The organism is Elusimicrobiota bacterium, from assembly GCA_028718185.1.
Lineage (GTDB): Bacteria > Elusimicrobiota > UBA8919 > UBA8919 > UBA8919 > JAQUMH01.
Genome location: JAQUMH010000013.1, coordinates 1 through 53,191, shown reverse-complemented (window position 1 = coordinate 53,191; position 53,191 = coordinate 1). Strand labels below are relative to the sequence as shown.

37 protein-coding genes, 1 pseudogene and 1 riboswitch are annotated in these 53,191 nt (G+C 35.4%); of the genes and pseudogenes, 18 read left to right on the top strand and 20 right to left on the bottom strand.

Translation table 11 applies throughout. From position 1 onward, the window contains the following. Positions 1–272: 272 nt before the first annotated feature. The 18 genes from PHE88_11235 to PHE88_11150 all read left to right on the top strand — a co-directional run bounded on the left by PHE88_11235 (position 273) and on the right by PHE88_11150 (position 35,420). Complete coding sequence (locus PHE88_11235; protein ID MDD5688389.1) at positions 273–3,326, top strand: glycoside hydrolase family 38 C-terminal domain-containing protein; 3,054 nt, start codon at positions 273–275, stop codon at positions 3,324–3,326. Positions 3,327–3,562: 236 nt separating this feature from the next. Beyond that, positions 3,563–5,335 carry a DUF6067 family protein gene (locus PHE88_11230; GenBank protein MDD5688388.1) on the top strand — a complete coding sequence of 591 codons (1,773 nt, stop codon included), beginning with the start codon at positions 3,563–3,565 and terminating at the stop codon, positions 5,333–5,335. 122 nt (positions 5,336–5,457) lie between these two features. Then, positions 5,458–6,531, top strand: a complete 1,074-nt coding sequence (locus PHE88_11225; GenBank protein MDD5688387.1) for a discoidin domain-containing protein — start codon at positions 5,458–5,460, stop codon at positions 6,529–6,531. A gap of 490 nt (positions 6,532–7,021) precedes the next feature. Beyond that, on the top strand, positions 7,022–9,703 hold the full coding sequence (locus tag PHE88_11220; GenBank protein MDD5688386.1) for a carbohydrate-binding protein: 2,682 nt from the start codon (positions 7,022–7,024) through the stop codon (positions 9,701–9,703). A gap of 136 nt (positions 9,704–9,839) precedes the next feature. Continuing rightward, positions 9,840–10,757 (top strand): hypothetical protein, encoded by a 918-nt coding sequence (locus PHE88_11215; protein MDD5688385.1) that lies wholly within the window; start codon positions 9,840–9,842, stop codon positions 10,755–10,757. Between the two features lie 108 nt (positions 10,758–10,865). Continuing rightward, positions 10,866–11,576 (top strand): PIG-L family deacetylase, encoded by a 711-nt coding sequence (locus PHE88_11210; GenBank protein ID MDD5688384.1) that lies wholly within the window; start codon positions 10,866–10,868, stop codon positions 11,574–11,576. A 139-nt stretch (positions 11,577–11,715) separates the two neighbouring features. Next, positions 11,716–13,626, top strand: coding sequence for a beta-N-acetylhexosaminidase (locus PHE88_11205; protein MDD5688383.1), 1,911 nt, complete (start codon positions 11,716–11,718; stop codon positions 13,624–13,626). Between the two features lie 173 nt (positions 13,627–13,799). Continuing rightward, positions 13,800–14,960 carry a GNAT family N-acetyltransferase gene (locus PHE88_11200; GenBank protein MDD5688382.1) on the top strand — a complete coding sequence of 387 codons (1,161 nt, stop codon included), beginning with the start codon at positions 13,800–13,802 and terminating at the stop codon, positions 14,958–14,960. Positions 14,961–15,215: 255 nt separating this feature from the next. Next, entirely contained in the window at positions 15,216–16,898 is a 1,683-nt protein-coding gene (locus PHE88_11195; GenBank protein ID MDD5688381.1) for an ASKHA domain-containing protein, read from the top strand. A 21-nt stretch (positions 16,899–16,919) separates the two neighbouring features. Then, positions 16,920–18,080 (top strand): AGE family epimerase/isomerase, encoded by a 1,161-nt coding sequence (locus tag PHE88_11190; GenBank protein MDD5688380.1) that lies wholly within the window; start codon positions 16,920–16,922, stop codon positions 18,078–18,080. 206 nt (positions 18,081–18,286) lie between these two features. Next, entirely contained in the window at positions 18,287–20,845 is a 2,559-nt protein-coding gene (locus PHE88_11185; GenBank protein MDD5688379.1) for a T9SS type A sorting domain-containing protein, read from the top strand. A gap of 223 nt (positions 20,846–21,068) precedes the next feature. Further along, a complete protein-coding gene (locus tag PHE88_11180; protein ID MDD5688378.1) occupies positions 21,069–23,690 on the top strand; it encodes a T9SS type A sorting domain-containing protein in 2,622 nt (873 codons plus the stop codon). 195 nt (positions 23,691–23,885) lie between these two features. Next, the gene (locus PHE88_11175; protein ID MDD5688377.1) at positions 23,886–26,468 is read left to right on the top strand and encodes a T9SS type A sorting domain-containing protein; all 2,583 of its coding nucleotides are present in this window, start codon (positions 23,886–23,888) and stop codon (positions 26,466–26,468) included. A 94-nt stretch (positions 26,469–26,562) separates the two neighbouring features. Beyond that, on the top strand, positions 26,563–27,498 hold the full coding sequence (locus PHE88_11170) for a PorV/PorQ family protein (protein MDD5688376.1): 936 nt from the start codon (positions 26,563–26,565) through the stop codon (positions 27,496–27,498). 136 nt (positions 27,499–27,634) lie between these two features. Continuing rightward, the gene (locus tag PHE88_11165) at positions 27,635–28,888 is read left to right on the top strand and encodes a hypothetical protein (protein ID MDD5688375.1); all 1,254 of its coding nucleotides are present in this window, start codon (positions 27,635–27,637) and stop codon (positions 28,886–28,888) included. Between the two features lie 75 nt (positions 28,889–28,963). Beyond that, positions 28,964–29,518, top strand: a complete 555-nt coding sequence (locus PHE88_11160) for a hypothetical protein (protein ID MDD5688374.1) — start codon at positions 28,964–28,966, stop codon at positions 29,516–29,518. A 226-nt stretch (positions 29,519–29,744) separates the two neighbouring features. After that, entirely contained in the window at positions 29,745–33,191 is a 3,447-nt protein-coding gene (locus tag PHE88_11155) for a GH116 family glycosyl hydrolase (GenBank protein ID MDD5688373.1), read from the top strand. 99 nt (positions 33,192–33,290) lie between these two features. After that, positions 33,291–35,420 (top strand): glycoside hydrolase family 57 protein, encoded by a 2,130-nt coding sequence (locus PHE88_11150; protein MDD5688372.1) that lies wholly within the window; start codon positions 33,291–33,293, stop codon positions 35,418–35,420. Positions 35,421–36,723: 1,303 nt separating this feature from the next. Here the strand turns inward: PHE88_11150 and PHE88_11145 are convergent. The 20 genes and pseudogenes from PHE88_11145 to thrS all read right to left on the bottom strand — a co-directional run bounded on the left by PHE88_11145 (position 36,724) and on the right by thrS (position 52,978). Then, positions 36,724–36,927 (bottom strand): hypothetical protein, encoded by a 204-nt coding sequence (locus PHE88_11145; GenBank protein ID MDD5688371.1) that lies wholly within the window; start codon positions 36,925–36,927, stop codon positions 36,724–36,726. A 13-nt stretch (positions 36,928–36,940) separates the two neighbouring features. Next, complete coding sequence (locus tag PHE88_11140) at positions 36,941–37,168, bottom strand: hypothetical protein (protein MDD5688370.1); 228 nt, start codon at positions 37,166–37,168, stop codon at positions 36,941–36,943. 112 nt (positions 37,169–37,280) lie between these two features. Further along, positions 37,281–37,439, bottom strand: a complete 159-nt coding sequence (locus PHE88_11135; protein ID MDD5688369.1) for a rubredoxin — start codon at positions 37,437–37,439, stop codon at positions 37,281–37,283. 47 nt (positions 37,440–37,486) lie between these two features. Further along, positions 37,487–37,969: a cupin domain-containing protein gene (locus tag PHE88_11130; GenBank protein MDD5688368.1), complete on the bottom strand. Its 483-nt coding sequence runs from the start codon at positions 37,967–37,969 to the stop codon at positions 37,487–37,489. A gap of 16 nt (positions 37,970–37,985) precedes the next feature. Then, a complete protein-coding gene (locus PHE88_11125) occupies positions 37,986–38,159 on the bottom strand; it encodes a hypothetical protein (GenBank protein MDD5688367.1) in 174 nt (57 codons plus the stop codon). Beyond that, positions 38,156–38,458, bottom strand: a complete 303-nt coding sequence (locus PHE88_11120) for a YHS domain-containing protein (protein ID MDD5688366.1) — start codon at positions 38,456–38,458, stop codon at positions 38,156–38,158. The genes PHE88_11125 and PHE88_11120 overlap by 4 nt, the downstream gene beginning before the upstream one ends. Positions 38,459–38,472: 14 nt before the next feature. Then, on the bottom strand, positions 38,473–38,922 hold the full coding sequence (locus tag PHE88_11115) for a ferritin family protein (protein MDD5688365.1): 450 nt from the start codon (positions 38,920–38,922) through the stop codon (positions 38,473–38,475). A gap of 68 nt (positions 38,923–38,990) precedes the next feature. Next, entirely contained in the window at positions 38,991–39,701 is a 711-nt protein-coding gene (locus PHE88_11110; protein MDD5688364.1) for a cytochrome c biogenesis protein CcdA, read from the bottom strand. A gap of 5 nt (positions 39,702–39,706) precedes the next feature. Continuing rightward, complete coding sequence (locus tag PHE88_11105; protein MDD5688363.1) at positions 39,707–39,970, bottom strand: thioredoxin family protein; 264 nt, start codon at positions 39,968–39,970, stop codon at positions 39,707–39,709. Between the two features lie 98 nt (positions 39,971–40,068). Beyond that, positions 40,069–42,132, bottom strand: coding sequence for a cation-translocating P-type ATPase (locus tag PHE88_11100; GenBank protein ID MDD5688362.1), 2,064 nt, complete (start codon positions 42,130–42,132; stop codon positions 40,069–40,071). A gap of 226 nt (positions 42,133–42,358) precedes the next feature. Further along, positions 42,359–42,790, bottom strand: coding sequence for a hypothetical protein (locus tag PHE88_11095; GenBank protein ID MDD5688361.1), 432 nt, complete (start codon positions 42,788–42,790; stop codon positions 42,359–42,361). Between the two features lie 87 nt (positions 42,791–42,877). Beyond that, a complete protein-coding gene (locus PHE88_11090) occupies positions 42,878–43,996 on the bottom strand; it encodes a hypothetical protein (protein ID MDD5688360.1) in 1,119 nt (372 codons plus the stop codon). A 48-nt stretch (positions 43,997–44,044) separates the two neighbouring features. Continuing rightward, a complete protein-coding gene (locus tag PHE88_11085; GenBank protein ID MDD5688359.1) occupies positions 44,045–45,328 on the bottom strand; it encodes a pyridoxal phosphate-dependent aminotransferase family protein in 1,284 nt (427 codons plus the stop codon). A 64-nt stretch (positions 45,329–45,392) separates the two neighbouring features. Continuing rightward, a complete protein-coding gene (locus PHE88_11080) occupies positions 45,393–46,454 on the bottom strand; it encodes a 3-isopropylmalate dehydrogenase (protein MDD5688358.1) in 1,062 nt (353 codons plus the stop codon). 11 nt (positions 46,455–46,465) lie between these two features. Then, a complete protein-coding gene (locus tag PHE88_11075) occupies positions 46,466–46,813 on the bottom strand; it encodes a PilZ domain-containing protein (GenBank protein ID MDD5688357.1) in 348 nt (115 codons plus the stop codon). A gap of 44 nt (positions 46,814–46,857) precedes the next feature. Further along, positions 46,858–47,358, bottom strand: a complete 501-nt coding sequence (leuD, locus tag PHE88_11070; GenBank protein MDD5688356.1) for a 3-isopropylmalate dehydratase small subunit — start codon at positions 47,356–47,358, stop codon at positions 46,858–46,860. A gap of 230 nt (positions 47,359–47,588) precedes the next feature. After that, positions 47,589–48,842 (bottom strand): 3-isopropylmalate dehydratase large subunit, encoded by a 1,254-nt coding sequence (gene leuC, locus PHE88_11065; GenBank protein ID MDD5688355.1) that lies wholly within the window; start codon positions 48,840–48,842, stop codon positions 47,589–47,591. Positions 48,843–49,028: 186 nt separating this feature from the next. Next, complete coding sequence (locus PHE88_11060) at positions 49,029–49,436, bottom strand: 4Fe-4S binding protein (protein MDD5688354.1); 408 nt, start codon at positions 49,434–49,436, stop codon at positions 49,029–49,031. A gap of 128 nt (positions 49,437–49,564) precedes the next feature. Continuing rightward, positions 49,565–50,767, bottom strand: a pseudogene (locus PHE88_11055) (homocysteine biosynthesis protein). A 263-nt stretch (positions 50,768–51,030) separates the two neighbouring features. Continuing rightward, positions 51,031–51,150, bottom strand: a riboswitch (SAM riboswitch). Between the two features lie 100 nt (positions 51,151–51,250). Beyond that, on the bottom strand, positions 51,251–52,978 hold the full coding sequence (gene thrS, locus PHE88_11050; GenBank protein MDD5688353.1) for a threonine--tRNA ligase: 1,728 nt from the start codon (positions 52,976–52,978) through the stop codon (positions 51,251–51,253). Positions 52,979–53,191: the final 213 nt, after the last annotated feature.

Here is a 53,191-nt window from a genome sequence, read left to right as displayed (position 1 = left end):
GGGCAATGTTTTTTTGTTCATTATTAAACCCCTTTGATATTGTAAAGTCTATTTTTTACTTTTTCAGACGATTATACAATATTTTAAGGGTTAAAAAAACAACACAAAAATACTATTAAGCCCATTGTGACCCACCAATGGATTCTTCAGATTCTGTTGTAGAAGTGGATTAAAATAGATTATTTTAAGGAAGGAGAAAAGGTCTTTAAAATTGAAAAGCATCTGCTAAACTTGTATAATTAAGTTGAAAAGAAATATAGGGTAAAGCATAAATGTTAGAAAAGATTAATGAATGCGATAGAGTTTTTAGTGAGTTTACTAAAAAAATAGATAAAATCAAAAGATATAACGGCTATAAATATTTTTTTGGTAAACAGGATGGCTTGGAAAAAAAGAAATTTGAGAATCTTGAAGGACCTTTTTATGCAGAAGGGTTTGTTTGTCCGTTTGAATGTAATGAATACTGGTTAAAAGGTGAAATTATTATCCCGGAAAAAATAGCAGGGATATCAACTGCTGGTTCAAAGGCTATACTCTTTCATGATTCGGCGATTCAATCTAAGTTATATTTAAATGGCGAAGAAATATTTGATAAAAAATGGTGTTCGGCATTTGATGTTATTTTGAAAGATTCTCTAGAAGGAAATGAAAGTTTTGATATTACAATTCGTTACCGTAAATTTGAAGGGATTAGCTTCGCGCCGAGGCAAATGATACTTATTGATAAGGTAGAATCTACCTTATTGACAACAGATACTTTTTTTAGAACTATTAAATTCCTAAAAAAACTGATTGACTTAAATGAAATAAAAGATAAGAAACATATCAAAATATTTCAAGTTGTTGTTTCACAAATACCGATAGAATTGTTAAGAGATGAAAAACCACAAGAATTTGTGGACCATATAAAGAAAACGGAATCAGCAATGCAAATGTTTTATCCATATCTTAAAAAATATTGTTCATACCTAATAGGGCACGCACATATTGATATGAACTGGTTGTGGGATTGGGAAGAGACAAAAAACACATCAAATCAGACATTCGTTCAGGTAAAGAAGTTTATGGAACAATATCCAGAATTCTGTTTTTCCCAGAGTCAGGCAGTTTTATACAAAGCAATGGAAGAAAATTATCCCGAAGTATTTGAAAATATTAAAAAAAGAGTAAAAGAGGGGCGTTGGGATGTTACAGCATCTACCTGGGTAGAAGGTGACCTGAACATGGCATCAGGAGAGTCGTTAATCAGACAATCGCTTTATGCAAAACAGTATACACGTGAAAAATTAGGAGTAGAATCAAAAGTTTGCTGGTGTCCCGATACTTTTGGTCATCCAATTACATATCCACAGATATTAAAGAAATGTGGTATTGATTATTATTATTTTTGCAGGTGTGGTAAAGATAAGCCTACCTTTTATTGGGAAGGAATTGATGGTTCGCGGGTGTTGGCATTTAATTATGGCAACTATAGTGAACCGATTGGAGCTAATATTGTGTCTCGTTTTGAAGATGTTAGAGAAAGCCACAACCTAAGAAAAGATCTTGTTTGTTATGGAATAGGAAACCATGGCGGAGGACCAAGTATTCGGGATATTAAAAGTGGGTTAGTCCTTAGAGATAAGAATATTTTTACTGAAGTGAAATTCAGTACTGCACATAAGTTTTTTGATGATGTGAAAAAAGAGATTAAAAATATTCCTGTTGTAAAAGATGAGCTCAATTACGAGTTTGAAGGTTGTTATACTACACATGCTGATATAAAGAAATATAATCGTCAATGTGAGAATCTGCTTGTTACAGCTGAATTTTTAGGTTCATTAGCATCTGTTTATGGCTATGAATATCCATTAAAAGAAATAAGAAAAGCATGGCAGGACACATGTTTCAATCAGTTTCATGATATATTTGATGGTTCTGCAATTCATATGGCATATGAATATTCTAAACAATTAGCAGAAAATATAATAAAAATAGCAAAAAATACTATAGATGAATCAACGAGAAGGATAGTATCGCTTATTTCATTTAAAGGAAAAAAGAACAAATCAATACCAGTTGTAATATTTAATCCGCTTTCTTGGGTAAGAGATGATATCGTAGAGATAAAACTTTCTAAATTAGAAGTTGAAAATGCGAAAGTAGAAGATGATTCGGGTAAATTAATATCATCTCAAGTGTATGATAATAAATTACTATTTAAAGCAGAAAGAGTACCGTCGTTAGGGTATAAGACATATTTTATTAGTAGTGAACCAAAAAGCAATAATATAATTGATGAGCCAAAAATTGAGAAAAAATTTGAAAACAGTGAGTATCTTTTAGTAATGGATTTAACAACAGGTTGCATTCGGCAACTTTATGATAAAAAACAAAAGAAGGAATTAATAAAAGGTGGCAATCTTTTCAAGCTTTATACCGAATTGCATCAGGGTATGACAGCTTGGTATATTGGTAAAACAGATACAATAAAAAGTATATATACCACAAAAGTAAAAAAAACTATTAAAGGTTCAGTATGCGATATAATAGAAACAGAAACAAAAATAGAAGATTCAAAGATAAACCAGCAAATAATATTTTTTAAAAATATAAATAAGATTGAATTTAGAACACATATTCTATGGAATGAGAGAGGAACACCAAAAAGAGGAGTGCCGATGCTTAAAGTGTCTTTCCCTATAAGTATTATGTCGGAAGTATCTAGTTATGATATTCCATTTGGTACAATTGATAGACCGAATAATGGACAAGAAGCACCGGCATTGAAATGGGTGGATTATTCTGATAATAAAATAGGAGTATCTCTGTTGAATGATTGTAAGTACGGACATAACATACAAGGCAATAATATAGAACTTACACTTATCCGTTCACCATATGAGCCGGATTTAAATCCTGACTGTGGAGAACATACATTTTGTTATGCTCTTTATCCTCATAGGGGTGATTGGAAAAAAGCAGTTGTGAATAAAAAGGGTTATGAACACAACATTCCGCTTATAGCAGTAGTAGTAAACGATGTTAATGCTAGTAAAGATAATAAGGTTTTACCATTAGAAAAAGCATTTATGACAAACACAGCGGACAATATTATAGTAACATGTTTAAAGGTAGCAGAAGATGCAAAAGGACTTATTATGCATGCATATGAGAGTGAATGTAAAGCAACCAAAAATAGTTTTAAATTTAACATAGATGTTAAAGCAGTGACAGAAACAAATTTAATAGAAGATAAGATATCTTCAGTAAAAGTAACAAAAAACAATCTGGATTGTAAGTTTAGTAAATGGGAAATAAAATCTTATCGCATTTATTATAAATGAGTATACCTTTTATATTCTTTGAAAATGCTATGCCCAGGAGAGAATTATACCAGTAAAAATGGTGTACTATAAGGGGAGTATAAAGTATGGAAGGAATGACAGTTGAGGTAAGGAAAGATGGTAATGAGAAATGAAGTAAAATAAATAGGAAAAGCAGGTAGAGGTAAACGTAGAGAAATTTTGTTTTCCTTTATCTGGTTTACCTCTTTAACTGTATCACAAAAGGAGGATAGTTTATGAAATGGAAAAGTTTTTCAAGGGTAGCAGCACTAGTAACATTAGGTATTAGTTTTTTGGCAAATGTTTCTTATGCAAAAGTGTCGTATGATACTTTTACAGAAAACTCATTGATAAGTGTATTTCGTGACAAATTATTTACAGGTACAACTAAAACAATAGAACTATATGCAGCAAAAGATGAGTATGAACCTGCACAGATAGTTATTATTCCAAAAGGTAAAGAAGACCTGAAAGGTATAAAGGTAGAATTCAGTGATCTTACATATGCACTACCGGGTAATGATGAAGGCGATGTTTTTAAGATAAGTAAGGATAATTTTGAATATCATTCTGCAGCATGGATAAATGTAGATGCAGTAAAGTATAATCTTGATTTGACTGAAGGACAAAAAAAATTATTTCTAAATGCACGGCATCTTAAATCTTTAAATGAAATTTTTGGATTTCGTCCTGACCCTTTAAAATTAGACAAAGTATTTGATGCACATCCTAATAAGAATAATACTGTCTGGCTTACTTTTTATGTTCCCAAAGATACAGTAGCAGGAACATATACAGGGACAGTTTCTATTATTCCCAAAAATAGTAAACGGACAGACGTAAATATTTCCTTGAAAGTATGGGATTTTGTTTTAATAAAAGAATGTCCTTTAAAACTACTACCTTGGGGAGATGATACAGCTGCTGCTAAAGCAATAGGAATATCTGGGTTTGACTATAAAAAGATGATAGGAAAACATATGGTTAAACTTCATCGTGGCAATACATGCCTTTCGTGGAATCCGCCATCCGAAGGTTCTTATGATGAATTTGATAAACAGACAGAAGAACTTATACAGCTTGGTATAACCAAGTTCTGGATTTTTATAGATATGCGGTATTTTTATCCAGAAGGACCTCTTCGTACTAAAGAAGTCTATGAACGTATGGGACCGGAACGACAAGCAATACTTAAAAAAACATACAACCATTTGAAAGAGAAAGGCTGGTTAGATAATTTTATATTGATGACTTGGGATGAACCCGATTTTCTAAAAGCAGGTATTCTTGAGAAGTGGCAGAAATCACAACAGGAGATAATAGATGCCGGATTTACAGAATTTGAAACAGGTTTTACCGGTCATGTTTTAGGATCTCTTAATCAAATGATAGGCTATGCCGGAATATGGACTGCTCATCTTGGACTGTGGGAAGGCGAGGCAACCGACTTTTTATTAGCAAGAAAGAAAGCAGGCGATAAGATAGGCTGGTATTGGGGCTCAACATTAGTTGCTCCCGGTAATACGTTGGATCAGCTTTTAATAGAACAAAGAAATATCTTCTGGCTTGCTTATAAATATAATATTGATTTATTTGATATTTGGAATTATGACCAAAGTTGGAGAGGATATGACTATGGTGAGAGAGATGGAGTGAAGACTTTTTGGAAAACTAACGAAGAGTCATTCCCAATAACTAGCTGGACAAGGAATTATGTTTACCCTAATCCTACACTTGATAAGAACAATCCGTTTTTGGGTTCAATCCGCGAAGAAGTTTTCCGAGAAGGCAGGGAAGATTATTGTTATTTATATATGTTAGGACAATTAGTTGAGAAAAACAAAAAAGCAGGAAACACTCAACTGGCAAAAGAAGGAGAAGATGTTATTGCTAATAGTATAAATATGGTCGCCCGAAATATGACAGATTATTCAACAACTCCTTCTGATATATATCAGGCGAAAAAAATGGTAGCTGAAGCTATTTTAAAGCTTTCAAATAAAAAATAGCAGGTTGAAAAGAAATAGTTATAGAGTTATTGGATTATAAGGTTTTAGGGGTTGACTTAAAATTCTACGGACTTTATAACTCTATGAACTCTATAACTTTATTATGTGGGAGGTAAGTGAAGATGAAAAATTGGATAGTTTTGAGCTTGGTGTTTGGGATGTGTTTAACTTGTGTGGGACAAGTTGAAGCAAGAAAGAAACCCATTAGTAAAAAAACTAATGCTATTAAGAAAAGTGACGATAAGGTAACCGAAACTGCTACTAAAAAGAAAGGCTCAGTAACGGATATAAAGATTGAAGCAGAAGATTTTGATAAGGGCGGAGAAGGTGTAGGATATCACGACAAAGAAGCAAGAAATTTTGGGGAACAATATCGTCTCAATGAAGGCGTAGATATAGAAGCTAACGGCACTGCCGGAGGTTATGATGTCGGCTGGGTTTATGCAGGTGAATGGTTAAAATATACAATAGATATAAAGACAGCAGGGACATATACAATAGAAGTGCAAGCAGCAGCAGGCGGTAAGGGCGGCACTTTTCACGTAGAGTTTGATGATGCGGATAAGACAGGACCAATAACAGTACCTGATACAGGTAGCTGGCAGACTTGGAAAACACTGACAAAGACAGGAGTAAGTTTAAGTGAAGGAAAACACGTAATGAAGTTAGCAATGGACACAAACGGCACAGAAGCAGTAGGTAATTTTGATTATATAACTTTAAAATATGAAGGTGCACAAAGTGATGCTGGTGCAGAAGAAAAACCGGTTATAACTTCCACTAAAAAGCAAGCCGGTATTGCCGGTAATATTGCAAAAGGAAAACCGGTTACAGCATCATCAACAGAAGCAGGATATGGCAATGTGGCGAGTAATTCAGTAGATGGCGATTCAACAACGCGATGGTCATCAGAATATAGTGACCCGCAATGGATACGAGTAGACCTTGGTGGTGTTTATGATATTAAAAAGGTAGTTTTAATCTGGCAAGAAGCATTGGCTTATGGTAAGGACTATCAGATACAAGTATCAGATAATGATACTAACTGGACAACTATATACGCAAAAACAAGTGGTATGGGCGGTACAGAAGAAATACCATTAAGTGGCAGAGGTAGATATGTCCGTATGTATGGGACAAAAAGAGGGTCACCTTACGGATATTCGTTGTTTGAATTTGAGGTATATTGCCAATAACAACAACGCCATCAGTAATAAATATATTAGAAATAGAAAAATGATATAGAGGTGTCCGAAGTCCTTAGTCCGATGTCCAAAGTAGAGCCCCACCGACTTCGTCGGTGGCACCTGCTCCATCTTCGGCGAACATCCACCGAAGCATCCGCCACAAAGCGTTGGCGGATTACCCTTTACGCATTCATCCCCCGACTTAGTCGAGGGTATTCTGCGTAGGCGGGTAAAAAAATAAATATAAAAGTAAGGAGAAAAGCAGGTAGGGGTGTTAACTATACCTGTCTCTCTTTATTATTTATAATTACATTACACATACACATTTTTTATAACCAAGCAGATTATAGCACATAAGAACATAAATCTATGCGCGGAGGTCGGAGCCACTGCACCTACCGAACACACGATCCCGAAGGATTGAGGAAAATATTAGAACAGAAAGTTAAAAAACTATCGCACTGTCACACTATCGTATTTTTTCATTGGGGGTATTTAAATGTTCAGGCAAAAGTTGTTAAAAGCAGTATGCATGTTTGTAATAAGTATGTTTGTGAGCATCAGTATTTTGTCAGGTGTAACTGATACAACACCACCCGCCAAAATAACATATTTTCTGACTGCATATCCGACACCTAAATCAATTACACTTGTATGGCGGTCTGTTGGTGATGACGGTAACACCGGCACAGCAACAAAATATGATATTAGATATTCCAAATCTCCTATAACCACAGAAACCGAATGGAACTTAGCCACTAAGGTTAAATGTGATATTACTCCAAGTCCTGCAGGTTCTGCGGAATCATTTATTGTTTTTGGATTATCACCTACAATAAAATACTACTTTGCAATCAAGGCAGCAGACGAAGTACCAAACTGGTCACCATTATCTAAATCGCCGAGTGCTACAACACCCACTATCACAGATACAATACCACCCGGAAAAATAATAGACCTGACAACAAGTAACCCAACCGCAAATTCAGTAACACTTACATGGACTACTCCTGGCAACGATGACAATAGTAAAGGTCAGGCTGCGAGATATATACCTTATGATATGAATCGTGATAATCCAATCTCGCAGTCACAATTACCATATCATCTAGCTTCAAGATATATACCATACGACATAAGATATTCATTGTCACCGATAACAGATGCTAACTGGGATTCTGCGACCAAAGTAAAAGGGGCACCAGCCGCACAAGAAGTATCCAAACCAGAGACATTCACTATTGTTGGTCTTTCACCTTCAACAAAGTATTATTTTGCAATAAAAACTGCAGATGAAGTTCCTAACTGGTCAGTTGTATCAAATAGTCCTAGCGACACAACAAAAGCTATAGGTATCACTACTCCATATAAAGGAATACCGTTTCAGATACCTTGTAAAATAGAAGTCGAAGATTTTGACAATGGTGGTCAAGGTGTGGCATATTATGATACAACACCACGTAATTCTGGAAACGCGTATCGTACAACAGAAGATGTTGACATTGAACCTTGTAATAGTGCAAGCGGAGGTTATGATATTGGATGGGTTATGGCAAATGAATTTCTAAAATATACAGTCAATGTAAAGACAGCAGGAACATATACAATTGAAGTGCGAGTTGGATGTGGTGGTAATGGCGGTAATTTCCATATAGAATTTGATGATGTAGACAAAACAGGACAAATGACAGTTCCTAATACTGGTGGGTTTCAGATTTGGCAAACAATAAAGAAGACAGGAGTAAGTTTAAGTGCAGGGAAACATATAATGAAGTTGGTGATGGATACTACCGGTACTGAGGCAACCGGTAATTTTGATTATATAAATATAATAAGTGAAGGACAACTAAAACTTGGTATAACAGTAACATTACCTAATGGCGGCGAGAATTGGGTTGCAAATAATCATGTTAGAGTAACATGGACAAGTCAAGGTAAAGTAGGGAATGTAAATATAGATTTATCAATTGATGGGGGAACAAACTGGACAACTTTGATATCTAATACAGCGAATGATGGTATTGAGTCAATAATAGTTCCAAATAAAGCGAGTAGTACTTGTAAGATACGAGTACGAGATGTAAATGGTACTTCTAGTGATATGTCAAATGCTAATTTTAAAATTTCTCTTACTCCGCCAAATGACAAGTTACTTTTTCATGAAGGAGCGGTATTCCCAAATCCCAATCTTGCACCGGTAAATCCGCCATATCTTATTTCTTGGCGAGCTGGACCTGGTGAGCAACCTCACGAAACGGTAAATTATGCCGGTTATAAATGGGCTGATAAGTCATGGCATGATGACATGATATCTAAAGGAAAACTACCGATACCATTCAGTTACGCTTGCAGAGATGATGCATCACAAAGCACGAATCTATGGTATCTTGACACTGAAGAAAAGATGTATGACAACTACTTAAGAGCTGCAGAGGAAGGATATTATGGCATAGAAATTGACGAATGGGTTGTATGGGAAACTGATAATAGAGTCAAGGAATCTATTAGTGCACTCAGACGAGTGAAAAAACAATACCCCAATTTTTACATGACTGCTGGTTATTATGGTGATGGTTTTGATGATACAATGGCAAGTGCAAGCGATATAATAAATATTTATGAGCCGGAGATATATATCTACCCTGGGACAAAGGACTATAGAACATATATCAAGAAATGGACTGATTGGATAAAGTACTACGGGCTTGAAGGTAAGAATGTAGGTCTCCTTAGTGGTGGAGACGACTTTCACGGTCATCCTGCAGATATCGACTTGTGGATAAAATACTTGCGAGCAGAATCACCTCAAATGGCTAGTCTTGGTATATCAATATTTAAACTTTATGCATTAACCCCGGATGAAAGGGCAAAATATGACAAAGTGATGGATGATAACTTCTTTAAAATATCACCGTCTGTTTTAATAATTGCACCGACTAAAAATGCAAAATTAAGCGGAACAGTCAAAATTGAGGTAAGTGCTGCTAAGAACCCGGAGACAGGCAATCCCGTTGTTTCTTATCGTTATTTCATAGATAGCAAACTTGTTAAGATTTCAGCAATTGCTGAATATTTATGGAACACTTCAGGTTATTCAAAAGGCAAACATATAATAACAGTTCATGCAGTAGCAGATGACTATCTCGCTGGTGTGAGTCAAGTAAATGTAACATTAAAATAGTCCTTAGTCCGATGTCACGACATCAGAGGCAAGAAATAAGAAATAGCGATAGGAACAGTCCATAGTCAGAGAGAGTGTGTCATAATTGGATTATATCAGATAATGGATATAAAGCTGTTTCATTTAGTGGAGGTGAATGATGGAAGTAAGTTACGTGGACAAAAACGGTACCCCAATGACTAGAAAACAAGTTCAGTTATTACCGCCTGAACAAATGCAGGAACGTTCCGGAATTCCAGTTAATATCCTTTCCACTACAGATGTTATTTATGAAGCTATTGCTGACATTATGATCGAGACCATTTTAAAAAAGAAAGACGAAAAAGTTACGATGATACTTCCCGTAGGTCCGATTGGACAATATCCGGTGTTTGCCAGAAAAGTTAAAGAGAATAGGATTAGTTGCCGTAATCTGTGGACTATCAATATGGACGAATTTTTAGATAGAAATGGCAGAACGGTTCCAGAATCTCATCCTATGTCCTTTAAAGCAGAGATGATGAAAACCTTTTTTAAATTAATTCCACCAGAACTGAGAATGCCGATCGAGCAGATGTTTTTTCCGCGTCATGACAATATGGACGAAATAAATCACTCTTTTGATGAACATGCAGAAGATGGAGTAGATCTCTGTTTAGCTGGTGTTGGTCCGGAAGGACATTTTGCTTTTAATGAAGACCCTAATTTTAGACATGTAGAAGTTTCCGAAGAAGAATTTCTTAATGATCGGACTCGACTTGTTCTGGTTAACACCTCTACGGTGGATATGGATGCCCTGGTAGCAAGTTGTGGAGATCGTTCTGTGGTTCCTCCCTTTGCCGTAACAATCGGACCGCGTGATGTTTTATCCGCAAAACGAACAGAAGTGATTTTTTTTGCGGGAAAATTTCAACGAATCGCACTTAGAGAAACTTTATTTAGGAAACCTACAATGAAGTTTCCCGGTAGTCTTCTCAAATTGAGAAGAAAAAAAGATGGTAGTTTCGAACCTCAAAAGATTACTATTTGGGCAACCCCGGTAGAAGGTGGTACTGTTACTATACAGACGATTTAAAATGATAAGAATCAAAAAAATATCTGTTGTTCATTCGCATCTTTTTGTGATGTGTTGCTTGTACTAATTCGTGTATATTCTTAGTTTAGAATTTGAGGAGGAAAATCTATGGATAAATTAAGAATTCTTGCAGTAGGTGCTCATCCCGATGATCTGGAGATACTTTGTGGCGGAACATTATCTAGATACTCTAAGTTAGGGCATACTGTAATTATGTCTAATATTTTAAATGGTGATAAAGGACATTACTCAATGGATTCAGTAACTTTGGTAAAAGTAAGAAAGAAGGAATCAGAGAATTCAGCGAAAATTATTGGAGCAATAGAGATATCTATCGATATTCCTGATGGGCAGCTTTTTTCGAATCTGGAGACAAGAATAAAAATTATGGATCTAATTCGTTCTACGAGACCGGATGTTATACTTACCCATTCTCCAAACGATTATATGTCTGATCATACGACCACCTCCCAATTAGTTTGTGATGCCAGTTTCTTAGCTGCTTCACCTTTGTTCAAAACCAAAATAGATGCACATAATAAAATACCGCCGATATTTTTCATAGATACAGTATCAAGTATGAATTTCTTACCTACAGAATATGTTGATATCAGTGATACTTTTGAAACCAAAAGGGAAATGTTGAGACAACACGAGAGTCAATTAATCTGGTTAAAAGAACATGATAATATCGATATCTTAGAATCAATAGAAATAGTTGCTCGATTTCGAGGTTTGCAGTGTGGCGTGAAATATGCAGAATGCTTTTGTCCATACGACGTTTCGGGTAGAAGGGTCACTAAACGACTTTTACCATAGGCAGCAGAAAATTATTTATTCTCCTTCACCAAATACCCCGTAGCTTGCTGCGGGGAGATTCATTTATCATCAGTAAATTATATAAACAAAAAAGTCAAAGTTTTTGACAGAACGGTCAATCCAATGGAGGGTTAAATTTATGAAAGAAATGAAATATTTTATTAACTCTAAAAAATTACCCAATGAATTGAAGCAGGGTATTAAACAACTTTATAGTGAATATCCGATAAGTTTTGAAAAGAGTGATGGTTCAAAAGAAATATATTTTTCAAAAAACATAAATTCCGGACAGGCAAGTAAAATAAAAGTTTACAAATCAGCAAAAACAATAACAGTGAATTATAGTCGCAAAACAGATGCATTCAGGGCGTTAGGACGGCTTTTCGGGGAGATAAAATATCCTTCAAAATCTGATTTTAGCGAGAAGTCCCAATTTGAGATGACAGGCGTTATGCTGGAATCATCCAGGAACGGTGTTTTGACAGTTGCTAACGTGAAAGCGTTTTTAAGACGTTTTGCTCTTATGGGTATAAATGTCGTGTTGTTATATACAGAAGATACTTACGAAGTGCCAGGTGAACCATTTTTCGGTTATTTGCGAGGAAAATATACCCAGAAAGAATTGCGAGTTTTAGATGATTATGCTTATAATCTTGGTATTGAGATGTTCCCCTGTATTCAGACACTGGCACATTTGAGTCAGATATTACAATGGAGCAACGCATATGGAGATGTGACAGATACGGACGATATTTTGTTAGTTGGTGAACAAAAGACATACAAACTTTTAAGAAAAATGATTTCTGCCGCTTGCGCACCTTACAGGTCAAAACGGATACACATAGGAATGGACGAAGCGCATGGTTTGGGGACCGGCAGATATCTTAAACTTAACGGACATCGTCGTACATTTGATATAATGAACGAACACCTGACAAAAGTTTGTAATATATGTAAACATTTAGGATTAAAACCTATGATTTGGAGCGATATGTTTTTTCGCATGGGTTCAAAAAATAAAGATTATTATGATTTAAATACCAAAATCCCTCAGGATGTTATTGATAATATACCAAATAAATTAGAATTAGTTTATTGGGATTATCATCATAAAGAAGCAGAATTTTATAAAATATTTATTGATATGCATCGTCGGCTCGGTAAAGAACCTATTGTTGCACCGGGAGCATGGAATTGGAATTGTTTCTGGAGTAATTTGCCGTTTGCATATTCCAGGATTGAACAATGTGTTAAAGCTTGCAGGGAAAAGAATGTACAGCAAACTTTTTTAACCACCTGGGGTGATGACGGAATGGAAAGTGATATATATTCAGCACTTCCAGCTGTTCAGTTTTTCGCTGAACTGGCATATTCCGATAATGTTGATAGGAAAAAACTTGAAACAAATTTCTACGGTTCCTGCAAGGTTGATATTGAATCATATGAGTTGGCGTGCGGGATAGATTATCCGCCTTGTACGGAAAAACCAGGTACAAGCAACTTGTCAAAATGGCTTTTATGGGATGACCTACTGATAGGATTATGCGAACCGCAACAAAATGGGCAATCATTCAAAAAGCATTATCTGGAATTATTAAACGAGTTAAAACAAAAAATCGAGAGTGATGAAGCATCAAAAAGGTTAAATTTCCCTATGCAAATAGCAAAAACACTTTCTATTAAATGCGACTGCCGAAAACATCTTGTTGCTGCATATAAATCCGGGGATAAAAAGAAACTGGAAAAGTTGATTAAAACAGAAGTCATACCTTTACAAAACGAAGTGAAAAAACTCTGGCAAATTCACAGGGAAATGTGGCTTACAACCTATAAGCCGTTTGGTTTAGAAGTAATAGAGATAAGATACGGAGGGTTAATAGCAAGAACGGAGAGTCTTATATCCCGGATTAAGCAGTATGTAGAAGGAGACATAAATAATATTCCGGAGTTTGAAACCAAGCTGATTAAATTTCAGGGTACGTCATCAAAAAATTTGACACGTTTATATTCACATAAACGTATTACAACACCAAGTGTAATCTTTAACTAGGATATTACAATATCTCAACGATACACGCAGAAGAAAGTAAAGATTACACAACATTACCCTAAATTTAAAGATCTATCATAAAGAGTAGATTTGTTAAGTTGCAAACTGACAAATACGAGAGAAACAGCATTAGCAAACCTGTAATAAATAAAATGAGGTAAAGAAGTTATTATATGGATAAGAAAATAAGTTTTCTTGATAAGTTATCGGTTGATAGCTTTTTTAAATTATTGAATCATGCATTTCCCGGTGAGGGCCCGTTTGATAGAACTTGGCCTCATGCATGTAATAGCTTAGAAAAGAATTTCAACAAGCATTTAATTATTAAAGATAAAGATCGTGTTGTAAGTCATATTGGACTTCTTCCAATGAATATGATGGTAGATGGTTCGATTTTAAAAGTTGGCGGAATAGGACAAGTAGCTACACATACAGATTATCGCGGCCAAGGACTAATGAATTTGCTTCTTAATCAGACTATTAGAATTATGAATGAACAGGAATATGATATTTCCTGGCTTGATGGTGACAGGAAAAGATATAATAGTTTTGGTTGGGAAAATGGTGGCATGGTATATAAGTTTTATATAACAGATAGAACAGTAAAGCATATAAATAGTAAAGATTTTAAAGTTAAATGTTATAAAGGTGAAGATAGATATTTGAGAGATATTGAGAAAATACATGAAAAAGAGAAATTTGGTTTAAAAAGAACTGTTGAGGAATACAAAATTTTGTTCGGGAGATTAAAAAAGGAAACATATTTGGCGGTTAAGAATAATAAAATCCATGCATATATGACAGTAAGAAAAGATAAGGGTACTATTAAAAACACAAAAGCTTATGAATATGGCGGTGATATGGAAGGGTTAAAATTTTTAATGAAATATATTGTTGAAAAATTAAAATTAGAATATTTAAGTATTACCTCACCGGTGTTTTTCAATAAATATAAAGAAGTTTTTTTCGAATGTTCTTCAAATTGGGAAATAGTTTCCGGTGGTATGATAAAATTAATCAATTTGAAATCATTGTTAAAAAAGTTCAGTAACCAAATGACAAAAAGAATAAAAAACATTGGGTGTAAAAATAAAGAAAATATAACTCTGGTAATTTCAGAAAGCAATCAGACTGCAACGTTACAGATTGGTGAATGTGTGAAAGTAATGGATAAAGAATCTGCGAACGGGTTAGTGCTTAATGAAAAAGATATGGTTAGATTATTGTTCGGTTTGTCAAAACCGTCAGATAATTTCAGCATTGGTAGAGATAATATGATTTTAGATAGTATATTCCCGTTAAATTTCTTTCTATGGCCACTTGAGACGGTATAGAAAATTATAAAATATGACAGAAGTAAAGATTGCTCTTGAAAAATAAAAGAAAAGAATGTAAGATATTACCTGCCTAAAAAATCATCTCCTGAAAATAAAAATATTTTATTATATCGCAAACTGAATCCGATAGACGCGAATAAAAGTGGATAAAAGAAAATATCCCAAATTAAATACGAATATTCGTAATAAATTTGTGAGATGTTATAAAATTCGTGATTATTCGTGTGCATGAGCAAAGCGAGTGCTTATTCTATGAGTACTATTAAAGTTACTTTTCAACCCGATTCAAATACCATCTCAGTTCCGGCAGGTATAACTATAAAAGAGGCAGCAATACTTGCAGGAATAATAATTGATGCCCCTTGCGGGGGAGAAGGCAAATGTGGTAAATGCAAAGTAACGATAATCGAAGGGGTTTCTTCTCCAAATTCAGTAGAACAGAAACTGATTCAACAAAAAGAACTAAAAAAAGGTGTTAGGCTCTCCTGCCAGACAAAAATCTTTGAAGAAATGACGATTGTTGTTTCCGAAGAAATGCAGCTTGACCGCAAAAAATTATTTATTTCAACAAAACCTCTTTCCCAACTTGATAATATCTCCAAAAATCTTGGACTTGCTGTGGACATAGGAACAACAACAATTGTCGGCGTATTAGTTGACTTGGAAAGTAAAAAAACATTATCTGTCTCTACCGAAACAAATCCTCAATTTGTGCATGGAGCCGATGTCATTTCCCGTATCAACTACTCAATAAACAATGAGAATGGGCTAAATATATTACAAGCAGAAGTTATTAAAGCGATAAATTTTATTATTAATAAATTAACAGCAACCACAAACACTGAAGCAGCTAACATTCATAAAATGACAGTTGCAGGAAATACTACTATGCAGCATCTGTTTCTGGGTATTAGTCCAAAGTCTCTTGCACTTGCTCCATATCAACCACCTGTAAAAGGTTCATATAAACCAATTAAAGCATCAGAAATCGGAATAAAAATAAACGCTGATGCTGAAATATATCTCATTCCAAATATTGGAGGGTGGGTAGGTGGAGATACTGTCGGTATGATATTAGCATTAGAACTGCATAAATCAAATAAATTAAAACTTGCAATAGATATCGGAACAAACGGCGAAATAGTACTTGGCTCAAAAAAACGTCTCATAACCGCTTCAACAGCAGCAGGACCTTGTTTTGAAGGAGCAAATATAAAATGCGGTATGAGAGCGACTTCAGGAGCAATAGAATCAGTATATATCGCAGATGAAGGAGTTTTTTGGAGGGTAATAGGTAAAGTTGAAGCTAAAGGAATATGTGGTTCTGCTTTAATTGATACTGTTGCTGATTTGCTAAAATATAAAATTGTTGATGAGACCGGTAAAATACAATTCAAACAAGAATTAAAAGCTAAGTTACCGCCGGTATTGTTAAAATCAATTATCAAGCATGAAAAAGAATATTCTTTTATATTAACAAAAAGCAAAACAAACAACGTAGAAGTAACTCAAAAGGATATCAGAGAACTTCAATTAGCCAAAGCAGCCATTTATGCAGGGGTTCAGATACTTATTAAAGAATTAGGCATAAAAACAGATGACATCGATGAAGTTTTACTTTCAGGAACTTTTGGTAACTATATAGATAAAGCCAATGCACATAGAATAGGTTTACTACCTGATGTCCCACTTGAAAAAGTAAAATATGTAGGTAACTCTGCTTGTGAAGGAGCATTATTGGCACTTATCTCAAAAGAAGCAAGAGAAGAAGCGGAAGATATTTCCAAAAACACAGAATACATTGAACTTACAAACAGGCCGGATTTTCAAAACGCTTTTGTAGATGCATTATATTTCCCACAATACGATTCTGATGAAAATATTATCAAGCACGATTCTGACTACCTTGACTCTATCGGTTATAAAAACAAATAATTAAGTTTGGAAGTGTTTAATATGAATAAATATTTGAAAATTTACAAGAAAGAACTTTTTGAAAGTGTTATTCCGTTTTGGCTTAAACATTCAGTTGATGAAAAATATGGCGGATATTTTACCTGTTTAACTGAGAATGGGACAGTTTATGATACCAAGAAGTACATGTGGCTGCAGGGAAGACAGAGCTGGTTTTTTTCCAAGATGTATAATACCGTAGAAAAAAATCCTGAATGGCTAAAAATGGCAAAAATTGGCGTGGATTTTATGCGTAAATATGGCAGAACTCCGGATGGTCGTGTATGTTTTTCATTAACCCGCGAGGGACTTCCTTACAACATTCAGCGAAAAATATTTTCCGAATGTTTTTATATTATGGCTTTGTCCGAATATGCAAAAGCTACAAATAACGATAGCATATTAAAAGAAGCCTTGGACCTTTTTGATAAAGTACTTATATGGTCAAAAGATTCTTCGTTGGTTGGCAGGCCAAAATTATCGGGCGTTCCTGCCGGTAGTTCATTATCTATTCCAATGACTTTACTTAACCTAATTTATGAAATAAGAGAATCGCATCCTGAGGTTGACTATAAAGATGTTGCTAATAGTTGCTTGCAGGAAATTCTCCTTCACGTCAGAGAAGATTTACAGGCAGTATTGGAAAATGTAGGTACGGACGGCTCTCTTTTGCTTGATTCTCCTGAAGGCCGGTTGTTAAATCCTGGGCATGCTATTGAGACAGCGTGGTTTTTAATTCACTATATTGAAAAAGAACCAAACGAAAAAATAAAAAACTTAGCTTTGAAAATGATTGACTGGTCTATGGAGAAAGGCTGGGATAAAAAATATGGCGGGCTATTTTATTTTATGGATATTAAAAATATGCCATTAATGCAATTGGAGTGGTCAATGAAATTATGGTGGCCTCATACAGAAGCTATTTATGCTTTACTTCTTGCTTATAGTATTACTAAAAACAAAAAATATTTAAAACAATTTAAAATGGTTCACGATTGGGCTTTTACTCATTTTCAGGATAAAAAATACGGTGACTGGTATGCCTATCTTGACAGGCAGGGCAATAAGACGCATAACTCAAAAGGCGGAGCATATAAAGCTTGTTTTCATCTACCAAGATGTTTACTCTATTCCATCAACTTGATAGAGAATAAATTAATATAGGAACACCATGTTGTAATTGTAGTTGCACGCCCTTGGCGTGCATTATGCAGACAAATTAATGGTATATCGCTGAATTAAAATCCTTATATTTTAACTTCAACAAAATAACCATAGTAGGAAAATTATATCATTTACTTTTTTAATTAATTTTATATAATAAAATCTGAAGAAAAAACAATCATATCAGAATATATCAGGAGGAAAAAATGTCAAAAAAATTATTAATATTTTTTGCAGGGTTGTTAATTATTCCGTCATTTATTTTTTCTGCTGATTTCACGGCAAAAGGAATATGGGGCGGCTGGGCAAAAAGAGTAGTTGAAGCACCGAGTGCACCGGGTACATTTTATGCTGCCAGTTATGGAATTTTTAAAAGCACTGATGGCGGGCAGACATGGACAAGAAAACCCGCGCCAGTAGCTCCCGAAGGCGTTGGAACAGGCGGGGGTAGACACATGGACTCGTCAGTTGCAGTAAGTCCGACAAATGCCAATCTCGTAGTTGTAGGCGATGAGCAATGGTGCCCTATCTGGGTGAGTACCAATGGAGCGGAAAGTTTTACAGCTGTAACGTTAGGGTCTGAACTATATGCTAATTTTAAAAAATGTTCTATGGTAGCTTCATCATTATATAACGGTAACTACTTTTTTGCCTCTATTGAAAAACAGACGTGGTCTGGTGGTACTTCTGAACCTGCTACGCTATATATGACTAAAGATGCCGGCACTACTTGGACAACAACAGGACTTACCGTAACGGGTGCTCAAACTATTACTGATGTCTTGCAAATACCAAGTGGAAAGATAATAGCATCTGTTGTGAATAAACGTATTGATTTTTGGCCTGGTAATACAACAACCCCAACTTCTGGAAATATTTATTTTAGTGACGATAGCGGAACCTCTTTTATATCATCTGCATCTTTTACAAGTCCTATATCCAAAATGACATGGGATGCAACTAATAATAAAATATGGGGTATTACTTTTAAAGGAGAAATATATAATAGCTCAGATTGGAATGTAATGGTATCTTCAATAACAGGTTATGATCCGGCGTATCCTCTTACTGAATCTTTTGATGCGGGGATATTATATTCAAATACAATTCCTCCATCGATGATTGCATTTTCCAATTCCAACTTTGCGACTCCTGTTTTAGTTTACAGGAGCACTGATGCTGCCGGTAGATTTCCCTCAAATTCATGGTACGAAGTAACTATATCAAGTGGTGTGGGGAAGGAACTTATTGATTCACATATTGAGGACATTGTTGTCGATTCAAGATACACCGATGGCAGTCATTGGGGGTTAGGTACGGTAGAAGGAGGTTTTTATTACACAACCGCTACACCTATGGGAGTAGCAACATCTAATGAATTTTTTATGCAGACAGGCATTGATACGACTGGTTTATATTACGGTATAAAAGAAAAAAACACAAGCCGTATAATAGCACAGTCATGGAATAATTTATATCTGTCAGAAGATAATGGAAGTACATGGAACTGTATTTACCCGCGAAAAGGTGTTGATGCCGGTTCCTGCAGGTATGCCACAATTGATCCGGCAAACAGCCAGAAGATATATTTGACTTCGGGAAGGAAGATTTATTACACGGTTAACAATGGTGGGGATTATTTTGAAAACACACCACTTTTTGATTTTGCAACATTAGGTTATAACAGTGCAAGTCAGTATCTTACAAATCTGTTAGTTAACCCATCATCACCTACCGTTATGTATGTCGGAATTGCAAATGATAGTGCAGGAGCAACTCTGGGTAAGTATCTTTATAAAAGCACTAACGGCGGAGCCAGCTGGTCACAAGTATCGTCACTTGACTGTCATGGTATTATTTTCATTGCAATGGACATGAACGAACCGGATACAATTTATGCGGCCTGCAGCGACCAGGCATTGATTGGAGGAAATTTTTTAGGCAATGGTGATGGTTTATTTAGGTCTATTGACGGAGGAACAACGTGGACAAATTTAGGTTTTCAGGGTACGAGAGTTTCATTGATATCGCTTGACCCGGACAGACCTAACTATATAGTCATAGGTTATCAAATGACATCTGACCCTGTAAGCGGATTCACTAGCCACTCGGCAGTTTCAACAAATAAAGGAACCACATGGAAAGATCTATATAAAGCATCTTCAGAAATGGATTATGACGTATTTTCTGCAACAGCACCGGTTGATACTGTTTCACTTATAAAATTCGGTGATACGATTTCTTTTTTAGTTGGTGATTATATTTATTCCGGCGATGCGGATGGTCTTGTTTATATGGCAGGTATAAGTACTAATGTAGGTGTTGGTCCGTTGTATAATGTTACAACATTGCCAACCCAGATCAGATGGATTTTCAAAGGTTCTACTTATGCAACCACAGGCAGCGGACTTTACAGCTTAAACTTAACTCTTCCAAGTAGAATAACAAATACCGGCACTACAACATATAGCGGCGGAAGCATTAAGATGTACAACTACCCCAATCCATTTAATCCTAGAAGTGGTGAAACATCTATTAAGTTAAGTTTGCCCGCAACTGCAAGGAAAGTAAAGATAAAAATATACAGTTTATCCGGAGACCTTGTTTGTGAAGATACTTACAATAACTATGCCGGCGGGTTTTCATATATATTTACTTGGGATGGAAAGAATAAAAAGAACGAACTTTGTGCACCCGGAGTATATTTTGCAGTCGCAGATGTAGATAACAAAAAAGTAAAACATAAGATAGTAATAATCAGATAATTTTTTGCTGTCATTGCGAACGTAGAAGTTGCAAATCCCGCTTATGGGACAATCTCGGATGTTTTTGTAATTGCAGAGATTGCTCTGCATTCTTGAAATTGTAGTCGCAGACCCTCGGTCTGCATACTTAACAGTATTAGTCCGTTAAATTTTATTTGACTTTTTAAATATATTTTTTATAATATTCTCACGTTATTTTGATTGATTAATATTTGGAGGGTGTATGAAAAAGATACTTTTGTTTTTTGCGAGTTTACTTATTGTTCCATCGTTTGTTTTTTCTACTACCGAATATGTTCCCAAAAGCATTCCAGGCGGCTGGGTAAGAAGAATTGTAGAAGCACCGAGTGCACCGGGCACATTTTACGCAGTCAGTTACGGAGTATTTAAAAGCATCGATGGCGGACAAACATGGGTAAGGAAATCTTCGGTACAGCCAAGCAATTCAGTAATAACTGCAAGCACGGGTACGATTTACGGGAACCATCATACCGGTTCTGTTGCTGTAAGTCCTTCAAATGCAAATCTTGTTGTAGTTGCTGATGAAGGCTGGTCGCCTATATGGAGAAGCGACGATGGCGGCGATACATGGACTTGTATTCCGTTTCAGGCAACCGGAGACAAGGGGATGAGGGCTGTGCTTGTCACATCATCGTTATACAACGGAAATTATTTCTTTGCCCCGATTGAAGAATCAATTGGTGGTAAAGCTGAGACCGAAATTGCATCGGTTTTGAATATGAGTACGGATGGCGGTTTAACATGGTTGCCAACTGGATTAACGACAACAGCTTCCGAAAGTATAACCGATGTCATACAGATACCCTCGGGTGCCAATGCGGGCAGAATCGTCGTGAGCGTGGTTGAAACATGGATAAGTTTCAACCGCGACAACCAGAATTGCCCTACAACCGGAAAAATATACTACAGCGATAATATTACGAACGGGTCATCGTTTACACAGGCAGCTTCTTTCACCACTCCGGCATACAAAATGACCTGGGATTCCACAAATAATAAGATATGGATGATTACAAGCAAGGGGGAAATATACAACAGTACAGACAGTATAAATTGGAGCACAATGATTTCCTCGGTACCTTTTAATACAACTTCTACAGGGCACCGTCCGACAGGCATATTATATTCGACAACAACTCCGTCTTCTATAATGGCTTTTGGAAATACAGACAGTTCCCCGGGAGTGATTATTTACAGAAGTTCGGATTCTGCCGGCGGGTTCCCGTCGAATTCATGGAAAAACATAACATTGCCAAACGCAGTCGGAAAAGAAAAAATATCTCAAGTTTGCAATGATTTAGTCGTCGATTCAAGATACTCAGATGGCAGCCGGTGGGGTATCGCGGAAAGCGAAATGGGATTCTATTACACCACAAGCACTGCACTCGGCGTTACGACTTCCGGTGACTTCTCTTCACAAAGAGGAATAAGTACCCCGGATTTGACTTTCGGCATAAAAGACCCAAGTACAAACCGGCTTTATGTTGCAGCCGGTCATGCAGTATATTATTCTCCGGATAACGGCGAAAGCTGGTCCCGTGTTTACCCGCAACTGGGGATGGATGGCGACCCGGTGGGATATTTGTCGTTTCTACCCGGTAATACCTCAAAAGTATTTATGATGGCAAATCAGCTGAAAATCTATTACACCAACGATAACGGAGCAGACCATTTTAATAATGTTCTGGTTGATTTTACGGCTGCACCGTATAGTTTTAATATGTTCACCCAGCATCCTACAAACCTTATTATAAATCCGTCTAATCCGGCTATAATGTTTATAGGAATAGCCAATTCTTCTACGGTTACAACAACCGATAATTATTTATACAAAAGTGTTGACAGCGGTACGTCATGGTCGAAAGTGTCTTCTTTTCCTAATACTCACGGTGTCAGCTATCTGGCAATACATCCTACAAACCCGGAAATAATTTATGCCGCATGCAGTGATCAGTCTGTTGCCGGTGGCAACTATACCGGGCACGGCGACGGACTGTATAAGTCCACCGATACTGGTAACACATGGACTAACATAGGATTCGCGGATGCGAGAATATCAATGATATCCATAGACCCGGCTACTCCTGACAATATGATAGTCGGATATCAAAACGCCACCAGCGGAGGTTCTGCTATTTCACTGGATGGAGGCAACACATGGGAAAATTTAACATACTCGGATTATGATGTTAACAAAACAAGTAACACTGAAACAACGGCACCAACGGATAACGGAGAACTCGATATAAAATCTAAAAAAATAATGCCGAGAACCGATTACGGTAATCTGTTATACAGTGGTTTAACATTTATTGCAGATGGTTTAATTTATTCGGGTACCAATAGCGGGACAGTCTATATGAGTAGTGATTTAGGTGTAACCCCGCTGAAACCCGTGGCAGTATTGCCGACAGCAATAACATGGTTGTTCAAGGGTTCCGTCTTGGCTACAAGCGGCAGCGGGCTTTACGACCTTACATTCACGACAGGTACAAACACAACAACAACAACATATGCAACATATAGCGGTAATGAATTAAAAGTATACAACTACCCGAACCCTTTTAATCCCAATATAAACGGACATACAACTATAAAACTGAGTATATCACGAGCAACAAAAAAATTGAAACTAAACATATATTCTCTTTCAGGCGATCTTTTAGTTGACAGTTCTTTTAACAATGTCGTCGGCGGTTTTTCCTATAATGTGGAGTGGGACGGCAAAAACGATAAAGGCGAATTATGTGCTCCCGGATTGTATTTTATTATAGTCGATGCCGATGGAACAAAAGCAAAACATAAGATAGTAATTATTAGATAATATTTTACTGTCATTGCGAACACATTCGCTACATTCAGTGTAAACTCCGTGAAGCAATCTCAGGTGTTTTTGTAGTTGCGAACCTTAGCCTTAATACTTAAATAGTAATAATTTCGTTAAACTTTACTTGATTTTTTTAATAAATTTCTTTATAATGTATATATGTGTTTTTGACTGGTTTACGTTGGAGGGCATATGAAAAAAGTGTTTTTGTTTTTTGCGATTTTACTTGTTGTTCCGTCAATTATTTTTTCTGCAACTGATTATGTCCCAAAAGGTATTCCCGGTGGGTGGGTAAGAAGAGTTGTGGAAGCACCTTCTGCACACGGAACTTTTTATGCGGTAAGTTATGGGTTATTTAAGAGCGTAGACGGCGGTCAGACGTGGGTAAGGAAACCATCGGTTGAACCGACAGCTGCAGTATTGACTGCAAATGGCGGAAGCGTTTTTGGAAGACACTGTACCAATTCTGTAGCGGTTAGTCCAAACAATGCAAATCTTGTAATAGTTACTGATTCGGGATGGTCACCATTATGGAGAAGCACCGACGGTGGAGATACATGGACATGTATAAGTTTAGGTGCTGACGGGAATGGAACGAACAAAAGAGCAAACATGGTGGCATCATCATTATATGATTCAAATGTATTTTATGCTTCGGTTGAATCCTTTTTGCCCCCAGATGGTCCTTCAGCAGCAACACTTTATAAATCCGTTGATGGTGGTATTAACTGGTCGGCAACAGGATTAACGCTTTCAAATGCTGAGACCATAACTGATGTCATACAGATACCGTCAGGTGCAAATGCAGGACATATAGTGGTAAGTGTTATAGATGAATATCTTGGTTTTAACCGCGATAATGCTGCAACTCCTACCACAGGGAAAATTTATTATAGTGATAGTAGCGAAACATCGTTTACTCAGGCTACAGCATTTACAGTGCCTGCTTATAAAATGACATGGGATAGTGTAAATAGTAAAATATGGTTAATGACTAGTAAAGGCGAAATTTATAATAGTGCAAGCGGTGAAAATTGGGGAGTATTTGTTTCTTCAATACCTGGGGCAGTAGCAAACGGTCACCGTACGGTTGGCATATTGTATTCCAGCGGAACAATACCAAATATTCTTGCATATGTGAACAGCGGGAACCAGCCTTCGGCAATAGTTTACAGAAGTACTGATTCTGCCGATGGGTTTCCTGCAAATTCATGGAAAGAAATAACGCTTCCAAATGCATTAGGACATGAAAGAATTACCGGAATGGTTGAAGATATAGTTGTTGATTCAAGACATTCTGACGGCAGCCACTGGGGAGTAGCTGAAACAGGTACGGGATTTTGTTATACGACAAGCACAGTAGCCGGTATAACAACAGCTGGTGAATTTACACAGCAAAGCGGCATTTGTACACCTCAATTGAATTATGGGATAAAAGACAGCTTAACACATAGAATTTATGCTGTGGCAGGCAACAGCGTGTATTATTCTGCAAATAACGGCGATACATGGGCAAGGGTTTATCCTCAAAAAGGAGCAACAGCTGATATGTGTCAATATGTATCATTTGCTCCTAATAGTGCTACCAAAGTATATTTAACTGCATCATTAAAGATTTATTATACTAACGATAATGGAGCAGATAATTTTGGAAATACTCCTCTTGTGGATTTTACAAGCAAAGGTTATAATTCATCTATAAATTTTCTGACAAATTTAATTATTAGTTCTTCAAACCCGAATATAATGTTTATAGGTATCGCAAACTCTTCTGCCGTTGTTACTACAGATGATTATTTATGGAAAAGTGAAGATGCAGGATTGACGTGGAATAAATTCACTGCGCTTCCTAAAACCCACGGCATTTTTGCGCTTGCAATTGACCCATCGGACTCGAATATAATTTACGCAGGATGTTGCGACCAAGCTTCTAGTGGAGGAGGGTTTGTAAGCCATGGAGACGGTCTTTACAAAACCACGGATGGGGGTGCAAATTGGACTAACATAGGGTTCATAGGTGATAGAATATCACTTATTTCTATAGACCCGGATAACTCAAACAATATCGTTGTTGGATATCAACTACCTGGCAACGGCACTGCAGATGTTAAAAGCCATTCAGCTGTTTCCACGGATGCCGGTGCGACATGGAAAGATCTTTATGCTACTTGGAGTGATGATGTAACAAACAATAATGATACTCTTAATTTAAATGGAAGCACATCTACTTCTAGCGCTAATCCCCCACAAATATTCAATAGTCAATTGGTATTTGTAGTCAGTGGACTTATTTACGGAGGGAACGCAGAAGGATATGTTTTCATGAATGATGATTTAGGTGCAACATCGTTAAAAAAAATTGCATTGCTTCCTACTGCAGTAACATGGATATTTAAAGGTTCTGTGTTAGCTACAAGCGGCAGCGGGCTTTATGACCTTACTTTTTCAACGGCGTCAAGCACAACAAATATTTACACAGGCAGCACATTAAAGGTATATAATTATCCAAATCCGTTCAACCCCAATAAAGACGGTCATACTACAGTAAGATTAAATATGTCAAATACAACAAGAAAACTGGATATTAAAATTTATACTCTTTCCGGCGATATTGTAGCTGACAGTACTTTTGATAATATAACAGGCGGTTATTCATATGCATTTACTTGGGATGGCAGAAATAAAAAAGGTGAGCTATGTGCTCCGGGAGTATATTTCTTATTAGCTGATGCCGACGGCACAAAAGCAAAACATAAAATAGTAATTATAAGATAGATTTTTAATTATTTTTGTAGTTGCAGAGCCTCTTGTCCGCCGAAGGTTCAGTGGCGGATGCTCTGCATCCTTTGTCGTTAAACGGGGGGACAAGATGAGAAAAGAATTTTTAAGAAAGGTTGGATTGTTGGTATTGGTTGCAGTAGTTTCTGTAAACGGTCTTTATGCAACAAGTATTGGAGACAACGCGGGGACAACAAGTGGCGAGTTTTTAAGATTAGGGGCCGGTGCGAGAGCAACCGGTATGGGCGAGGCATTTTCAGCGCTTGCTAATGATGTGTATTCATTATACTGGAACCCTGCCGGATTAAGCAAAGTAACTGAAAAGCAGGTATTGTTAGCTCACACAATGTGGTATATGGATGTTAATCATGAATATGCTGCATATGTTCACCCGCTTGCTGAAGGCAAAGGTGCTCTTGGAATAAGCATAACATATTTGATGACAACATTTGAGAAACGGGCCGGAGATACTGAGTTAGCTGATTCAAAAGGAGATGTAGGCGATATGGCATTGGGAGTTAGCTATGGTCGCGATTTAAAATATGATATAAAAGGCGGACTAACTGCAAAATATATCAGTTCTAAACTTGATACAGAAAAAGCGACAGGATTTGGATTTGACATAGGATTACAGCGTGTATGTCCGTTATGGGAAAAGATGGATATGGGACTTACGGTAACGAATCTTGGCGGCAGTTTAAAATATGTAGATGATTCAGTTTCTATTGGCAACATGCTGGATTTAGGATTTGCAGTAAAAGAAGCATATTTTAAGAACCTGAAAGTAGCATTAGATTTAAGAACATTGCTAAATGGTTCAATGTCATCGGTAAATGCCGGTGCTGAGTATGTATGGAATATAAACGATAAATGGTCATTTGCACCGAGAGCAGGTTTTGAGTCGTATGAAAGCAGGATAACAGCCGGGTTTGGTGTTGGCTGGAAAGTATATCAGTTAGATTACGCTTTTCTGTCTAATTCTGATTTAGACAACAGTAATAGAATTTCTTTTAATGTGAAGTTTTAGCTCTCGGAGTCCGTAGCTACCGCAACGGACGAGAAAGCTATCCCGCCGAAGGCGTGGATAATACCATAAACCAACATGAAGCAACATTAGTATTGCAAAAATATAATTTTTTTTATATAATTCTGCAATGGCTATAATGAATTTGTATAAAATCAAAGTAAGGAAGTTATTTTTAGTCCTGCCTTTTTTGTTACCAACCATCTGTTGTTCATTGTCCGCTTCTCTTCAAATTGGTTCAGAAGTTGAAACGGGGGGAACTAGTTATACTAACCCCAACTACACCAAAACATCATCTGAAAAAAATTCTTATCTTTATGAAAAGAGCCGATTATATGTTGAAGGTGACTTAAAAAAGAACGTTACTGTCAGTTTTAAACTTTTAAGCAGGGGAGTATTCGGAAAAGAACCCGGGAAAGAATACACAACAGTAAAATCATCTGTTACATTTATAAACTATTCACCTCAAGTTGAAAATGTATTTATTAAATTTTCGAATGTAAATAATTTACCTGTTGATTTAATTTTGGGAAGGCAACCAATAAAAATAGGACAGGGTGTAATTGTAGATGATGACGGACTCGGATTTGATGCTGCCCGCGCGAAATGTTTTTTACCTTTTAATGTTGATATTGATGCTTTTCTAATAAAAAGGAAGGAACTTTCAGTAACACAAATCACAAGCGAAAAAGATGAACAACTTTATGCAGCAGGTGCTAATTGGGTTTACGACAATACCTATAATTTTAGAGCATACTATTTTATTGAAGAATCATCGAGTCCGTTTAAAAAAAACTTTATATCAATTCGTGCTGATGGAACGTTTAAGCAAGGTGTGGATTATCGTTTAGAACTTATTAAATCAGGAGGCGATTACTCGGGTATTTCATATTTATTAGGTGTAACAGCATACACAAAATTAAGAAAACTTGGTAAAACATCGGTAAACTTTGAATATGCTGTAGGAACAGGAAACGAAAAAAATCTTGGTTTTATGCCGACATATGGTCATAAAACCGACGGGCTTGAACGTGCCGGATATGGGGAATATTTTGGTGCATCTTTAAGCGATTTTTACGGTGGAATACCATCTGCCATATATCAAGGAGTTCACACCACATTACTGGGTATTGGTTTTGAACCTTATAATTATCTGAACTTGAATTTTGATTATTACATTCTCTTTTCTATTGACTCACCAGCCGGATTGGTGTTTACCGACCGTCAAGTTGGGGAAGAATTGGATATGTCATTAAAATACAAATATACCGAAAACTGTTTTTTTAAACTAATTTATGGCAGATTTTCACCATTAAAAATCTTAAAACCAGAAGGCGAAACAACAAAAATATTTGCTAATAAAATCGGCTGGTCAGTTTCAGCTAAATTTTGAGCCTGACACTAAATCTTTGGACAGGCTCACCTGCCAGCGCTTTGTGGCGGGTGCATGGTAATAAAGGAGGGTAGAATGAAGAAGTTAGTGTTGATTATCGGAATAGCAGGGTTCTTGGGGCTTGGGATAATTGATTTTAGTAGTGCCATAGAACCACTAAGGAAAACAGTAATAAAAGAATCACCTAAAAGAACATTAACAGCAGATGTTCCTTCAAAACGCACAGGTATTGGTTTTAACAGTCAACTATCTAATTTGGGAGTGGATTCTCTTTCAATCAGGTATTGGACAACAAAAAAAGTAGCGATAGAAGCGTTACTTGGATTTTCACTCGGTGATAACACAATTTTTAATATCGGCGGTAAATTCTTAACTGTTTTGAAAGCAGAACAAAATCTTAATCTTTATGGGTTTGGAATTATCGGTATTGAAAACTATGATTTAGGATATGCTAGTGATACTTCTTTTATGGCAGGCGGGGGATTTGGAGTAGAATTTTTTCTAAGCGGACTTGACAACCTTGGTTTTGGTACCGAGCTTGGATTGATTTATAAAAACATAAACGATAATAACCAGTTTGGAACATCTTCCGGATGGTTGTCTTCCGTCGGAATAAGATATTATTTATAAAAATAATTATTACTTTCATTACTTAAGAACTACGAACTAACGAGGTAGTTCTTTTGTTTTGTAAAACTATTATAAGCCCATCTATTTCGCTTTGTGCATATAGTCATGAAAAAAAATCTCCATTGTTTAGTGTTCTTAGATTCTTAAGTTGTACTCGAAAATAAACATCAAAGTACAAAACATATAATATCAACAAGTTACCTGATTATTTAAATAATTCAAATTTATGAAGAAATTTATATTATTTTTTATTTTTTGCATTTTTATTTATCTTAAATGTTTCGGTGCGATTTTAGATAAAGGCGAACCAAGGATTTATAAAGGAGAAAACTTATCCGCGGTTGCCATGCCAATAGGAGGTATCGGTACCGGTTCTATTTGGCTTAACGGAGAAGCCAGATTGTCATCTTGGCAAATATTTAATAATATCAATGAATTTAACCTTCCTGACAGTTTCTTTGCCATACGCATTAAACCAAAGAATGGCAAAGCACAACTTTACGCATTACAGACAAAGTTGTTAAAAGAAATGTCTGGTTTTAAAGTACTGGATAGCCTGTCATATCGTGGTGAATATCCTATTGCTGATATAGATTTTGAAGCATCTGCTTTACCTGTCAAAGTTCATATTAAAGCATACAATCCAATGATACCGCTGGATGCAAAGAACTCAGCTATTCCATGTGCAATATTTCAGATAACTGCAAAAAACACTTCTAAGAACAACTGCGAAGTTTCACTTGCATCATTTCTTCAAAATTACGTAGGATATCCTGATTATGGATGTAACCGTATAATTTATGAACAGGATGATAAAAAACCGTTATTATATATGACAAAACTTGATGCTATTGTCATTAACGGACTAAGCGAAACCTTGGACCAAAAAACAGTCAAGACCTTATCACAAGTTGCAGATGGCGGCGGTGTTTTACTTGCAACAGATGTAAAACCGGGTTTTTTCCATTTTATAACTGAGACACGGAAAGAACTAAAAAATCCTGATGAATCAAATATTATATTTGAAGATTTTGAAAAAGGTTCTTATCCGGGCTGGAAAGTGAAAGGAGATTGCTTTGGTAATAAACCTGCGGGAGGAAAATTAAACGGTCAGTCGAACGTTACAGGTTTTTTTGGTAAAGGTCTTGTAAATACATTTAATAATGGTGATGCTGCAACAGGCACATTAACATCCAAGGAATTTCTAATTACTCACAAGTATATCGTATTTTATATTGGCGGGGGAAATTATAAGAAATCAACATGTATAAATATGAAAATTGACGGAAAAGTAGTTTGCTCTTCAACAGGTAAAAAAGCTGAAAAACTTGAGTTAGCATTTTGGGATGTCAGACAATATAAGGGCAAGAAGGCAGTAATAGAAATAATAGATAATGAAAAAGGCGGTTGGGGGCACATCAATGTTGACCAGATATCTTTCACAAATAAAAACTTTGATAAAGATTTAGAAAGTTTAATAAACAATTTTACTTTATCTTTTGAATCAGCGATTCAAATAACCGGTAGCACAAATGATATTGTCATTAGTGATACCTCGGATATACTTAAAAACAGTGACGATGAAAAATGGATTATAAATGGATATACGAGTTTGAAAAGTAATAAAATTAAAAATGCCGGTTATAAAATTTTAGCTAGTGCAAAAAACGGGACGCCGTTAATCATAGAAGGACCGTTTGGTAAAGGACGTATCGTGCTATGTTTAGCAGGCGGACTACCCCAGCGATGGATTATGAGTATTGATGAAATAATGAAAAAAACATACGAGAGCCAATTAAAAGCCGGTAATATGACGTTGTCGGTGATTGGAGAAAAAGTGTCAGCGTTGACAAATTGGAAGAATTATAAGAAAATTGCCGGTGATTTAATTGATGATGGCAAGTTCATTAGTGGCCCTATCGATACCGGAATTAGTAATTTAGGAGAGACATTCAATGGTGCGATTTCTGTTCCTTTTGAACTCAAACCAAAAGAAGAAAAAACAGTAACGTTTATAATATCCTGGTATTTTCCGACTCGCGGTTCTTGCCCGGACTATGATACTTTTGGGCACAAGAGCAACATGTATTGTAACTGGTTTAATAATTCCAAAGAAGTTGCAAAGTATGTGGCAGCAAATTTTGATTATTTAAGTAACACAACCCAATTATATCATGATAGTATTTATGAATCAAACCTGCCGTATTTCATGATAGATGCATTTACATCACAATCAGTAATAATGCGTTCCCAGACGTGTTTCTGGTCAAAGGATGGTTACTTTGGAGGTTATGAAGGATGTGACCCTGATGCCGGATGTTGTCCTTTGAATTGTACTCATGTATGGAATTATGCACAGAGCCATGCGCGATTGTTTCCATCCATTGGTCGCAATATGAGAGAATCAGATTTGATTACATGGTTAAAACCCACCGGAGAAACGTCTCACCGGCAATATGCAACAAATATAGCATTCATTGATGGTCAGGCAGCTACGATAGTAGCTGCTTATCGTGAATATCAAACTAGTCCTGACAATAGTTTTCTTGACAAAATCTGGACTAACTGTAAACTGGCAATGAATTGGTTGATAACAAAGATAGATGACGATGAAGACGGTGTCCCAAAAGGACTTCAGGATAATACATATGATTGCAAGATATCAGGTGCCAATACATTTATCGGCTCGCAATATCTATCCGCGTTAGCAGCTGCGGAAAAGATGGCGGAGATAGAAAATGATTCAGTATCTGCGTCAAAATATAAAAAAATAAGGGAATCGGGAATGAAAAACCAGGACGAGTCGCTCTGGAACGGTGAATATTATATTCAGGTCCCTGTTGAACCGGCACGCAACTATAATACCGGTTGTCTTTCCGACCAGTTATTGGGACAGTGGTGGTCATACCAGTTAAATCTTGGTCAATTATATCCTTTAGACAGGGTAAGGAAAGCAATGAAGTCAATTATGAAGTATAATTACCGTATGAACTTTGTAGGTTTTATACAGAGCCACAAGCGTGTAGTAGATGAAGAGAGCGGCTTATTGAATTGCACATGGCCGAAAGGTAATCGTCCCGAACCTTGCATACTCTATGCTGATGATATCTGGACAGGAATAGAATATGCAACCGCGGGACTGATGATATATGCAGGATTAACTGATGATGCTTTACAGATAGTTAAGTCTGTACGTGACAGGTATGACGGTAGAATACGGACAGGATTAAACAGTGGACCAGGCGGTAATCCGTTCAATGAGTTAGAGTGCGGAAAATTTTATGCCCGTGCAATGAGCTCATGGTCATTGCTTCTGGCATCACAGGGATTCATTTACGAAGGTCCAAAAGGAATTCTTGGTTTTAAACCAAATTTAAACCCTGAAAATCACGTCACCTTTTTTACAGCAGCTGAAGGGTGGGGGATGTTCAAACAGACGCATATTAATAATAGTCAGACTGAACAGATACATTTAAGCTATGGCAAACTACGTTTAAACAAATTAATCTTTGAAATACCCAAGAATGCATCAAAAATTATCACATCTGTTATGGTGTCCGGTAAAAAAATACCGGTTATTTCTAAAGTAAAAGATAAAGAAGTCCAATTGTCATTTTTTAGCGAATTAATTTTGAACAAAAATGAAACTGTTGACATAACATTGAATTGGTAGTAAAATCTATATATCTAAACAATACTTAACACAGATTAAAAATTAGATTACATACTAATTCAGAAACCAGATTAGTTAATCTGTGTAATCTGCGATATTATGAAACCACTTCACATTGTTTTCCTTTGGCATCAGCATCAACCATATTATAAGAATCCGCAAACCGGTGAATACCTTTTGCCGTGGGTACGACTTCACTGTACGAAGGATTATTTTGATATGGTTGCTATCCTTGAAAAATATCCTAACATCAGGCAAACATTCAATCTAACCCCATCGCTTATGGAGCAAATTATAGACTATTCAAATGGTGCTACTGATGAATTCCTGAAAATTTCGAGAAAACCCGCAAAAGAACTTTCAAGAGAAGACCGGATTTTTATATTAAAAAACTTTTTTATGGTCAATCCTTACACGATGATAGAACCATACCCTGCTTACAACGAACTTTTTAGAAGACGGGGATGGTTGGCATCGGATGACTATTTGAAAAGAATAGAACCGTTATTCAGCGTTGCAGATATGCTGGATTTAGTTGTATGGTTCAATCTTTCCTGGGTTGACCCTTATTTCAGGGAAACTAACGAAAAAATTAAAAAACTATTTATTAAAGGCAAGAAATTCTCGGAAGAAGACAAACAACACCTCCTGGATGAAACGACAAAAATAGTATCATTAGTTCTTCCAAAGCACAAAGAACTTCAGGACAAAGGACAAGTAGAAGTAATAACTTCTCCTTACTATCATCCTATTCTTCCTCTTTTAATTGATTCCAATATCGCAAAAGTAGGTATGCCTTTTGTAACTCTGCCTAAATCAAGATTCAATTACCCGGAAGATGCTGAAATACAAATAAAAAATGGTTTAGCACTTTATGAAAAAATATTCCAAAGAAAATCAAAAGGTATGTGGCCATCTGAAGGTTCCGTATCTTCCGACATAGTACCAATGGTCGCCAAAAATAATATAAACTGGATAGCTACCGACGAAGAAACACTTTTCAAAACATTGAACATGAAAATCTTTTCGAAAGATGTTCTTTATAAACCATACAGAATTAAAGTTGATGATTCTTCTGTAAATATAATTTTCAGGGACCATGAACTTTCTGATTTAATCGGGTTTGTTTATCACAGGGTTGATGCAGAAACAGCAGCAAATAATTTTATAGAACGGCTTTATAAGATAAAAAGCTCACTTAAAGATAATGAAGACCATCTTGTAAGCATAATACTTGACGGCGAAAACTGCTGGGAATATTATCCAAATGACGGCATAGATTTTTTAAATGCTCTTTATAGAAGACTTTCTGATGAGGAAAAAAATGGACTTATAACAACGACTGTTTCTAACTACCTTGAAAAATATCCGCCAAAAGATGAATTAAAAGGTATTTTTCCAAGTTCCTGGATTAACGGTAATTTTGGAATCTGGATAGGTCACCCGGAAGATAATCTTGCTTGGGATTGCTTAAATCAGACAAGAAGATTTTTAGCAAGCAAAACACAATCTGCACCGCCGGAAAATGTTAGAAAGGCGTGGGAGGAAATTTATATTGCTGAAGGAAGCGACTGGAACTGGTGGTATGGAGATGATCACTCATCAATGAACGATACTGAATTTGACCAACTTTTCAGGGCACATCTTATAAATGTTTATAAACTTTTAAACGAAAACGTGCCTGATAATCTTTACCTATCAATAAAAAGACAAGGTAAACCGGGTAATTTTATCAATCCTGTTGCCTTTATTAAACCTAATATAGACGGTATTGTCTCAAGTTATTTTGAGTGGTATAACGCCGGTTTTTACGATGTCAGGAATGCTGGCGGTGCAATGCACCAGACAAACACATATATTAAAGCAATTTATTGGGGATTTGATGAAAATAATCTTTATTTCAGATGTGATTGCAATCAACCATATCTTGAAGATATTAAACTAAAAATTATTTTTATAAAACCTGAAACGAAATTTATTGAAATTAACTCTTCAAAAAATTATGTACATTTCGGAACATCAGAATTAAAAGATTTTGCAATAGGGAAGAAGGGAATTATTGAATTTTCAGTTCCTTTTTCTGAAATTGGCACAAAAGCTGGAGATACAATTGAATTTGTTGTAGTCAGCGAACAAAAGGGGATTGAAATTGAAAGATGGCCATATCACACCTCCATAACACTTAATCATCCGGATAAACACTTTTCAGAAGAATATTGGTCTGTATAACCTAAATTTAACCTCCATACAACCCGTCCAAATCACACAATACTCGTTTTTCTGTGCTGCGACCATGGAGAATACCATTTATCGCCTTTTACCATTTGTAGTTGCTTGCCATTGGCAAGCCTAATTAATATTAGTAATGTAGAATACCTGTTTTTATCTATGTCCATAACCCACGATTTGTCATTTAAAAGTCAATTTATTGGCTCGTGGCAATCATTGATTTTGTTATAATATACTTCGCTACCTGCTATCGGCGGGTTCAATTGCATTGTGATATAATTTATTTTGTCTGACCTCTTTTGACACCTACACTCGTGAAAATATCTATTATTTCAGCAATTTTTAGTCATATTTTAAGTAACTTTCGTCTTATTTTATACATATCATTCGACCTTAAAACAAATAGAATTGCCTGATTCTTGCCTCTTTTCACCTATTGTATGGTTCGCATAAGATATCTTATGTTAAGTTTCTAGCATATCCAACATGGGTGATTGCCATTTAAGCATATCTAATAATATGTATTAGAAATTGCTATAATATTGCCAATTATTCGGCATTTTTGACTGTTACTTAATAATATTTATTGGTTATAGTGGGTTGGCACTTGACATAAACAGCATTTAAATTATAATTTTTAAAATATTTTGTTTTTATTAAAAAATTAATTAAATTTAGGGAAACCATGCAAAAATCATTAAATTCAAAAATTGGCACTTTGCCCAATTTTCTAAATTAGCAATAATTTTAGTAAATTATAGAAAAAACCATGAAAACAGGTTCCTCAGAAATTAGACAATTCTAAAAAGGGCAGGAATTGAAGTTACTGAAAAATCATGAAACCCGGTAAAAATCAAACAATCATAAGAAGCTTAAAAAAGAGGTGATAAGAAACATCAAAAAATCCGAAAAAAGAGGTTAAAAACAAACAAAAACAACCAATTGTCGTCGTAATATGACAAGTTTTGCAGATTTAAGTGGTATATTTATAAAATAAAGCTTATTCTTTTACTCCCCTTCGACCACACGGATCAGACCAGATTAGTAACAATTTTAATAAATTTAATAAAAAACAAATAAAGTAATAAAAATAAATTAACAATTAAAAAAAAAGGTATGAAACTATGTAAAAAAATAGCAATTACTTAAATATATTTAAAGGGTCAAGAAAAAAAAGGTGATAAGCAATACTAAAAAACTTAAAAAAAAGAGATGAAAAAAGACAAGAAAACAACTAGTTATCGTCGAGGATTGTTATGTTTTGCAGATTTTAATGGTTATACTAAAGATAGTTATACAATTTTTACTGTTTTTTATCTTTATTCTGGATACAAGATAGGCATTTGTCAAGAATATCATCTTTTACAAACCCTTTTTCTTTTCTGATTTTATTCATCATTAAATCGCCACTAGATATAGAAAAACAGCATATCATACAAATTTTCTCATTTAAAAGCCTGCAATCTACTTCTTTTTTTGTTTCTTTGCTACATAACGTACAAATCATAAAAAAATACCTTTTAAGAAATTATGCCGATTGCAATCGTTATATAACCACCTATAAGCAGAAAAGGAGAGAGTATACTAGCCCAATTATCACCCTGTGGATTTGTTTTAGTCAGAACCAAAAAACCAACAATTACAAGCCCAATACCGGCTAAAATAACAATTTTCCCTCTCTTTGATATAGGTTGTAATGAAATTTGTTGCATTTGAACTACTTTTTGCTGCTGGTGTTTATGTTTCATTTTAACCTCTTATAAAATATAAATTTTAATCTTTAATTCTCTTATCACTTTTTATTCTCAATCTATTTCCACTTACCTACTTTCCCGCTTATCCGCTTATCCGCTGCCATTATTACATCTTTTCAAACATATCTTTTGCTGCACCACACTCAGGGCAAACCCAGTCTTCCGGTAAATCTTCAAATTTAGTGCCTGGCTGCACGTTACTTGAAGGATCACCTGCTAAAGGGTCGTATACCCATCCACAAACAATACACTTCCATTTTTCCATATTAGAACCCCTAATTTAGTTTTTGTGCCTCTTTCAACAAAAACTATTTATTGTTTTGCTTCCCATTTGCCGTCTTTTGTTTTGGATATTTTTAATTTTGCCTGACAACGCGGGCAAGTATATTTATCGCCTTCCTTTACGTTTTCTTTTAAAATAAATTCCTGCTTGCATACAGGGCATACAACGGTTGAATTTTCGGCAAATATAGTTTCAACGGGTTTAGGACCTTGAACAGAAATCATAACCATATTTTTATCACCTGAATTAACGACCCCATGGAAAACATCCGATGGACCATAAATAGAAGACGTAGGACCAACAATTATTTGTTCACTACCAATCGTAAATTCCCCCACCCCTTCAATAATATAAAACATCTCGTCTGTTGCAGGATGTTTGTGAAATGGAAGAAATTGTTTTGGTTTAAAATAAAATGTATTAAAAACAATTTTGTCGGTTTCAAGCGGGACCTTTTTTAAAAACTTTTCCGATGAAAATTCCTTTAAATCGTTAATTTTAACAGTTTGCATTTTGATTTCTCCTTTTTTAATAGACTCTTAACACACCCAATATGTGCATAACTAAAAATAAAATGGATATTAAAGCAAAAATTTTATGATACTTAAATTTTCCTGTAAAACCAAGTATAGCAGTAGTAATAATAAGAAAAAAACCGGTAATCCCAAACCAAATGAAAAGCGGCTTGCCTAAAATAATCATTTCGCATACCTCCCGGGTTCTGCCTTGAATTTTGACATGCAATCAGGACAACAGAAATAATATATCTTGCCTTTATATTTTGCTGCCATTGTTTTTTTGCCAACCATTACTTTTTCTCCCATAACCGGACATTGCGAAACAGTACTATATTCTGTCTGAGCGGGAATATACTTCTCAACTGCATCTGACACAGGCGTCGAAATAGATGCTGATTCTGTTGTTACACTCTTTTTGCAACCTACAACAAAAACCACCAAAAAAACAGAAACAATTACTATAAAATCTAAAACCTTTTTCATTATCCTCCCTTAAACTATACTTTTAATTGAGACAATCTTACAAAATGCTTTCTTTCTTCTTCAATAATTTTATCTAAAATATTTTTATCATCGTCTTGAACATAATTTTTCGCTTCAAGATAATAGAGTATGGAATCTCTTTCAATATTAAGTGCAAATTGTATTACTTCAGTAATTTTCTTAGTTTCAACCGATTTCTTATTGAATACTTTATCACCGGCATATGCTCTTAAATATGCAAAATATTCATCGTTATATGCTTCTACAGGTTTATAATCTTCGACTTTTTTTAATAATTCTTCAAATATTTTCTTGTGTTTTACTTCTTCATCTGCAAGTGTCAGAAAAAGTGATTTTATTTTTTCATCTGATATTTTTTTGACTGACTCACGATAAAACTGTTCTCCGTTTTTTTCAATCTGAATAGCAAACTCAACTATTTCACTGACTTTAAAAATATTCACTTTTCCTCCGCTTTCCGTTTAGATTTTACTCAAAATAATAGTATTGTCAATAACCGCCATATTTTAGGTTAAAAAAGCCGTCCTGCTTTTATAAAAAAATATTGGGATAATAAAAACATTGCAATCCCGAATATTTTTTTTACTTTTAGTGTAAATGTTTCCGATTTTATTATTGTGTTTATAAAACCGGTAAACGTACCGGCAATAATTATAATAGTGCCTAAACCAAATGCATATACTAACAACAGAGTAGTTCCGAACAAAACATTTTGTTTAGTACCTACATATGTAAGTATAATAGCAAGAACAGCTGCGGTACAAGGAGCAGCTATTATACCTGAAACCAAACCGAGAAGAAAAGATGGAACAAAACCTTTGCTTTTCCCGCCTTTTGCGGAAATGTTCGGCAAATTAAAAGCAGGTAATGAGATATGTATTATATCCATAAACCACATAGCCATTAACAAAATAACGTTGCCGACAAAAATATATGTCCATGGGTTTGACTGAACACTACCGAACATTTTTCCGGTCAATGAAGCAATTAAACCAAGAATAGAGAAAGTTACAGACATTCCTAATACATATAACACAGATAACAAAAACGCTCGCAATCGCGACTTTACCTGCAATGCACCTATATAACCAATTATTAGAGGAAGAACCGGAAAAACGCAAGGAGTAAAACTCGTAATTATACCCGCTAATAAAACAAAAATATATATTATAGGATTATTATGAGCGATATTATTTGAAATAATATTAGTTAAAAAATCCATATTTTCTACAGAACCCCTGTTAGTGCTTGCTCAATTTTTTCTTTTGAAACAGCTCCGGTAAACCGTTTCATTTCTTTGTCATCTTTAAAAATAACAATAGTAGGTACACTCATAACTCCATTATCAATCGCCCTTTGCAGATTTTCGACAATATTAACAACCTCACTTTTAATATCTGTATGTAATTTCAATATTGATTCAAACAACGGTTCAACTTGTTTGCATTGAAAACAAGTATTGCTTTTAAACAGAACAATTGATATAGCCATAGTTTATTCCCTATTAAGCAATATACATTTTTAGAAATTAAAATATCATTAAGAAAAGATTAAAATATTCTAATTGTATGAACTATGTTTTTATATATTTACTTAAAAAGTTTCGCGGAATTTAAAAACACGATAAAATCAGGAAGTACATGGGCAATAGCAGCACCAGTAGGACTTAAAATTCCGGCAGCAGCAAGCCCCATACCGACAACATTGAAAATTATACCGAGTGTGATATTTTGTTTAATCGTTTGAAAAGTCCGCCTGCCTAACAAAATGACTTCCGGTATTCTTGAAAGGTCATCATTCATTAAAGCGATATCGGATGATTCAATCGCTACATCAGTTCCCATAGCAGCCATTGCTATACCGACATCCGCTTGAGTTAGTGCAGGAGCGTCATTTACACCGTCACCAACCATAACAATTTTATCGTCTTTACTAAGAAGTTTTTTTATCTGTTCAATCTTTTCTTCAGGGAGCATTTCTGTGTATACAGTATCCATACCCAGTGTTTCCCCTATCATTTTACCGGTCCTGTCATTGTCGCCGGTAAGCATTATAAGATTTTTAATACCGTTTTCACGTAATTCAAATATAGTTTCTCTTGCATTATGTCTTATAACATCTGCCACAGTAATAACTCCGCAGACTTCATTATCATGTGCCACAACAAGCGGTGTTTTACCTTCAATTTCTAATTTCTCCATATACTCATTTATTTCTGACGGAAAATTTACTTTTTCATCTTTAAGTAATTCCCTGCTCCCCAAAATAATTTTTCTGCCTGAGTATTCCGCTATAACCCCTTTACCCTTAATAACATAAAATTGCTTTGGGTCAGGAATATTTATTTTTAATTCCTCCGCTTTTCTTAAGATTGCTTTTGACAGCGGATGTCCTGAAAATTTTTCAGCGATAGCAGCACATTCAACAACCTCAGTTTCATTATGAACACCATACCTTTTTATTTCAACAACCTTAGGTTCTCCTATAGTCAAAGTACCTGTTTTATCAAAAACAATTGTTTTAGCTTTACTAAGGTTTTCTAAATATATCCCGCCTTTTATCAATATACCCCTTCGTGACGCTTTACCTATAGCTGCAACAAATGCAAGCGGAGTAGCAAGCGCTACTGCACAAGGGCAGGCAACAACTAAAACAGTTATAGCTATCTTGAAATTCCGCGTAACTAAAAACGTTAGAATAATTATTATTAAAACAACCGGTGTAAAATAATTAGTAAAAACATCGGCGATTTTCTGAATTGGTGCTTTTGAGGACTGTGCTTCTTCTATCAGTTTTATAATTTTACCATACGTGGAATCTTCCCCGATTCTTTCCGTTTCAATTTGCAAAAAACCTGAATCAACAATAGTTCCTGCATAAATAATATCGTTTATATTTTTTTCAACAGAAATACTTTCCCCAGTAATCATTGCCTGATTTACTGACGCAGACCCATTTACAACCTTTCCATCTACCGGAATTTTCTCACCGGTTTTCACGACAATAATATCTTTTAATTTTACATCTTTTACATCTGCCTCAATCTCTATTCCGTCTTTTAGGACCTGGGCTGTTTTCGGAGCAGCCTTAATCATGCTTTGAATTGCCGATTTAGATTTAGCTGTTGTATAATCTTCGAGAAGACGCGATACAAGAACAAGAAGTCCCATAATAGTTCCTGCCATAAACTCACCTATGACAAGAGTCCCCAAAATACCCAACCCCATGAAAGCGTCAGCATCAACAAACCTATTCCTTATACTTGAATAAATTGCCCTGAAGAAAGGCCATCCGCACCATATTGTAGTCGCAAGAAAAATATAATTTAATTTGCTATGTGTAAAATGAAGCAAATGTCCCAAAATAACTAAAAAACCAACGATAATTAATCTAATAATATCATATTTGTGTATTCCTTCTTCTATCTCAATTTTATGTTTTTTTATACCATACCCAAGTTCTTCAACTTTTTTTAAAACCTTATTATCCGGTAAATCTTTTTCATAAGTTACATTTAAAATTCCGGAAGCAAAACTCACCTGCGCGTCTTTTATCCCTTCAACCTTTTTTACGCTTTTTTCAATATTTACAGCACAAGCCGCACAATGCATCCCTTCAATATAATATTTTTCTTTTTTATCAATTTCACCCATAAGTCGTTACCACAACAACATCATCTTATCTTTAGTTATAATATTTTATTCTTCTATATAAAAACCAAGTTTCTGAACGACATAGAGACATTTAGGCGAATAAACCGTTAAAAAATTTCAATGTTTGAACGAAGTGAGTTTTGAAATTTTAGGTTTATTAGCCGTTAAAAATGTCTCGTTAAGTGAAAAAACTTGGTTTTTATATAACTACATTACTACTTCTATTTTACATCTTTAACAACACTTTACCGTTTGCTAAAAGATATCCTATTTGTCTGTTATCTTTTGTTTCTACCCTTCGCCCAACTATATTTATCTGTTTAACATCAACATTAACCTGCCCGACAAGACCCACCAAAATATTTTCCTTTTTCATTTCTTCATCTGTTTTATCTGCCGGTTTATTTCCTACAAAACCGGGATTCTCTGAATATATGCCCACCAGAATATCCCCCGGTAAATAATTTCTTACTTTTCCGGTATTTATATTTAAACCTACTAAATCCCCTGCTTTACAATCACCTTCTTTTTCAAACCACTCAGCATAATCTGCACCACTACTCTGACATTTATTTTTCGCTGGTGTTATTAGATACACAACGCTGCACGATATTGCCGCAAAAGCCAGACAGCCCGTTACTGCCAAAACTTTACGCATAATACCTCCATTTAAAATTCTATTAACTATCACGTTTGCGTAGGGGCGGGCTTGCCCGCCCATTACTTTTTTTATTCTGCTAAATATTTAAATCTTTGCCTCATAAATTCTATATTTTTTATACAATTTACCACCCATTGCTTCTATGCCCTTATTGATTAAATCATTATCTTCAAGCGTCCATGAAAGTTCTCCGCCGGCAGGATAACCATATTTCCTGCAGGCATTTAAAATTTCACAATAAAGAATTGCTTCAAGCCCTTTACTCCTGAATTCTTTTTTTACACCCAAAGCCATCAACCTGACAAATTTTATTTTTCTCTTCCAATATAAAAATTTTAGAACCCCAATAATACCCATTTTACCATTAAGTTTTTTTAGCACGAAATTATAATCCGGAACAGTAAGAGTGGCGGCAACAGGGACTCCATTAACTTCTAAAAAATGAAATATTCTCGTATCAATAAGCGGTTTCAAACCTTCTGCCATATAATCTATTTCCTCGTTGTTCATTGGCACAAATCCCCAATTTTTCTCCCATGCAGAATTGTAAATATCTTTAAAATATTGTGCATCCCTTTCAAAATTTTTAAGATCAAAATTTCTAACTCTTATATTTTCTTTCTTTTTAATATGTTCGACAATTTTCGCTATTCTTGGAGGCGCATCATCTTTCGCTGACCGTACCCAGGCATATAAGTCTTTTACCTTTTGTAAACCGGAATTTTCAATCAAACCCATATAGTAAGGCGGATTATATGGCATCATAATTACCGGAAGTGAATCAAAACCGTCAATCAGAAGTCCACATTCATCATTTGTAGAAGGATTCATAGGACCACGGATAACTTCCATACCTTCCGATTTTAGATATTTTTTTGCTTCAGACAAAAGCTCCCGTGCAACATTAACGTCATTTACACAATCAAAATAACCGAAAAAACCGCATTTTTCTTTTTGGAAAGAATTAAAATTATCGTCAATAATTGCAGCGATCCGCCCTGATATTTTATCATTTTCTTCAGCAAGAAATATTTTAATTTTTGAATGCTTCCAGAAAGGATTTTTTGGTGAGAATAGTTTCTTAGATTCTGCTATTAATGGTGGAACCCAGAATTTTTCATAAGGCGTTCCTTTATATAATTTAAACGGGAATTTTATGAATTCGTTAAGTTTTTCAGGCAAACTATAACTTTTTATCTCCATTACACATCCTATTACATAGTTTTTGTGAGCATTTCAACAAAAACTATTTTACTGCCACAATTTTTTCATCCAGTGTCTTAACTGTTTCATATTGAACATATTATAATGAAAACTTCTTTTTTTTATCCAGGGTCTATTGGTATCAATTATACCCAGTTCTCTGCCGGCATACTCAAACGCTTCAAGTACCCTGTCCAGCTGCTCATCTGTATGAGTTGCCATAATACTTACCCTTAAAAGCGCACGACCGGGCGGTGTTGCAGGAGAAACAATCGGAGTTGTAAATATGCCATGTTTATAAAGCATCTTCCACATATGAAAAACCTTTTCGTCTTCACCTACAATAATAGGTATTATCGGTGTTTCACTTTTACCTGTGTCAAATCCTAACGCTTTGAACCCTTCCCTCATTTTTTTTGTATTTCTCCATAACCGTTTAATTCTACTTGGGTCTCTTTTTATAACTTTTAGAGCTGCACGTACTGATGCCACGTTCGCAGGACACATGCTAGCGGTAAATATTAAAATCCGTGAAAGATGTTTAAGATAAAAAATTATATCTTCGTCTGCTGCAATAAAACCACCTGTGGAAGCAAGTGATTTTGAAAATGTCCCCATTATAATATCAACTTTGTCTGTTAAACCAAAATGTGCTGCAGTTCCTTCTCCGCCATTTCCAAAAACACCAAGACCATGTGCATCATCAACCATTACCCGAGCGTTATATTTTTTTGCGAGCTCAACAATTCCCGGAAGGTTTGCAATATCGCCTTCCATACTATAAACTCCGTCAACAATAATTAATTTGCCTTTTTCAGTACCAATAAATTTTAAGACCCTTTCCAAATCAGCCATATCATTATGCTTAAATTTTATCATTTTACCGAATGAAAGCCGGCAACCGTCAACAATTGACGCATGGTCATATTCATCAACAATAGCATATTCGTGAAGCCCCACAATTGCTGAAATTACTCCAAAATTTGTCTGCATACCGGTTGAAAAAAGGAGTGCTTTTTCCTTACCTACAAAATCAGCAATCTCTTCTTCAAGTTTTACATGAATATCAAGAGTACCATTCAAAAATCTTGAACCAACACAGCCAACGCCATATTTTCTAACTGCCTTTATAGATGCCGCTTTTACCCACCAATTTGATGTAAGCCCGAGATAATTATTAGACCCCATCATAATCATTCTTTGACCTTCAACAGTTACTTCCGGATCCTGACCTGATTCAACAGTATGAAAATATGGATACAATTCATTCTTTATCAAATATTTAGCTATCTGAACACTGTCATTTTTATAACACTTATCAAAAATATCCATATCCAACCTCTCCCCTTTTCTATTCCTATCGCACCATCCCACTATCCCACAATCGCGCTATTTTTTATATTTCTTTTGCTATCAAATCGCCTACTTCAGAAGTAGAATATCCCATTTTTCCTGCATCCATTGACTTCATCTTTCCGGATGCCAATATTTTTTTAATTGAGCTATCAATAATTTCAGCAGTTTTTACTTCTCCTAATACATCCATCATCATAGCACCGGCTGCAATTGTTGCAATCGGATTAATTACATTTTTACCGGTATACTTCGGTGCAGAACCATGAATCGGCTCAAACATAGAAACGCCTTCAGGATTTATATTGCCGCCTGCAGCAACACCGAGCCCACCCTGAATAACTGCAGCTAAATCTGTAATTATATCGCCAAATAGATTATTAGTTACAATCACATCAAACCAGTCAGGGTTCTTAACAAACCACATACATGTTGCATCAACAAACGCATGTTCTTTTTTAATATCAGGATATTCTTCACCCATTTTGTAAAATACCCGCTGCCATAAATCGCCTGAGTATGTTAAAACATTCGCCTTATCGACAAGCGTAATAGTATTCTTCTGTTTTCTTTTTTTTGTTATCTCATAAGCATATCTAACACATCTTTCCACACCTTTGTAAGTATTAATGTCTAATTGTGTTGCTACCTCATCTTTAGTATCTTTTTTAAATACACCGCCGGTACCGGAATATGCGCCCTCAGTGTTTTCTCGGACTACAACAAAATTTATATCCTTTGGTTCTTTGTTTTTTATCGGTGTATATACACCGGGATATAAAACAACAGGTCTTAAATTAATATATTGGTCAAGCTCAAACCTTGTTCTCAACAGAAGTCCTTTCTCAAGAATACCTGCTTTTACATCAGGATGACCGATTGCACCAAGAAAAATAGCATCTAATTTCCTAAATTCCGGAATTGCCGAATCCGGCAAAATTTCACCCGTTTTCAAATATCTTGCGCCGCCAAAATCATAATTAACCAGTTCGTATTTTACACTTGTCTTTTTACAAGCCACTTCTAAAACCTTCAAACCCTCTCTAATAATCTCAGGTCCCACACCATCACCCGGCAGCACTCCAATTTTGTACTTTTTGGACATTACTCCTCCTTTTACATTGTATACCTATCACCTGATTTTAAATCACGTAAATATTTCCTAATTCTTTCTTTTTCAATATCATCTATATTTTTAAATTTCATCCCCATATATGATTTCCCTTTTTCTTCCCTAGACCATTTAATTTCCACTTCTAACAAAAACGGAGGTGCTTTCTCAAATCCGAACTTTATTTTCAACTCATTCGGTATTTGTTTATCTTGTTTTTCAAAACCTATTTTACAACCAGATGCCGAAAAATCCAACAAACGCACTTTAAATAAGATATTATTACCAACCACATTCCATAACTCTGCTGGTAGATTTACCCGGGGTCGACTCGCTTGTCGAACATCTTTCATTTTGAGCGAAGCGAAATCCGCCAAAGTCTCAGTGGCGGACAATCTTATCTCTTATTTCCCATTTCTGTCTTTATATAATTCAACAACCCATCTGAATTAATAATATTCAAAAGAAAATCCGGAAACGGTTTTGCTGAATATGAATGTTTCTGAGTTAAGTTTTTAATTTTGCCTTCTTTTATATTTATTTCCAATTCATCACCATTTTTTATTTTCTGCGATGCTTCTTTTGACTCTAAAATAGGTAATCCAATATTTATAGAATTCCTGAAAAATATCCTTGCAAAACTCTCTGCTATCACACAGGAAACACCTGCTGCTTTTATTGATAAAGGAGCATGCTCGCGTGATGAACCACACCCAAAATTTTTACCGGCAACTATAACATCACCTTTCGAAACATTCTTCACAAAATCCTTGTCGATATCTTCCATACAGTGTTTAGCAAGTTCAGCAGCATTCGCAGTATTTAGATACCGTGCAGGTATTATTTCATCAGTATTAACATTGTCCCCGTATTTGTGTGCCTTCCCTTTAAATATCATTTTTCATTCCCTCAATAATTACACCAGTTAAATTTTAGTTAAATATTGTTGACTTTATTAGAAAATCAAGTTTTTGAACGATATAGAGACATTTAGGCGATTAAACCGTTAAAAAATTTCAATGTTTGAACGAACGAAGTGAGTGAGTTTTGAAATTTTAGGTTTATGAGCCGTTAAAAATGTCTCGTTTAGTGAAAAAACTTAATTTTCTAAAAATATTCAATTACTAATCACTCAGGCAAAGCAATCTTCCCAACTATAGCAGAAGCAGCAGCAACAGCAGGATTAGAAAGATAAACCTCACTTTCCGGATGTCCCATCCTTCCCACAAAATTCCTATTTGTTGTCGCAATTGCCCTTTCACCTTTCGCTAAAATACCCATATGCCCGCCTAAGCAGGGCCCGCAAGTTGGCGTTGAAACAGCGCAACCGCTATTAATAAATATTTCAATAAGTCCTTCCTTCATTGCCTCTAAATATATTTTTTGTGTTGCCGGAAAAATTATTGCCCTGACATCGGGATGAACTTTCTTACCTTTAAATATCCCGGCAGCAAGCCGAAGGTCTTCTATCCTTCCATTTGTGCAAGAACCTATAACTACCTGGTCTATTTTTATATTTTTCACTTCTTTCACAGGTTTAGCGTTTGAAGGAAGAGGAGGTAAAGCAACAAGAGGTTCTATCTTTGAACAATCGTATTCAATCACTTTTTCATATTTTGCATCTTTATCGCTTTTATAAATTTCATAAGGTCTCTCAGCCCGGCTTTCAACATATTCAATAGTTTTTTTATCGCTTACAATAATCCCTGATTTAGCACCGCATTCAATAGCCATATTACACATTGTAAAACGGTCTGACATTGAAAGATCTTCTATAACTTCACCTGTAAGTTCTATGGTCCTGTAATTTGCACCATCCACACCGATATCTCCGATTAAATGAAGAATCAAATCCTTACCGGTAACCCATTTATTTAATTTCCCTTTGAAAATAAATTTTATGGTTGACGGAACCTTTAACCAGACTTTCCCGGAAATCATACAAGCAGCAAGGTCGGTTGAACCGACACCGGATGCGAATGCACTCAAAGCACCATATGTACAAGTGTGAGAATCAGCACCTATAATAATATCACCGGGTAAAACAACCCCTTGTTCAGGAAGAAGCGCATGCTCAATCCCCATCTTTCCAACTTCATAATAATGAGTTAAATTCTGTTCACGGGCAAAATCTCTTAACATCTTCGCCTGTTCGGCAGATTTTATATCCTTATTAGGACAGAAATGGTCCGGGACAAGCACAATTTTATCTTTATCAAAAACTTTTTTCCCGCCGGCTTTTCTAAATTCTGCAATAGCGAGCGGCGCCGTAACGTCATTAGCAAGAGCAATATCAACATTGCACTCTATAAAATCGCCCGGTGTTACTTTCTTCTTTTCGCAACCCTGTGCCAAAATCTTTTCAGTAATAGTCATAGCCATAATAGTTAATTCTATAAAATATTTATTTAAAAATCAAGAAAAAACTTTTATTCAATTACTCTTTTTTTTAACAACTTTGTTCCTATAGTGGTAGTTATACCAACAGAAATATCTTAGCATGTTAAGAATTAAATACTATTGTTAGAAAAAATATGGTTTGATTAGATTACAATGTTTTGTAACTTTTCAAAAGTGGAGTTCCATCGCTTGGAGGGGGCAGGCATTTATACAGAGTTCACAAGCAATACATTTTTTATCGTCAAATATTATTTTTCTTGTTTTTTTATCAACCGTGAAGGCATTAACCTGACATATCGTAACACAAGCGCCGCAATGGGTACATTTTACATCATCGCGTTTTACATCTTTGCTCAGCGGCTGGATGACAATATCCAGACTTTCGAGATATTTTTCACCCTTTTTGTAATTTTCTTTAGTACCTTTAAGTTCCATAATAAGAAATGATTCCGATTCCGGAATTATATTTGCTTTTAATATATTAAATTCTAAATCAAAATCCTTTGCGAGTTTGTAAATAACAGGTTGTCCAACAAGCGGTTTCGGAAACTTTAGGACAATTTTTCTAGATATCATTTAGTGCCTCCCATATGAAAATTGCATGATGTATGAAGTATAATGTGTAATGTAAAAAACAAATTCTAAATACTAAATCCTAAACAAATCCTAATCTCTAATCTTAAATCTTAAATCTTCAATATAATCTATTCAATTGGTCTCTCTTTCAGCATTTTAAAAGTCATATTTGAATCGGGACCCGGTAATTTCTCAACCGGTTCTGTTAATAAAAATTTTCCTGATTTTATCCATTCTTTTAAAGTATTAGCTATCTCTAACGCTTTCGGGTAACTTGAAAGCGAAGCAGTTGGAACTTTTTTGCCCTGCAGTTCAATTTGTCCTGATTTCAATTATGCATAATTTACTTCACCGAGAGAACTACCGGTTATTTCCGGATAATTCTTACCATAGTCAATTATTTGTGTCCATATTTCTTCATCTTTAATTGCTGTAAACTTCGCCATATCCTCATCTAAAATAGGTATTGGAATACCTATGCCAACTGTAAGAGTTACTCCATAACCAAGCATGCTGGTCCCTCTCAGCCATTGTGGTTTCATTTGCTTTAAATCACCTATTACCGATATTGTACCGGCAGGTGCCTGAGGAGTCCTATTTGCTTTCCGCGTTACCACAGGATTATGCTGTGTTCCCTGCCATGACACAAAACCTATTCCACCGCCTAAAAATATTTTCGTGCCAATTCCTATCGTTCTGTAATACGGGTCTTTTAATAAAGGTGAAAGTTGCCCTGCTGAACAATATGTAGCATTTTCAATATTCGGCTTCAAAATACCCATGTAAGTATAAATTGTTTTTGCCGTAAGATTAATCGCACAATTGTAATTTTGATAACAATTCCTGAAATTAAAAAGCACTGCTTCGTTAACATCTTTTATATTTATTAATGTTTCTAGCTTTTTGCGGGGATAACAATCTGTTCCATGTGCTTCCGCAGCAAGTATTATATCTTTCCCGGCAACAAACTCTTCAATAACATGTGCACCGCCATACTTAAAATTACCCGGATAAAACTTATTACGCGGGTCATCATCAGGAACAACTGTAGCACCAAGCGAAATATCAGCAGCAGCGTAACCCGCATACGCAGGCACATCATTCAGGTAACAAGTTCCTGCTCCCAGCTTCATCCTTGGTTTTGTGTGACCTATATTCATATATATTCCGGAAGAACACATCGGACCAAAAGTCCCGGTAGTCACAACATCCACTTTTTGGGCAGCTTTTTTTACACCGTCTTTTTCTACAACACCTATCATTTCTTCAGCAGTCAAAATAACCGCTTCACCTTTTTTGATTTTTTCATTAATTTCCGCAATTGTTTTCATAGTTACTCCAATCTAACAATAGTTTAGGATTAAAAACTTTATTATTTACATAAAAATCAGTTTTTGAACGATATAGAGACATTTAGGTGAATAAACCGTTAAAAAATTTCAATGTTTGAATGAACGAAGTGAGTGAGTTTTGAAATTTTAGGTTTATGAACCGTTAAAAATGTCTCGTTTAGTGAAAAAACTAATTTTTTTTAAACTATGCTATCATCTAAACAAAAAAAAGACCTTCTAATAAGAAGGTCCTCAAATAATCCTTCTTATCGTTTTCCTAATATTTTTAGGAATTTAAGGCATTAGCACCTTGACCTTCCAATTTCTTGAAAGCGGTTGCTGTGGCTTCACAGGGCCTTTCCCTCCGCCACTCTTGATAAGATAATTTAATTATATAAAACTATTAAAATTTTGTCAATATTTGGTGTCGTGTAATTTTAAAATTTTGTCAAATGTTTGATATTGTGTAATTTTAAAATTTTGTCAAATGTTTTGGTGTTGTGCTAGAATACTTAAAAATTCCTGAACTTTATATGTCTTGGTTGTACTTTCACCGTATTTCCTGACTGCAATACTATCTGAATTCTGTTCTTTTTCACCGACAATTATAAGATATGGTATTTTTTCCATTTGTGATTCTCTTATCTTATAATTTAGTTTTTCGTTCCTGTAATCAATGGCGATTCTGTATCCGGCTAATTCTTTTTTGATTTTTTCAGCATATTCCTTCTGCCCATCAGTTATTGGTAAAATCTTTGCCTGAACTGGTGCCAGCCATAACGGAAAAGCACCGGCATAATGTTCAATCAGAATACCAAAGAATCTTTCTAAAGAACCCATTAAAGCGCGATGTATCATGATAGACTGGACAGCTTTACCTTCGTTGTCTATATATTCAACCTTAAACGCCTGCGGCAGATTAAAATCAACCTGAATAGTTGAACATTGCCATGACCTTCCAAGACAATCTTTTATTTTTATATCTATTTTCGGACCGTAAAAAACACCTTCACCTTCATCTATTTTATAAGGCAGTTCTAATTTTTCAATAGCATTTTTAAGCGCTTGTGTTGCTTTTTCCCAGTGTTCCAATTCACCTGCATATTTTTCAGGTCTGGTACTTACAAAACAATCATATTCCGTAAAGCCAAAAGTTTTAAGTATAAACAATACGAATTTTATAACATTAATTATTTCATCTTCAAGCTGGTTTAACGTACAATAAATATGTGCATCATCTTGAGTAAAACCTCTAACGCGCATTAAACCATGTAAAACTCCGCTCCTTTCATAACGATACACAGTACCCAGTTCGGCATACCTTATAGGCAAGTCCCGGTAGCTTCTCAACTGTGACTTATAAATTAAAATATGAAAAGGGCAGTTCATCGGTTTAAGCATATAATTCTGCCCATCTACATCTATCGGAGAATACATATTTTCACGATAGAAATTCCAGTGTCCGCTGGTTTTCCATAAATCAAGATTTGCTATATGCGGTGTATTGAGAAGTTGATAATCATTTTCAAGGTGTTCATTTTTCCAGAAATCTTCAATAATTTTTCTTATAAGCGCACCTTTTGGATGCCAAAAGATAAGTCCCGGACCTGCTTCCTCGTGAATTGAAAATAAATCTAATGCTTTACCTAGAACCCGGTGGTCACGCCTTTTCACTTCTTCAAGTTTATTTAAATATTCTTCAAGTTTTTCTTTTGTGTCAAATACAGTGCCATAAATCCTTTGGAGCATCTTGTTTTTTTCAGAACCTCTCCAGTATGCACCGGCGATAGAAAGCAGCTTAAAATATCTTATTTCTTTTGTTGAAGAAATGTGAGGACCCCTGCATAAATCAATAAAATTATCATGCTGATAGAGTGAAACATTTTCATCAGGAATATCATTTATAAGTTCTAATTTATATATCTCATTTCTTTTTTTGAAAAACTCAGATGCCTCTTTTTTAGACATCTCAGTGCGTATAAACTTATGGTCTTTCTTAGCTATTTCCTTCATTTTATTTTCTATTTTTGGAAGGTCTTCAGGACTAAAAGGCTGGGGAGTGTCAAAATCATAATAAAAACCTTCTTCTATTGCAGGACCAATCGCGAGTTTTGTACCGGGGAAAAGTTCACAGACCGCCTGAGCCATCAAATGGGAAGTTGAATGCCGCAGTATCTCTAAATCTTTTTCTTCTTTCTCTTTTGTATTCACGATATTAATTACTCTCTATTTTAGTGTATATGAATTTGAAAATTTATGAGATTGCTTCACAATAAGTCCGTTCGCAATGACCTGCAAAGTTGTCATTGCGGGCTTAATAGTACTAAAATGTTGTTTTTTTAATGGTTTTTTAAATAAATATACCATTTCAAATAAGCAATTTTATGTTTTTCAGATAAGCCTCTGTGTCTTTGAAAATCTGAT

Coding starts and splice junctions, on each gene's coding strand:
- PHE88_11235 (MDD5688389.1), top strand. CDS start 273: ATGTTAGAAAAGATTAATGAATGCGATAGAGTTTTTAGTGAGTTTACT.
- PHE88_11230 (MDD5688388.1), top strand. CDS start 3,563: ATGAAATGGAAAAGTTTTTCAAGGGTAGCAGCACTAGTAACATTAGGT.
- PHE88_11225 (MDD5688387.1), top strand. CDS start 5,458: ATGAAAAATTGGATAGTTTTGAGCTTGGTGTTTGGGATGTGTTTAACT.
- PHE88_11220 (MDD5688386.1), top strand. CDS start 7,022: ATGTTCAGGCAAAAGTTGTTAAAAGCAGTATGCATGTTTGTAATAAGT.
- PHE88_11215 (MDD5688385.1), top strand. CDS start 9,840: ATGATGGAAGTAAGTTACGTGGACAAAAACGGTACCCCAATGACTAGA.
- PHE88_11210 (MDD5688384.1), top strand. CDS start 10,866: ATGGATAAATTAAGAATTCTTGCAGTAGGTGCTCATCCCGATGATCTG.
- PHE88_11205 (MDD5688383.1), top strand. CDS start 11,716: ATGAAAGAAATGAAATATTTTATTAACTCTAAAAAATTACCCAATGAA.
- PHE88_11200 (MDD5688382.1), top strand. CDS start 13,800: ATGGATAAGAAAATAAGTTTTCTTGATAAGTTATCGGTTGATAGCTTT.
- PHE88_11195 (MDD5688381.1), top strand. CDS start 15,216: ATGAGTACTATTAAAGTTACTTTTCAACCCGATTCAAATACCATCTCA.
- PHE88_11190 (MDD5688380.1), top strand. CDS start 16,920: ATGAATAAATATTTGAAAATTTACAAGAAAGAACTTTTTGAAAGTGTT.
- PHE88_11185 (MDD5688379.1), top strand. CDS start 18,287: ATGTCAAAAAAATTATTAATATTTTTTGCAGGGTTGTTAATTATTCCG.
- PHE88_11180 (MDD5688378.1), top strand. CDS start 21,069: ATGAAAAAGATACTTTTGTTTTTTGCGAGTTTACTTATTGTTCCATCG.
- PHE88_11175 (MDD5688377.1), top strand. CDS start 23,886: ATGAAAAAAGTGTTTTTGTTTTTTGCGATTTTACTTGTTGTTCCGTCA.
- PHE88_11170 (MDD5688376.1), top strand. CDS start 26,563: ATGAGAAAAGAATTTTTAAGAAAGGTTGGATTGTTGGTATTGGTTGCA.
- PHE88_11165 (MDD5688375.1), top strand. CDS start 27,635: ATGAATTTGTATAAAATCAAAGTAAGGAAGTTATTTTTAGTCCTGCCT.
- PHE88_11160 (MDD5688374.1), top strand. CDS start 28,964: ATGAAGAAGTTAGTGTTGATTATCGGAATAGCAGGGTTCTTGGGGCTT.
- PHE88_11155 (MDD5688373.1), top strand. CDS start 29,745: ATGAAGAAATTTATATTATTTTTTATTTTTTGCATTTTTATTTATCTT.
- PHE88_11150 (MDD5688372.1), top strand. CDS start 33,291: ATGAAACCACTTCACATTGTTTTCCTTTGGCATCAGCATCAACCATAT.
- PHE88_11145 (MDD5688371.1), bottom strand. CDS start 36,927: ATGATTTGTACGTTATGTAGCAAAGAAACAAAAAAAGAAGTAGATTGC.
- PHE88_11140 (MDD5688370.1), bottom strand. CDS start 37,168: ATGAAACATAAACACCAGCAGCAAAAAGTAGTTCAAATGCAACAAATT.
- PHE88_11135 (MDD5688369.1), bottom strand. CDS start 37,439: ATGGAAAAATGGAAGTGTATTGTTTGTGGATGGGTATACGACCCTTTA.
- PHE88_11130 (MDD5688368.1), bottom strand. CDS start 37,969: ATGCAAACTGTTAAAATTAACGATTTAAAGGAATTTTCATCGGAAAAG.
- PHE88_11125 (MDD5688367.1), bottom strand. CDS start 38,159: ATGATTATTTTAGGCAAGCCGCTTTTCATTTGGTTTGGGATTACCGGT.
- PHE88_11120 (MDD5688366.1), bottom strand. CDS start 38,458: ATGAAAAAGGTTTTAGATTTTATAGTAATTGTTTCTGTTTTTTTGGTG.
- PHE88_11110 (MDD5688364.1), bottom strand. CDS start 39,701: ATGGATTTTTTAACTAATATTATTTCAAATAATATCGCTCATAATAAT.
- PHE88_11105 (MDD5688363.1), bottom strand. CDS start 39,970: ATGGCTATATCAATTGTTCTGTTTAAAAGCAATACTTGTTTTCAATGC.
- PHE88_11100 (MDD5688362.1), bottom strand. CDS start 42,132: ATGGGTGAAATTGATAAAAAAGAAAAATATTATATTGAAGGGATGCAT.
- PHE88_11095 (MDD5688361.1), bottom strand. CDS start 42,790: ATGCGTAAAGTTTTGGCAGTAACGGGCTGTCTGGCTTTTGCGGCAATA.
- PHE88_11090 (MDD5688360.1), bottom strand. CDS start 43,996: ATGGAGATAAAAAGTTATAGTTTGCCTGAAAAACTTAACGAATTCATA.
- PHE88_11085 (MDD5688359.1), bottom strand. CDS start 45,328: ATGGATATTTTTGATAAGTGTTATAAAAATGACAGTGTTCAGATAGCT.
- PHE88_11080 (MDD5688358.1), bottom strand. CDS start 46,454: ATGTCCAAAAAGTACAAAATTGGAGTGCTGCCGGGTGATGGTGTGGGA.
- PHE88_11075 (MDD5688357.1), bottom strand. CDS start 46,813: ATGAAAGATGTTCGACAAGCGAGTCGACCCCGGGTAAATCTACCAGCA.
- leuD (MDD5688356.1), bottom strand. CDS start 47,358: ATGATATTTAAAGGGAAGGCACACAAATACGGGGACAATGTTAATACT.
- leuC (MDD5688355.1), bottom strand. CDS start 48,842: ATGGCTATGACTATTACTGAAAAGATTTTGGCACAGGGTTGCGAAAAG.
- PHE88_11060 (MDD5688354.1), bottom strand. CDS start 49,436: ATGATATCTAGAAAAATTGTCCTAAAGTTTCCGAAACCGCTTGTTGGA.